This is a genomic window from Glutamicibacter sp. NPDC087831, from assembly GCF_044742845.1.
Taxonomy (GTDB): domain Bacteria; phylum Actinomycetota; class Actinomycetes; order Actinomycetales; family Micrococcaceae; genus Glutamicibacter.
In genome coordinates this window covers 649052-704581 of the sequence record NZ_JBIUVH010000001.1, presented here as the reverse complement: position 1 = coordinate 704581, position 55530 = coordinate 649052, and the positions used below count along the sequence as shown (strand labels likewise).

Here is a 55530-nt window from a genome sequence, read left to right as displayed (position 1 = left end):
CCGTGAGGAACTGGGCATCCGGATCGCGGCAGACCAGCTCCAGCCGCTGTGCACGGTGCACCGCTACCTGCAAGCGGGCAGCGGCGCCCAATCCCCTGTGGATTTCTTCTTCCTGGCGCGCCAGTGGGTCGGTACTCCGCGCCTCATGGAACCGGAGAAAGCCTGCGAGCTTCGCTGGTTCCCGCTCGATGCCCTGCCGCAGAACCTCGTTGCGCAGGAACAGCTGGTACTTTCCCGGCTGGATTCCGGCTTGCCGCCAATTATCTGCATGGGATCCGGCACGGCGCTGGACCAGCCCCGGCATCTGGGCTAGTCCCGCACTCGATGCCCGAGGCATCTTCCCGGAGTCCGGTGGCAATGCCGCGGACAGTGCCGTAGGGTATGGCCATGAACGGGTACAAGCTTCGCCTGCTCGGGGCAGGCCTCCTGCTGCTGGTCCTGGTCGGGCTGCTCAGCGGCTGGTCCGAGCTCTTTGCTTCCGGCGCGTGGCTGGCGACCTTGGTCCAGCTCGGTTCGCTGGTCCTGGGCCTGGCCCTGGTCTACCGCGGGGAAAATGCCATGCCGGCCCGGTTCAGCTAGCCCCTGCAATAGCCAGCTAGGCCAGCCGCGCCTTGAGCCACCCAACGGTGGCGGCCGCCTGCTTCGCGTGATAGCTGCGCAGCGTGGGCAGCCCGGGAACCTCGGGCCTGCGCGCCGCGTCCACATAGTAGGCGGCCAGTCCAGCTAAGACCGCGCTGACCGCGTCCGTGCCCACCGATTCGAAGATCGGGTGGGAGTCGGCAATGGCGTCCGCATCCAGCGCCGGGTCGAAGATCTGCGCTTCAACCAGCACCGTCAACGCGTCATACCATGCGGCGCCCCGCGAAGCCCACGGCCAATCCACCAGCAGCACTACTCCGCCGTCTCCCAGCAGGATGTTGTCCGAGCGCAGATCCGAATGCACCAGCTGGTCTCCGGCCAGCGCCCCGATACCGTCCATGGCCAGCCCATGGAGTTCTTCCAGGTTCTGTGCCACCCAGGGATCAGCTGGAAGCCAGCCGTCCTGCATGATCCGCCCAAAACCGGCTACGTCCTCGCGCAGTTCCTCCTCCAGCGGCGGCAGCAGCTCAATCAGGGAATCGGGGGCCTGATGAGCCAGCTGCGCCAGCGTGTCCAGTACCCGTTCCAGCTGTCCGGCCGGCCAGGGAAGCTGCGGGCTGGCCCCTGGGCCTTCAGCGAAGACCAAGGCCTCCCAGCCTTGCCAGCTGATGCGCCCCAGGAACTGCGGAACCGGCAAGGCCGCCGGGAGCTTGGCCGCTATTGCCGCTTCGCGGGCGTGCAATGCCGTGGCCGGGGCACTGAGGCCCGGATGCACCGCCTTGGCGAAGACCCGCTGGCCATCGGCGGTGAGCAGCCGATCGGCGCTGCCCGGGGAAAACCCCGAGGCTTGGCTTAGCGCCCGGATCACCCGGGATCTAAGGTGCGATTCGATCCGAGCGCGCAGTTCGCCAGGAAGCTGATCCCAGGTGATGCGCCGGGTGAATTGAATCTGCATGGTTCGAATCATGCCAGATCACCGGCTGCCAGCCACAGCGCGTTGCACTGCGGCGAGCCGGCAGCGGGCCGGGGGCCCTCAGGCGACGATCAGCGCGATGCCCACATAGGTAGTGAGCAGCGTCGCGAGCAGCCATTCTGCGGTGGAGCCCGTCTCGGCCAGAATCGGCAATGCCACCCGCCCATTGGACTTCCAGCAGCCGCCAATCAGCGGCAGCCGGCGGAACCAGCGCGGCGAGCCGATCTTGATCGGCCACAGCAGGTTGCAGCCGCCGATGGTCAGCATGTCGCCCAGCACGTGCACGATCGCGCCCAGGGAGACTGCCATCAGGAACCAGAGGTTCTGCTCCGGCGCATTCATCCCGACGAAAGTCCCGGCGGCCAAGGCGATAATCCAGCACAGCAGCGGCGGCATGAATTTCATGGTCTTCACCGCGAAGGAAATCAGCAGGATCGCGAACAGCGCCGCGGCCGGGTAGACCGTGCCCAACGCCGCGGTCTGCACATCCCAGCCGTTGGCCAGCCAGGCCAGGAAGATGAAGAAGGCGATGCCGATCAGCGAATGTGTGCCGTTGCGGTGCCCGCCCGAAACCGAACCGACAATCCGCGTGAAAATGCTGGAGAACGGGGGCAGCGAGCGGGCGATCGTGGCCCCATGGTGATCCGCGTCGGGCAGCAGGGCCGCGCCAGCGCAGACGATCGCGCCGGCCAGGGTTTCCCAGCGGTCCATCTGGAAAGTTCCCAGCCCCAGGTTCACCGAACCCACGGTGACGTCAGTTGTAATTGCCAACCATGCGGCTGCGCCGCTCACCGCGTGGTGTCCACCCATCATGCATTCAACCTTAGGTCTGGTCACCGACGTTTTAGCGGTGCGACGGAGGTAAGCTGGAACACATGAGTATTGTGCGTGAAGCTGTTCCGGGCGACTGCCCGCAGATCTTGGCGATGATCCAGGAATTGGCCGACTATGAAAGGGAACCTGATGCGGTGCTCAACACCGCAGCAGACCTCCAATCCCATCTGTTCGGCCCCAATCCCCAGGTCTTCGCCCATGTTGCCGAGGATGAAACCGGGACGCTCAGGGGCATGGCCCTGTGGTATCTGACCTACTCCACTTGGGAAGGCCGGCACGGCATCCATCTGGAGGATCTGTATGTGCGCGAATCCCAGCGCGGTTCAGGCACCGGGACCGCGTTGCTGCGCACGCTGGCGCAGATCTGCGTCGAACGCGGCTACAAGCGCCTGGAATGGTCAGTGCTGGATTGGAACGAGCCGGCCATCAGGTTCTACGACGCCATCGGTTCCAGCTCCATGGACGGCTGGAGCACCCGGCGCCTGGACGGCGAAGCACTGCAACAACTTGGCATGCAAGGAGCGAGCTAATGCGCCACTACCGCGGTATGGATGTCACCGACCATCGCATCGAGGTTCCACTGGATCACGCCGATCCGCAGGGCGAAAAGATCTCGGTCTTCGCCCGCGAGATCAGCACCGGCACGGCCAAGCCCTGGCTGCTGTTCCTGCAGGGCGGTCCAGGGGGCAAATCCCCGCGCCCCGGTTCCTTGTCGGGGTGGTTGGCCGAAGCCACCAAGCACTTCCGCGTGCTGCTGCTGGACCAGCGCGGCACCGGACTGTCCACCCCGGCTAACCGCAAGTCCCTGCCGCTGCGCGGGGACTCGGCCGCCCAGGCCCGCTACCTCTCGCATTTCCGCGCCGACTCGATTGTGCGCGACGCCGAAGCCCTGCGCGAGCACCTGGGCATCGAGCAGTGGAGCACCCTGGGGCAGAGCTACGGCGGGTTCTGCACCCTGACCTATCTCTCGCTCTTCCCGCAGTCGCTCACCCGCTGCCTGGTCACCGGCGGGCTGGCCTCGCTGGATGCCGATGCGAAGACCGTCTATCGCGCCACCTACCAGCGGATGGCAGAACGCAACAGCGAGTACTTCTCCTGGTACCCCGAGGACTTCCAGACCCTGCACAGGATCTACGAGCATGTGCGCACCAATGACGATGAGCTGCTGCCCAACGGCCAGCGCGTCACCGTGCCGCTGGTGCAGATGCTGGGCATGTACCTGGGCGGAAACACCCGGGTGCACCTGCTGCATCACATCTTCGAGGAGGCCTTCAGCCACACCCCGGGCGGCGACCGCCTCTCGGATAACTTCCTCGAAGCGCTCCTGGCCCAGAGCTCTTTCGCCTCGAACCCGCTCTATGCGCTGATGCATGAAACCATCTACGCCCAAGGCGAGCCGACCAATTTCGCGGCCGAACAAGTCCTGCCGGAATTCGCCGACTTCACCCGCCACGCGGCGACCCCGCTGCTGACCGGCGAGATGATCTACAGCTGGCACTTCGCCGAAGATCCAGCCCTGCGCCCCCTGGAGGACGTGGCCCGCATCCTGGCCGAGCACGAAGGCTTCGGCCCGCTCTACGATCTGGACGTCCTGGCCAAGAACACCGTGCCTGTGGCCGCCGCGGTCTACCATGACGACGTCTATGTGGACCGCGAGCTCTCGCTGCGCACCGCCTCGCAGGTGGCCGGGTTGCAGACCTGGGTGACCGATCAATTCCACCATGACGGCATCGGCGACGATGGCCCGGCGATCTTCCGCCGGCTGCTGGCCATGGCCAACGGCGAAGACCCGGACGCCGCGGCCCAGGACAGCTAGCCCGCGCACCGGCTAGGTTAACGCGCAGGGCGCTTGAATCCCCCGGGGATTCAAGCGCCCTGCGCGTTAAGCCTTCTGCTGCTAATGGTCCAGCTTCGCGGCAACCTGGTCATTCAACCGCTGCAGCAGCGGCACAGCCTGCGCCAGAATCCGCCGTTCCTCGGCGCTGAAGGAATCGATGCCGCCGGCCAGCGAGGAAATCGCGCGCTGCCGGTAGGCTTCGATGGCCTCCTTGCCGTCGCCGGTCAGGCTCACCAAGCTGGCGCGGCCGTCCCCAGGGTCCGGTTGTCGCTGGACCAACTGGTCGTTTTCCATGCGGATGACCAGACCGGTCATGGTCGGCTGGGCCACGCGCTGCTCGATCGCCAAGTCGCCCACGCGCTGGGGGCCCAACCGGTCCAGGGTGGAAAGCACCCGCCAAGCGGTCACCGATCGGCCTTGCCCGGCCGCGCGTCCAAGCAGCCGGGACATGGTGCCCGACGCTAGTGCTACGCCGGTGGCAATGCCACTGGCTTCTGTCGATAGGTCGCTCATGGAAATTACCTTAGCAGAACAGCATAGGCACACTATGCGGGTACGGAAAACCCGCCGGGGCCAGTTGGAAGCAACTGGTCACGGCGGGTAATTGTGCGGATTACTTGGCCGCGTCCTGCTCTGCAGCTTCCGCTGCGCCGGCGAGCTCCGCGGCTTCAGCCGAAGCAGCAGCACGCTTGCCCCATGGGCTCCACAGCGACAGCACGGTTGCGATAACGATCGCGCCCAGGATGACCAGCAGCGAAACACCCACGGAAATGTCCAGCCACGCGTAATGCAGAGGCTCGCCGCCGTTGATGAACGGCAGGCTGTTCTCGTGCAGGGCGTGGAAGACCAGCTTCACGCCGATGAAAGCGAGGATGAAGCTCAGTGCGTGCTTCAGGAAGACCAGGCGGTTCATCAGGCCACCGAGCAGGAAGTACAGCTGGCGCAAGCCCATCAGCGCGAAGATGTTCGCGGTGAACACAATGAACGCGGACTTGGTCAGGCCGAAGATCGCCGGGATCGAGTCGAAGGCGAACAGCAGGTCGGTCATGCCGATGGTCACGAAGACCAGCACCATCGGGGTGAACAGCTTCTTGCCGTCGACCACGGTGCGCAGCTTGGCGCCATCGAAGTCCTTGGAAATCGGCAGCTTGGAGGTCAGCTTCTTGACCAGGCCGCTTTCCTCGTCCTCATCCTCGTCCTTGAGCTGGTTCCATGCGGTCCACAGCAAGAAGGCGCCGAAGATGTAGAAGACCCACGACCACTGCTCGATGATCGCGGCGCCGAGCACAATGAAGATTGCGCGCAGGACCAACGCGATGATGATGCCGAACATCAGCACTTCCTGCTGGTACTTACGCGGTACCGAGAAGCGCGCCATGATGATGATGAAGACGAACAGGTTGTCCACCGACAACGCGTATTCGGTGACCCAGCCGGCGTAGAATTCCTGGCCGAGCTGCGGTCCAGCCTGCGTCCAGATCACGGCACCGAAGATCAATGCCAAGGAGATGTAGATGCCGACAAAAATGCCTGCTTCCTTCATGGAAGGAATGTGCGGACGCTTGGTGACGTACAGCAGGTCTGCGATGAGCACCGCGCACAGAACAATCAGCGCGATGATCTCGAATTGAATAGTTAACCCATTAGTGCCCACGGACGAGCGACCTTTCGTTGGAGGGTATGGAAAATCGCCGCAAGTCTCTCCGCCGCCACACCAGAATTCGAAACGCTTAGATAGCTGGCTCAGTGATCGGCTGCTGTGCCCGGCGAAACATCATTGGTTCGCGTGTTGACGTCCACAGCATTGGGATACTCCCCTACGTCCAGTGATCAAGTGTAGCGCACAGGAACTGCACAGGCTTGGCGCATGTCCCAATACTGCGCTGGACAGCAGCAGGGCTACGCGTGCCCGGCAGCCTTCATCTGGCGCAATTCCTTCTTCAACTCGGAAACTTCATCGCGGATCCGGGCGGCCAGTTCGAACTGCAATTCAGCGGCCGCGGCGTGCATCTGCTCGGTCATTTCCCCGATCTGGGCCAGCAGGTCCTCGGCCGGGGCGGCGGCCAGCCCGTCCTTGCGCACGGCGGACGAGGCCTTGGTGCGCTTGGCATTCTTCGCCAACCGGTTGTTGTTCAGCAGTTCCTGGGTGTCGGCATCCTCACGGGCCAGCTGGTCGGTGATGTCAGCGATCTTCTTGCGCAGCGGCGTGGGGTCGATCCCGTGCTCCTTGTTGTGCGCTTCCTGGATTGCCCGTCGGCGATTGGTCTCCTCGATCGCCTGGTCCATCGCATCGGTGATCTTGTCGGCATACATGATCACCTGGCCCGAGACGTTACGCGCGGCACGGCCGATGGTCTGGATCAGGCTGGTGGCCGAACGCAGGAAGCCCTGCTTGTCGGCATCCAGGATCGCGACCAGCGAAACCTCGGGCAAATCCAGGCCCTCGCGCAGCAGGTTGATGCCCACCAGCACGTCGAAGGAACCCATGCGCAGCTCGCGCAGCAGCTCCACGCGGCGGATCGTGTCCACATCGGAGTGCAGGTACTGCACCCGCACCTGGTGCTCGGTGAGGTAGTCGGTCAGGTCCTCGGCCATGCGCTTGGTCAGCGTGGTAACCAGTACGCGCTCATCGCGATCCACACGGGTACGGATCTCATCGAGCAGGTCATCGATCTGGCCCTTGGTGGGCTTGACGATGATCTCGGGGTCGATCAGCCCGGTGGGGCGGATGATCTGCTCCACGAACCCGTCGGACTTGCCCAGCTCGTACTTGCCCGGGGTGGCCGAAAGGTACACGGTCTGCCCGATGCGCTCAAGGAACTCATCCCATTTCAGCGGGCGGTTGTCCATGGCACTTGGCAGGCGGAAGCCGTGTTCCACCAGCGTGCGCTTGCGGGACATGTCGCCCTCGTACATGGCGCCGATCTGCGGCACGGTGACATGCGACTCGTCGATCACCAGCAGGAAGTCATCGGGGAAATAGTCGATCAGGCAGTGCGGGGCGCTGCCGGCATCGCGGCCGTCGATATGGCGCGAGTAGTTCTCGATGCCGTTGCAGAAACCCATCTGCTCCATCATTTCCAGGTCGTAGGTGGTGCGCATGCGCAGCCGCTGGGCCTCGACGAGCTTGTTCTGCGATTCCAGCTCCTTCAGGCGCACCGCCAGCTCGTCCTCGATCCGCTTGATCGCCTTGTGCATCCGCTCGGCACCGGCCACATAGTGGCTGGCCGGGAAGATGTACATCTCGGTCTCCTCGCGGATCACCTCGCCGGTGACCGGGTGCAGGGTGTGGATCGCTTCCACCTCGTCGCCGAAGAACTCGATGCGCACGGCCTGCTCTTCGTACATCGGGATGATCTCCACCGTGTCCCCGCGCACGCGGAAGGTGCCGCGGTGGAAATCCATGTCGTTGCGGGTGTACTGCATGGCCACGAACTGGCGCAGCATCGCGTCGCGGTTCAGTTCCTCGCCGGTGCGCACGGTGACCATCCCGGCCACGTATTCCTCGGGAGTGCCCAGGCCGTAGATGCACGAGACGGTGGCGACCACAATGGTGTCGCGGCGGGTGAGCAGGGAGTTGGTGGCCGAGTGGCGCAGGCGCTCGACTTCCTCGTTGATCGAGGAGTCCTTCTCGATGAAGGTATCGGTCTGCGGGACGTAGGCCTCGGGCTGGTAGTAGTCGTAGTAGGAGACAAAGTACTCCACCGCGTTATTGGGCATCAGCTCGCGGAACTCGTTGGCCAGCTGGGCGGCCAGGGTCTTGTTCTGCACCAGCACCAGGGTGGGGCGCTGCACCTGCTCCACCAGCCAGGCGGTGGTCGCGGACTTGCCGGTACCGGTGGCACCGAGCAGCACGATGTCCTTCTCGCCGGCGTTGATCCGCTCGGTCAGCTGCTTGATGGCCTGCGGCTGGTCGCCGGCAGGCTGGTACTCGCTGATGACTTCGAAGGGGGCGACCACGCGCTTGATCGGCTGTGCAAGACTCATGCTTCCAGCATATCCACTTGCCCCGACCGTTGGGGCTGCGCCCTAGCCAGCTTTCAGCTTAAATCCGGGGTGCTACTTGCGCATCCCGTAGCGGATCGCATTGCGCTTGACGGTGCGCTGGATGCTGCTGCCGAAGAATCCCACGGTCATGATGGTGGCGGCAATCAGCCCCAGCAAGGCCAGGCAGCCGGAAATGTAGACCACCGGCGAATACGGCCCGGATTCGCTGGCAACGAATTCGGCGCGGCCGCCAAAACCGAGCCACAGCACCAAGGCGACGGCGAAAGCGATCAGGGTGCTCCACTTGCAGATCTTGTACATTCCTACTCCTGTGCTGGCGCCAATTGGCGGTAGAGGGCAGAAACCTGCACCTCCAGTTCTTCCAAGGTACCGGAATTATCCAGCAGGTAGTCGGCTACGGCCGCCCGCTGGTCATCCGTGGCCTGCGCGGCCATCCGGGCCTCGGCGTCTTCCCGGGTCCAGCCGCGGTCCTGGACCATGCGGCGAATGCGTTCGGCGTGCGGGGCGGCCACGACGACCACCGCGTCGAAGCTGTCCAGCTGGCCGGTCTCGACCAGCAGCGGGATGTCCTCGACCACCAGCGAGCCGGCTGGCGCTCCTTGGCGCAACTTCGCCGCTTGCTCCCGCACCAGCGGGTGCACGATCGCGTTGAGCTTGGCCCGCGCCGCCTCGTCGGCGAAGACTATCGCGCCTAATGCGGGACGGTTCAGCGACCCGTCGGCCAGCAAAACGGCTTCGCCAAACGTGTCCTTGATCGCAGCCAGCCCGGGCGTGCCGGGTTCGACCACCTGGCGCGCCAACGCGTCGGCATCGATGACTACGGCTCCCAGGGCGGCCAATTTGGCCGCGACCGCAGATTTTCCGGAGGCCACTCCCCCGGTCAGTCCCACATGCATCATGTTCCCACCCTATAAACTAAGAGGGATGAACACCAACGACTCGGCCGCGACACGGTACACGACCTTGACCAGCGATTGCGTGCACGAGCTGGAAATCAAGCGTTCGCGATTCATCACCTACCTCTACCGGGTCGAAACCGAGGCCGCCGCCCGCGCGCAGATCGCGGCCCTGCGCAAGACCCACTTCGATGCCCGCCACCACTGCAGCGCGTTCATCCTGGGCCCCGATCGCATGGCCCAGCGCTCCAACGACGACGGCGAGCCCTCGGGCACCGCCGGCATCCCGATGCTCGATGCCCTGGCCAAGCGCGAAATCGCCGACGGCAGCGTGCTCTCGGACGTGCTGGCCGTGGTGGTCCGCTACTTCGGCGGGATCAAGCTTGGCGCCGGCGGACTGGTCCGCGCATATTCCGAGGCGGTATCTTCCGGGCTGGACAATGCGCAGCTGCACCTGCGCCAGCGCATGCGGATCTTCACCTTCGCCGCCGCCCACGCCGACGCGGCCCGCTACGAGAACGAGCTGCGCGCCGCCGGCTACCAGGTCGAACCGACCCTCTGGCAGGCCGATGCCGCAATCGTGCAGATCGGCATCCCGGACACGCCCGAAGCCGCCGCGCAGCTGCGCACCGGCATCGCCTCACTCACCTCCGGCGCCGGGGAACTGGCCGCCGCCAACACGCAATGGGTTGATCTGATTTGAACTCCGCCGCCAATCCCGAAGGCACGCCCGCTGCCGCCAGCAGCCTCCAGGCCCTGCTGCCCGCCCTGCGCCGCTGGCCCGATGTCGAAGCCGCCAACCTCTACGCCGCCGACGCCTGCGACCGGCTCATCCTGGACACCTGCGCCGCCGCGGCCGGACCCTCGGACCGCTGGCCGGATGCCATCGCGGTCATCGGCGACCACTACGGCGCGCTGGCCCTGGGCGCACTGGCACTAGGCAGCACGAGCGTGCGCGTGCACACCGATTCGCTCACCGCGCGCCGGGCCATCGAGGCCAACCTCGCCCGGCTCATGCCCGAGCGGGCCGGACACCTCGAATTCTGCACCCTGGAACAGGTTGCCCAGGGCGCCAGTTCGATCCTGCTGGCCCTGCCTCGCGGACTGGACGTGCTGGGCGAACAGGCCGCCGCGGCAGCAGCCGTCGCCGATCCCGGCGCGAAGCTTTTCGCCGGGGGCCGCATCAAGCACATGAGCCGTTCCATGAACGAGGTGCTCGCGGAGCATTTCACCCGCGTCGACGTCTCGCTGGCCCGGCAGAAATCCCGGGTGCTCACCGCCAGCACCCCGCGCGCCGAACAGCCCGCCAGCAGCTTCCCGGCCACTGCCACCCACCAGGTGCGCGGCACCAGCTTCACGCTGCATGCCGGTGCCGGGACCTTCGGTGCCGCCCGGCTGGATCCGGGCACCCGGCTGCTGCTGGAAAACCTTCCGGACCTCTCCGGGCACGCCACGCTGGTCGATCTGGCCTGCGGCAACGGCGCGATCGGCATCTGCGCAGCACTGGAAAACCCGCAGCTGCGCGTGGACGCCTCGGACCATTCGGCCTCCGCGGTCGCCTCCACCCTGGCCGCCGCTCAACGCAACAACCTGGACGGTCGCCTCACTGCCGTGCAGGATGACGCCCTGGGCCGCCTGCCCGACGCCAGCGCCACCCTGGTCACGCTGAACCCGCCCTTCCACATCGGCAACACCGTCACCGCCGACATCGCGTTCAAGCTGATCGACGACGCCGCCCGCGTGCTCGCTCCCGGAGGCACCCTGCTGTGCGTGTTCAACTCGCACCTGCGCTACCGCAGCGAATTGGCCCGCCGCGTTGGCCCCACCGAACAGCTGGCCCGCGACAGGACCTTCACCGTGACTGCATCAACCCGCGCGCACTAGGCTTTTCCACAGGCCGTATTGCCGGCCGGCACGCCGCGCACCGCCTGGCGCATGCTGGGGCCATGAACAGAACTGTCAGCCAGGCGCTAGCCGGGCTTGCCCAAGCGATCAAGGACGCGCCGGCCCTCGCGGTGGACGACGCCCTGGCCGTCGCCGCGTTCATCCCCGTCCTGCACCAGACCCTGCTCTGCGCCGATCCAGCCACCGGCCCCGAGTCCCACTACCTGCACGATCCGCGCTACGCCTTGGCCCTGTCCACCGCGGCTGAAGCTTCGGCCCACCAGGCCCTTCGCACCCAGATCTACGCAGCCCACCTGGTCGATGACACCGCGGCGCACACCCTGGCCCAGGTTGAACTCGCCGCAGCCCGCCAGGGCACCACCGATTTCTCCGTCCCTGCCCAGCGCACCGGAAAGCGGCCCAGCTTCACCGGCCCTGCGGCACTGCTGGCATCCTGGCTGCGCACCGACCATTTCGAGGCCAAGCGCCGCATCCAGTCCGCCAGCCACGTCTTCGCGCAATACGACTACCAACATCAGCGGCACCAGGCACAGTTCCCTTTGCTGGCGCGGCGCTTCGCCGATCTGCGCCAGCCGCCAGCCGAAGTGCTCAGCGCGGCCCGGCGCCTGGGCGCTCTGGAACCCCAACGCGACGAATACGCCGCACCGGCCACCGCCTCGGCGCTCACCGAAGATGGCGAGCTGCTTGAATCCATCGTCAACCAGCAATTGGACGAGCCCGACCCCGGCACCCGCAGGCAATTGGTCAACAGCTTCCTGAAATCCCAGAAGGAACGCTTGGGCAAGAAGCGGCCCGAAGCCCAGGAAGGCCTGTACCGGCGGGGCGAACGCGGCGGCCTGGTCCACTACGACCTCGCCCTGCGCCCTACGCGCGCAGAACTCTTCGAATCGGGCATTTCGCAAAGCGACAATCCCCGCTCCGGTTCCGGCCAAGCCGCACGGGAGGCTTTTGCCCAGTCTCCGGGACAACGTACAGAGCAGGATGCTGCCCCTGGCACTTCCTACCAGGCCGACGCCGGAGGCCATCCGGACTTCTTGACCGATGAGGAAGCTGCCGCCAGCGAAGATCCTGTTTCCCCACCGCTTTCTCCCGCGGCACGCCGCCTCAACGGCCTGATGAATCTGCTGGAGATCAACACGAAGCGGCTCCAGGAGCTGCTGGATGCCGCGCGCAATGGCGGGACCCCCAAGGGCGCCGATGGGAATGATGCAGGCACCGTGGATGTCCCCACCATCACCCCGCAGGTCGTGGTCATGCTGACCTTGGACGAGTTGGAAGGCCGCGCGAGAACCCATGGCATCACCCAGCACGGTTTCAAGCTCGATGCAACTGACCTGCGCCAGACCCTGTCCAGGGCACGCATCATCCCGATGGTGCTCGGCGGCAGGGGCGAGCTGCTTGATATCGGGCGCAGCCAGCGCAAGCATCCGAACTACATGCGTCTGGGTGTTGCGGTGCGCGATCGCGGCTGCATAGTTCCCGGGTGCACCATGGATCCCGAACGCTGCAACATCCACCACATCTGGTTCTGGTCCGAGGGCGGTGTCACTGCGGTCTACTGGAGCGCGATGCTCTGCGACACGCATCATCATGACGTTCATGCCGGGTTGATCAAGGTCATTGCCGACGATGGCGTACCCAAGGTCATCCTGCCCAGCTTCGTCGATCCCACCCAGACCCCGGTGCGCAACAGCTACCACATGGCCAAGGCCGCCTAGTTCGCGGCAATGCGCCGGCGCCATCCGGCTAGATCAAGAAAGGGCGTCCACCGTGCACGCGGACGGCTTGGGCGTTGATCCCCAATGGACGAAGGTCGATCCGGTCGATCTCGCCCCGCTCATTATTCTCGAAAGTATCAGCCGTAACCGAATCACCGGCAGGGGTCAGAACCGCCAGGCGGCGCTTGGTTCTGGCCAGAGGCTCGCGTGCCGATGCCGGGACGTAGTAGGCGCTGGCCTGCTTCCCTCCACCGTAGAGCCATGAAACGCGCACCGCGACCGGGCGTGAGCCCCAGCCGCTGAGCCCTGCAATGACCAAGCGCTGGCCGGTTGCCTCTAGCAGTTTCCCATTCAGGTTCTCCCCATAGACCCAGGGCTGGGAGGCGATGCCCAGGAACTCTTCGGCCGAGCGCTGGTTGACCGCATGCACCCCGTGCACCGGGCACACCTCTGAGCAGAAAATGAATCGCGGATCCTCAAATTTCTGCTTGGATCCGTTCTTGTCGTCGTTGCGGCACAGGCAGGCCCCGGTTTCTTCCGTTTCGATGAGGATCGCGTTGCCATAGGCCCGCAATGACGTTGGACCAATTCGGTGGTCCGCTGGAACTTCGAGTGCGAAAAGTCCCATCGATTTCAAGCGCATCCAGCGCAGCATGCTCAGCAGCAGGCTGATGCCCAGCAGGACGGCCGCGGCGTACACGTCAAGACGGTAGCCTTCATCCAAGTCATGCAGCGAATAAACTTCCGTGCTGACCAGTTCCCAGCCCAGCCGGAGCAGCGGGTAGATCAGTGCTCCTACCGCAAGCTTCCATACCATGGGCGACATTTGCTTGGTGATTCCAAAATCGCTCTCTTGCCCCGGCGCCAAGGCGATGCCTCCTGAGGCTTCACGCTTCCAGGTTCTCAGCAGGCGTCGGAACCGTGCGTCCATGAGACCTACGGACAGTGCGAGCAGCAGGAAATAGCCCAGCGCCAGCATCAGGATCCTTTGCAGGTCCCCGGCAGGAGCCAGCAGGAAATAGATTCCGGCGGCTACGCCCAAGCCCATCCAGGGTGATTGCCGTCCGCCGCCAAAGATCATGGCCAGGACGGTAGCGACCATGGAGAAGGAGAGGATGTCCATGAAGCCCTTGTCCAGGTACGGGGAATGCAGAAGATCCGAACGGACGAAGACCACCAGTGCAACCAGCGGAAGCCAGGTCGCTACGGCAACCCAGAAATTGGGAATAGTGCGCGGTACAGTTTCCCACTCCTCGCGGCTGACCTGGCGCACCGGGATCTGCTGTCCGGCAGTTGCGCCTGCCGCATAGTCTGCCGGCGAATTTCCTGTCGTTGCCATGTGCTACTACCTGCCGTTAGTGAGTCCACCTGATCGGTGCACTTTTAGTCTAACCTCAGCAAGTATTAAGAGCAGTGCTCCTTCGGAGCTATTCCTGCCCGGCGGATGTCAGCAGAAATAATGACGTGCCAGCCATGCCGGCAAGCAAAAAACCAGTTAAACAACGAAGGTCCAACCCTTGCAGGGTTGGACCTTCGTGAATCAGCTAAAGCTAATCACGATCTCTGCACGAGGCAGAAGCCGGAATTAGTTGCCGGTCAGCTTCTCGCGCAGTGCAGCCAGTGCTTCGTCCGAAGCCAGGGTGCCTGCATCGGTGGCTGGTGCCTCCGAGGAGTACGAAGCTGGAGCTGGCTCGGAACCACCGGCAGCAGCAGGCTCTGCTTCTGCGTCGGCAGCGATAGCGGCAACAACCTGCTTCTTGTGTGCTTCCCAACGCTCCTGGGCAGCAGCGTACTGTGCTTCCCATGCAGCGCGCTGGGTGTCGAAGCCCTCGAGCCATTCGTTCGACTCTGGGTCGAAGCCCTCTGGGTACTTGTAGTTGCCGGCCTCGTCGTACTCTGCAGCCATGCCGTAGAGTGCTGGGTCGAACTCGGTGCCCTCTGGGTCAACACCTTCGTTAGCCTGCTTGAGCGACAGCGAGATGCGGCGGCGCTCCAGGTCGATGTCGATGACCTTGACGAACAGTTCGTCGCCAACGGAGACAACCTGCTCAGCCAGTTCAACGTGGCGAACTGCAAGCTCGGAGATGTGAACCAGGCCTTCGATGCCGTCTTCGACGCGTACGAACGCACCGAATGGAACCAGCTTGGTAACCTTGCCCGGTACAACCTGACCCAGTGCGTGGGTGCGGGCGAAGGTCTGCCAAGGATCTTCCTGGGTAGCCTTCAGCGACAGGGAAACGCGCTCGCGGTCCAGATCGACTTCCAGAACCTCTACGGTTACTTCCTGGCCAACCTCGACAACCTCGGATGGGTGGTCGATGTGCTTCCAGGACAGTTCGGAAACGTGTACCAGGCCGTCTACGCCGCCCAGGTCCACGAATGCACCGAAGTTGACGATGGAGGAAACAACGCCCGGACGAACCTGGCCCTTTTCCAGCTTGTTGAGGAAGGTCGAGCGAACCTCGGACTGGGTCTGCTCGAGCCATGCACGGCGGGAAAGCACAACGTTGTTGCGGTTCTTGTCCAGCTCGATGATCTTGGCTTCGATTTCCTGGCCGATGTATGGAGCCAGGTCGCGCACACGGCGCATCTCGACGAGCGATGCTGGCAGGAAGCCACGCAGGCCGATGTCCAGGATGAGGCCACCCTTGACAACCTCGATGACGGTACCGGTAACGACGCCGTCCTCTTCCTTGATCTTTTCGATGTCGCCCCAAGCGCGCTCGTACTGCGCACGCTTCTTGGACAGGATCAGGCGGCCTTCCTTGTCTTCCTTGGTCAGGACCAAGGCTTCGACGCTGTCGCCAACGGTGACAACTTCACCTGGGTCAACGTCATGCTTGATGGAAAGCTCGCGGGAAGGGATGACACCTTCGGTCTTGTAACCGATGTCGAGCAGAACTTCGTCGTGGTCAACCTTGACGACGGTGCCTTCGACGAGGTCACCATCGTTGAAGTACTTGATGGTGGCGTCGACTGCGGCCAAGAAGTCCTCAGCAGATCCAATGTCGTTGATTGCGACGACTGGTGCGCTGTTGTTCTCGTTCGAGGTGATGGTCATGTAGTAGGGACTCCGATGTGGATAGATTTGATCAGTCGAAACCCCGGAAGTCCCGGAATTTCGAAGGGGGTAGAACATGAATGCGGACATGACGAAGCCATGGCACGCTGTTCAAGTCTACGCGCCTAGCACACCGCGGGTCAAAGCGTAACCCGCTAACATCCTCGCCAGCATTTTGTGAACTTCGTCATATCAACCGGATAATGCGACCCGTCCCACTAGAAACCGTGCGGCGTGAAACCCTCGCGAGCCACGCTGAACAAGTGAACCCAGTCCCCCGCAGCTCCCCCGCCGACCAGTTCGGCGCGTCCCGAATCCAGCAATTGGTCCAGCTGCACGGTGCCCAGGTACAGTCCAGCCAGCTCCCGCTCCGAAAGCGCCACGCGCGGCAGCCCGGAGTCGGCCTGCCCGTCCTCAATCCGGCTCACCGTGGCGCGGGAATCGGACACCTCGAAGAGGTAGGTTCCGGAGATCAGCTCCAGCCGGTCGCTCACGCTCAATAGCAGCCGGGCATCGCGCTGGTAGCCGCGCGCTTGGAAGGCGGCAACAACATCGAGCACGCGCAGCCACAGCACATCGTCAATGGAACGCACGTGGTAGTCCCGCACGTTCTCCAGCACCTGGCGCAGTGGATCGGCCACCGGGCCTTGGCCATGCACTTCTTCCACCAGATCATGGTTGCCCAGGTACTCGAAGAGCTTGATGCGCGCGGCGTCGCTGGTGGCCACCAACTTGTGCACCACCAACTTCGCCTTGGGCTCGTCCCAGCCGCCGAACTTGTAGGTGGCGAATCCGCCGAGCTGGCCAGCGTCATCGTAGTAGGCGGCAAAACGCAGGTTCTTCGGCTTTTCCAGGGTCTCCCAGGTGTCCCAGCGGCCCAGGGCAAAGCCATTGTCGAACTCGGTGCTGTCCACGGAGCCGAAGGTCTGCTCGAGCGCGCGCACGGCCAGCGCGGCATAGCCGGGCCCGAAATGCTGCGGATCGGCATCCACCACCCGGCCGGGTACCTGCACGCGCAGCTTCACCCCGTGGGCGCACTTGAGCGTGAATCGGCTTTGGTAGGTAGCTGGCTCGAAGCCGTACCGCCCGTAGATCGTCGCTTCCGACGCGGTCAAAGCCGCAATAGGGAAACCCGCCTGCTGGGCATAGGCCAGGTCGGCGGTGATTTGCCTGGACAGGATGCCGCGGCGCCGATAGCTCGGCGCGACGGTGACCGCGGAGATCTTGTGCGTTGCCACCGGCGCCTCGCCGCCGGCATTGAGCAGCCCGGGGAATGCTCCATAGGTGTGCACCGGGTAGGTTGCATGGCGCGAGTGCGGTTCGGCCTGCTGATCGAACACCAGGGAGAAGCGCATTTTCTGCGCATAAGTCAGGTCCAGGTAGTGCGTCCAATTGGGCTCTTCGGGCAGCTGCTCGTAGAAGCCGATCCCGGTGGCCTGATGGAACAGCTTGATCGATTCGTCGAGTTCCGGACTGCGGATCGCAGCCTGGCAGGTCCGGGTTTCCAGCTGCGGCGGGGTCTCTGGTCTCATCGTGCTCCTTGGCGAGGAAATCGGCTGATCACAGTCTATGCGCCTGTCCGGCCGGCGCAAGGGGTGCATTCACCAGGCAGCGGAGAGCGTGGTGAACCGCAGGCCGGAATCCAGCACCTGCCCCAGCCCGAGCGCCACGCCCTTGGCAGTACCCGAGGCGGGCTGGTTGAAGTGCCCGATGCCGACGTCCCCGGCGGCCAGCTGGCGGACCTGGGCGGCCACGGCTTGCGCGCCAAAGGTCGCCCCGGCGTCCAGGTTGACGGTGAAGTTCATCGGCACCACGCCCAGGTCCCGGCACATTGCCGCGCCGGCTTCGTCCATATGGGCGGTGCCGGAGCGGAAGAATTTCGCGGTGATGCCGAATTGGTCGGCAAGATACCGCTGGTTGCCCATCACCTCGTCGTAGGCCTGGCCGATCGACTCCGTGCCCCCGATGCCGTAGGCTGCCTGCCCGGAAGTGGCCAGCGGGGCGTGGCTGGTTCCGTGGTTGGCGATCTCGAACAGCTCGTCGCTGGCCAGCTCGGCCATCAGCGGCGCGTTGGCGCGTGCCCAGCGTTCGTTCACGAAGAGGGTCGCGGGCACCTGCTTGGCACGCAAGGCGTCCAGCAGGGCCCCATCCACCCCCGAGCCCCGGGGTCCCCCGCAGGCATCGAAGGTCAACGCCGCGGCGGCATTGCCCTTGGGCAGGCCCAGCTCGATGCCCGGGACTTCCAGCCCGAACTGCCCTGCAGGAACATTCTTGAACTTTTCCATGACCTGGCTCCGGCTCGGATACACCGTCTGGAGGCTGGCGGTAGGCCGGGGCGAAGCAGTGGCGGTGGGCGAAGGACTCGCCATTGCCGAGGCCGACGCGGACCCGGCTCGTTCCGCCGGTCCGCCGGTACTGCAACCGGAGACCACCGCGGCGGCCAGCGCCCCCAGCCCCAGGCTTCCGGTTTTCAGCGCCCAACGGCGCGAGTAGTGCTCCAAGTTCGCCTCTTTCCCCAAGCCCATTCGATCCTGCCGAAAGGGGCAGGAACACCCGCGGTGCCCCTGCCCCTTTCGATTGCTGCCCCTAGTGCGCGGCGTCGTGCCAGGTCCGGCCGATGCCCGGCTGGACATCCAGCGGCACCAGCAGATCTGCGGCCTGTCCCATTTCGCGGGTCACCAGCTCCTGCACTGCTTCCAGCTCCCCCTCGGCGATCTCCAGGATGAGTTCGTCATGGACCTGCAGCAGCATCCGGGACTTGTACTGCCCAGCGCGCAGTCCCTCATCGATGCGCAGCATGGCCACCTTCACCAGGTCGGCGGCCGAACCCTGGATCGGGGCGTTCAACGCGGCACGCTCGGCGATGTCGCGCAGCCGGCGATCCGAGCTGTTCAGCTCCGGCAGGTAGCGGCGGCGTCCGAAAATGGTTTCGGTGTAGCCATCCTTGCGGGCCTGGTCGACGACCGAACGCAGGTAGGTGCGCACGGCACCGAAGCGGTCGAAGTAGTCCTTCATCAGCTTGCGGGCCTCGTCCACGCCGATCTTCAGCTGCTTGGACAGCCCGAAGCTGCTCAGCCCATAGGCCAGGCCGTAGCTCATCGCCTTGACCTTCGAGCGCATCTCCGAGGTGACCTCGTCCGGCTCGACGTTGAACACGCGCGAACCGACATAGCGGTGCAGGTCCTCGCCGTTCTGGTAGGCCTCGATCAGCCCCTCGTCTTCGGAGAGGTGCGCCATGATGCGCATTTCGATCTGCGAGTAGTCCACTGTCAGCAGGCTCTGGTAGCCGGCCCCGACCATGAAGACGTCGCGGATGCGACGGCCCTCTTCCGAACGCACCGGGATGTTCTGCAGGTTCGGGTTCAGGCTGGAGAGGCGCCCGGTCGCGGCCACGGTCTGCGCATAGGTGGTGTGGATCCGGCCATCATCGTGGGTGGCCTTGAGCAGGCCGTCCACGGTCTGGCGCAGCTTGATCGCGTCGCGGTAGGCCATCAGCGCGACCAGGAACGGGTGCCCGGTCTTGACCAGCAGATCCTGCAGCGACTCGGCATCGGTGGTGAAACCGGTCTTGATCTTCTTGGTGCGCGGCAGATCCAGCTCTTCGAACAACACCACCTGCAGCTGCTTCGGGCTGGAGAGGTTGACTTCGTGGCCGATCGCGGCGAACGCGTCGTTGGTGGCCTGGTCCACCTGCTCGGTGAAGTGGGCACGCAGTTCGTTCAGGCGATCCACGTCCACTGCCACGCCGGCGCGTTCCATCTCGAAGAGTACCGGAATCAGCGGCAGCTCCATCTCGGCAGCCAGTTTGTCCGCGTGCTTCTCGGCCAGCTTGGTAGCCAGGTAGGCGGAGAGGTCGTGGATGGCCTGCGCCTGGGCCAACGTTGGCTCGGCAAGATCCGAAGTGAGCCCCAGATCCAGTTCGCCCTTCTTGGCCTGATGCACCGGCACGGCGTACTTCAGGTGGTACTGCACCACGTCCACCAGGTCGTGGCTGCGGCGATCGGGCTGGATCAGGTAGGCGCTGATCAAGGTGTCGTCCTTGATGCCGGCGATCCGCAGCCCGCGCTCGATGAGCAGGTGCATGGCGGCCTTGGCATCGTGGAAGAGCTTCGGCGCGTTCTCATCGGCCAGGAACTGCGCAAGCACGCCTTCGGTGGCTTCATCGAGTTCGGCCAGTTCCAGCCAGAGGGCTTCCGACCCGCGGAAAAGGGCCAGACCCACGGCTTCGCCGTCAACCGCAGCAGGCTGGATTGCGATCGGCGCGCCCTTCCCGGCCCCGATGAATCCGTCCAGTGCGTCGGCATCGGCGCCGAGCACCCGGGAGAATTCGGCAACTTCGGGTGCCGCTTCCTCTTCCTGGGCTGCAAACAGGTCGAACAGGCGCTTGCGCAGGGTGTTGAATTCCAGCGCGTCGAACAGGTTCTCGATCTCTTCGCGGTTCGGGGCTTCGAGTTCCATCTGATCGAGCGTGACCGGGAGTTCCAGGTCGTGCTTGAGCTGGTTCAACCGGCGGTTGCGGGTCACGTTGTCCACGTGCTCGCGCAGCGACTCGCCGACCTTGCCCTTGATGTTCTCCACATTCTCCAGGATGCCAGCCAGGTCCCCGTAGAGGTTGATCCATTTGGCGGCGGTCTTCGGCCCCACGCCTGGCACACCGGGCAAGTTATCCGCGGTTTCGCCGACCAGAGCCGCCAAATCCGAGTAGCGCTCGGGACGCACGAAGTACTTGGCTTCCACCGCTGCGGCATCCATCGGCGGGATATCGCTGATGCCCTTCTTCGGGTACAGCACCAAGGTCTTGTCGGTGATCAGCTGGAAGGCGTCGCGGTCGCCGGACACCACCAGCACGTTGAAACCGGCTTCTTCGCCCTGGGTGGCCAGCGTGGCCAGGATGTCATCGGCCTCGAAGCTCTCCAGGGTGATCGAAGGGATGTTCATCGCCTTCATGACTTCCTGGATCAGATCGATCTGCCCGTAGAACTCTTCGGGCGTCTTATTGCGTCCGCCCTTGTACTCGGTGTACTCCAGCGAGCGGAAAGTCGGGGTGTCCAAGTCGAAGGCCACCGCAACGTGGGTGGGCTTTTGCTGGCGGATCATCGTCAGCAGCATCGATACGAATCCGTGCACGGCATTGGTGTGCTGGCCGGTGCTTGTTGCGAAGTTCTCTGCAGGCAGCGCATAGAACGCGCGGAAGGCCATGGAGTGTCCGTCAATAATCAGCAGTCTCTTGTCCGACGAGGCAGTCGGTTTGGTAGTTTCGCTCACACCTGAAAGCCTAGTTGCCATGAGCGACAATTTCACTTCTCGAACCACGCAATCTTCGGCACATCCGTTTGCCGCGCAGCTGGCCCGCCACGGCATTCCCGAATCCATGTGGCCCTACCTGCTGCACAATGGCGTGGGCGAACTCGTGGAGAAACTGGAAATCATCTTCACCGGGTTCGAACCGCAGCGCGTTGCCGCCACCATGCCGGTGGCGGGCAACACCCAGGTCTACGGCATCCTGCATGGCGGCGCTTCGGCGGCACTTGCCGAAACCCTCGGTTCGATGGCCGCTGCGCTGCACGGTGCCGGCCGGGCCAACCCGGTCGGCATGGATTTGAACATCACCCACCACAAGGCCGGGCGCACCGGGCTGGTCACCGGGGTATGCACGCCGGTGCATCTGGGCCGCAGCAGCACCTGCCATGAGATCGTGATCAGCAATGAGCAGGGCCAGCGTGTCGCGACCGCTCGCATCACCAATATGCTGCTGCCGGTCGAAAACTGATCCCCGCAGGCGCCGTTCGCGCCAAGCGCGGCGGATCCGGCTTCTCCGGAACGCGGACCTGGCCGGCAGATTCCTTTGGCCGCTTAGCCGATCGCGTAGCGCGAGAGGAAGATATCCGCGCCGAGCTCGGTGATCCCCAGGGCCGAGAGCTGCGTGCTGATCCCGCGGCCAAAGATATTGGCCCCGTCGCCCAGCACCTCCGGAACGGTAACCAGAAGCAGCTCATCGAGCGCATCGGCTTCGACGAACGCTCCAGCCAGGTCGGCACCGCCAACCACCCACACGTCCCCGGCCCCTGCGCTCTGGGCGATGTCCCGGCTCCAGAAGCCCACCTCGCCGCGGATGAAGGTCAGGTCCGCTCCGGGCAGTGTCGGCAGTTCATGGTGTGTGAAGACCCACACCGGCTTCTCGCCGAACACCCACGGCACGGTTCCCTCGGCAGCATCACGGACGATGTTCTCGTAGGTCTTGCCACCGATCACTACGGCGCCGACGCTCCCGAAGAACTCGTCGAAATGCTTTTTCACTCCCGGCTGCGTGGCATAGGGGATGAACCATTGGACGCTTCCGCTGCGATCGGCGATAAAACCATCGATGGAGGCACCCACGTAGTACTTGAAGCTAGTCATGGCTCCAGTCTAGGGGTGCCTCCATCGAAGGCAATATCAAGTTGTCGAGGGACCCGAAAATCGTGTCGGATCCACCCGCAGCCGCGAGCAGTTCCTAGTGGCTCGAGGAGAAGCCCAGGATCGCTTCGCTCAGCTGCGGCACGATCAGCACCACGCCGAAGAGGACGATCAGGCCGCAAATCGCGAAGCAAGCGTAGGCTCCGGCATTGCTCAGGCTCTGGTTGCGGCCCTCGTCCTTGGCAACTGCCAGCAGGCGGACGCCGAAGGAGTAGGCCGCCACGATCGCCATCGCGGAAAACCAGGTGATGGCGGCGACGATGAGAAAGGCTGTCCAGTCAATCATGAATTATCGGCTTCCTTCTGCGCTGCGGCAGCCTTGGCCAGCTTGGCTTCCGCCTTGGCCTTGGCACGGCGTTCCTTCTTGGTCAGGATGTTCACCGCTGCGCCCGAGTTATCGATGTCGGAAATGTTCGACTCATGGTCATGCGGCTGCTTGCGCGAGAGGAACCAGATGGTCAGCATGGCGCCGGTGCCGGCGATCGCGACAATCACGATGCCGATGGTGCCCAGGTGGGTGATCGCTGCGGCCACGCCGCCAACGGCCGCGGCTGCTGGCAGGGTGAACAGCCAGCCCAACGCGATGCGTCCTGCGGTGCCCCAGCGGACTTCGCCGCCCTTGCGGCCCATGCCCGAACCGATCACGGAGCCGGAGGCTACCTGGGTGGTGGACAGCGCGAAGCCCAGGTGCGAGGAGGTCAGGATCGCCGAAGCGGTGGACATCTCGGCTGCGAAGCCCTGCGCGGGCTTCACGTCGGTCAGGCCCGAACCCATGGTGGCGATGATGCGCCAGCCGCCGGTGTAGGTACCCAGCGCGATGGCGAAGGCACAGGTGGCAACAACCCAGAACTGCACGCCGGAGTCGGAATCCTGCAGGCCAGAAGCCACCAGGGTCAGGGTGATGATGCCCATGGTCTTCTGCGCATCGTTAGTGCCGTGGGACAGCGCGACCAGCGAGGAAGAGAAGATCTGCCCGTAGCGGAAGCCGCCGCGCTTGGGCGCCGCTCCATTCTCGCGCTTGGTGATCGCGTAGGCCAGCTTGGTGCACAGGTACGCGGAGATGCCGGCGATCACCGGCGCGCACAGGGCCGGAAGCAGCACCTTGGAGAGCAGCACGCTGTAGTTCACCGAGGCGAAGCCTGCACCGACGATCGCGGCGCCTACCAGGCCGCCGAACAATGCGTGGGAGGAGCTCGAAGGCAGTCCCAGCAACCAGGTGAACAGGTTCCAGATCACGGCGCCCATCAGGCCGGCGAAAATCATCGCCGGCCCAATAGCCACGCCCGAGGTCGGGTCTTCGTTGATGATGCCACCTGAAATGGTCTTCGCTACCTCGGTGGAGAGGAATGCGCCAACCAGGTTCAGAATTGCGGCGAGGGCAACTGCCTTCTTAGGGGAAATTGCTCCGGTTGCGATTGGGGTGGCCATCGCATTGGCCGTGTCATGGAAACCATTGGTGAAGTCGAAAAACAACGCCAAGGCAATGACCAGGACGACGATAAGCGTCAAATCCATTGAATACCAGCCTGAGGGGTCGAACGGCAAGGAAAAAGAGAACGGGCCAGAAATAGGATCCTGCGAAAGGCATTGGCGTGCAGGACTTCGTTCTAAGCGCAATTTCCATCTTAGGCGTACGGCGCAGTACGTCAATCCGGAACTTCAACCCCATCCGGGGAAAACTCGGATGAACAACTGGTTACCAGAGGGTTAACTAGCCTCCAAGCGCGGTATCGGCGCATCGCAGGCATAAAAAATGTGCGCCAAACCATAAGTGGCTTGGCGCACAATCCAGTGCTTGGCGGTCCCTACTTGACCTGGTCGACGACCGTCTCGGCAACCTGGCGCATGCTCAGGCGGCGATCCATGGAGGTCTTCTGGATCCAGCGGAACGCTTCCGGCTCGGTCAAGCCCATCTTGGTGATGAGCAGCGACTTGGCGCGATCAACCAGCTTGCGGGTTTCGAACTGCTCGGCCAGGTTGCTGACTTCTTCCTCCAGCGCGCGCAGCTCGTCATTGCGGGAAATCGCGATTTCGATGGCCGGAGTGAGGTCTGCCGGGGTGAACGGCTTGACCACGTAGGCCATGGCACCGGCTTCGCGGGCACGCTCCACCAGTTCCTTCTGGCTGAAGGCGGTCAGCAAGACGACCGGGGCGATGCGTTCCTTGACGATGGCTTCGGCGGCGGTGATGCCATCCATGACCGGCATCTTCACGTCCATGAGCACCAGATCGGGCTTCAATTCGCGCGCCTTCTCCAGGGCGGTCTGGCCATTGTCGGCTTCGGCGACGACGTCGTACCCTTCGGAACGGAGAATTTCGACGATATCCAAGCGGATCAGGGTTTCATCCTCGGCAACGACCACTCGACGCGGAGTGGATTGCACCTCGGATGGGATGCGGGTGATTTCAGGTAGTTCGCTCATTGGCGCCTTCCTCCATGGTCAGAAATCCTGCCCGCTGAATGGGCAGTATCTAGATGGTTTCAGTTCAGCGAAGCCACGTTGCCTCGGTTTCACATCTAAGCCTACTGGCATGTACTCTTGTTGAGGCGAAGACGCGAGGTTCCTGATTAGGAAATCTGGAAAACCTCTAGTAAAGTAGTCAAAGTGCCAGCCCAAGTGGCGGAATCGGTAGACGCGCCGCACTCAAAATGCGGTATCGAAAGATGTGTGGGTTCGAGTCCCACCTTGGGCACCAGCATGAAGGCCGTTGGATCGGAAATTGTCCGGTTCAACGGCCTTTTTTTGCGCGCGCAACCACAGGGCACGTGCTCGAGTTCACAATCGCGCTTTGCGGGCGCCAAGGCAAAAAATCCGCCCTGCTCCAGAATTCTGGAGCAGGGCGGATTTTCTTGCCTCAGCTAGTGCGCGAAAGAGCGTCTACAGGTTTTTCGGCGTGGAGACGTTTTCCGGTGCCCACGGACCGACCTTCTCGCGAGCAGGCATCGGCTTGCCATTGACCAGCTGGCCGGCATCGGCGAGGTCGCCGACCTTGTGCACGCGCAGCGAGTTGGTGGACCCTGCCTGTCCCGGAGGGGACCCGGCGGCGATGCACACGATATCGTTGAGCTCCGCCAGGCCTTCGGAGAGCAGCGCCTCGTCCACCTGGGCGGTCATCTTGTCAGTGTGGTCGGCGTAGGCCACCAGGCGTGCCTGCACACCCCACATCAGGGTCATGATGTTGTAGGTCTGCTGCAGCGGGGTGAAAGCCAGGACCGGCTTCTTCGGGCGCAGGCGCGAGAGGCGCCGTGCCGAGTCGCCGGACTGGGTGAAGGCGACGATGTACTTCGCGTCGAGCTGATCGGCGATCTCCACCGCGGCACGGGTGATCGCGCCGCCGCGGGTCTTCGGCTGGGAGCCCAAGCGGGGAATGCGATCCAGGCCGTGCTGCTCGGTCGAGGAGATGATGCGCGACATGGTCTCCACAGTTTCCACCGGGTACGCGCCCACGGAGGTCTCCCCCGAGAGCATGACCGCGTCGGCGCCGTCGAGCACCGCATTGGCGCAGTCCGAAGCCTCGGCGCGGGTCGGGGTCGGCGATTCGATCATCGATTCGAGCACCTGGGTGGCGACGATGACCGGCTTGGCCCAGCGGCGTGCCAGCTCCACGGCACGCTTCTGCACGACCGGAACTTCTTCCAGCGGCAGCTCCACGCCCAAGTCCCCGCGGGCGACCATGATGGCGTCGAAGGCATTGATGATTTCTTCCAGCGCGGCCACGGCCTGCGGCTTCTCGATCTTGGCGATCACCGGCACGCGTCGGCCTTCTTCGTCCATGATCTCGTGCACGCGCTCGATGTCCTCGGCGTTGCGCACGAAGGACAGTGCGACCATGTCGATGCCGGCACGCAGTGCCCAGCGCAGGTCGTCCTCGTCCTTTTCGCTCAATGCGGGAACGTTCACCGCGACGCCTGGCAGGTTGATGCCCTTGTTATTGGACACCTCGCCTCCGACGACGACCTCGGAACGCACCGAGGTCTGGTCAACTGCCAGCGCCTTGAGCTTGACCTTGCCATCGTTGATCAGCAGGAAATCGCCCGGCTGGACATCGGTGGGAAGGCCCTTGAAGGTGGTGGAGCACAGGTTGCGGGTACCTTCGATGTCCTCGATGGTGATGGTGAATTCCTCACCAGCCTCGAGGATGTACTTGGCGTTGTCCTTGAAGCGGCCAAGGCGGATCTTCGGACCCTGCAGGTCGGCGAAGATGCCAACCGCGCGGCCGATCTCCGCGGCCGCATTGCGCACATTCGCCAGGGATTGTGCGTGCATGGAGTGGTCTCCATGGCTCATGTTCAGGCGGGCTACGTCTACGCCCGCCTTCAGTACCGCTACAGTATTTTCATAACTTGCCAGGGCCGGGCCCCAGGTTGCCACAATCTTTGCGCGTCTCATTCCGTCAGCCAAATGCCTTTCATGTTCACATAGGCAAAATGCGGCCCACCCGGCATCCGGGTGCGCCGCATTCAAGCCTATGTCACTCAAATGATGCTGATGGCCCTATCGGTTGGAGCAACCGGTGCAGGAAGGGTAGTCGAACCCATGAGGAACTTGTCGACCGCGGCCGCGCAAGCGCGTCCTTCGGCGATAGCCCACACGATCAGCGACTGTCCCCGACCGGCGTCTCCGGCGACGAATACCGATTCGGTGTTCGTCATGTAGTAGCCATCTCGGGCGACGTTGCCCCGGTTGTCGAATTCGATACTGACCTGTTCGTCCAATCCGGAAACTTCCGGACCGGTGAACCCGAGGGCAAGCAGAACCAGATCCGCTTTGATTACGCGTTCGGTTCCAGGCTTCGGGAGGCGCTTGCCAGCAACAAATTCTGTCTCTGCAACTGTAACACCGATCACCTTGTTTTGCTCAGTTCCCTCGCCGGAGATGAAGTTCACGGTCGAAGCCAGGTAGGTCCGCTCGCCGCCTTCCTCATGGGAGGTCTGCACCTCGAAAAGCACCGGCATCATCGGCCACGGCTGGTCTTCGCGGCGCTCGGTGCCCGGCTGCTGGCCGATGGCCAGCGTCGTGACGCTCGCCGCGCCCTGGCGCAGGGCGGTGCCGATGCAGTCCGAGCCGGTGTCTCCGCCGCCCAGCACGATCACGTGCTTGCCCGCCGCATCGATGCGCGGGGCATCGAGCTGGCCGGCGACCACGCGGTTGCTCTCGGTGAGGAACTCCATGGCATGGTGCACGCCGTCGAGCTTGTTGCCCGGCACCGGCAGCTCGCGCGGCACCGTGGCACCGGTGGCCACGATGACCGCGTCGTAGTCTCGGCGCAGCTGCTTCCAGGAGATGTCCTTGCCGATCTCGATGCCGGTGCGGAAGATCGTTCCTTCGGCTTCCATCTGGGCCAGGCGCAGGTCGATGACCTGCTTCTCCAGCTTGAAGTCCGGGATGCCGAAGCGCAGCAGGCCGCCGATGGCTTCGTCGCGCTCGTAGACGGCCACGGTGTGCCCGGCACGGGTCAGCTGCTGGGCGGCGGCCAATCCGGCCGGCCCCGAACCGACGATCGCCACGCGGTGCTCGGTGTGGCGGGCAGGCGGCTGCGGCACGAAGTCGCCGGCGTCCATCAGGTGGCCAGCCAGTTCGGCTTCGACCTGCTTGATGGTCACCGCGGGCTGGTTGATGCCCAGCACGCAGGAGGACTCGCACGGAGCCGGGCACAGCTTGCCGGTGAGCTCCGGGAAATTGTTGGTGCTCAGCAGCCGGGCGGCCGCATCATCCATCCGGCCCCTGTAGGCCAGGTCGTTGAACTCCGGGATCAGGTTGCCCAGCGGGCATCCCGAATGGCAGAACGGGACGCCGCAGTCCATGCAACGGCCGGCCTGCTCCTCCAGGATGCCGGACTTCTGGCGCTCGACGACCTCCTTGTAGTCCATCAGGCGCACCGGCACCGGGCGCTTGGGCTGGGTGACGCGTTCGGTCACCTTCAGGAATCCACGTGGATCAGCCACGGGTCACCTCCAAAATCTTGTTCCATACCTGCGGCGAATCCGGGTTCTGCCCGTTGGCTACTGCGTCGCTGCGCAGCTGCTGCACGGCGGCGAAGTCGCGCGGGGTGATGCTGGTCAGCCGGCTGCGGGTTCGTTCCCAGTCCAGCAGCAGGCGGGAGGCCAGCGGGGATGCGGTCAATGCGATGTGCTCGGTGAGCAGCTCGTGGATGCGTTCGGCTTCGGCATCGGTAATCGGCGCTACCAGCAGGTCCGACTGCCCGGCAGCCAGCGGGTTCAGCTTGGCTGCATCGAAGTCCAGCACCCAGGCCACGCCGCCAGAGAACCCGGCGCCGAAGTTGCGGCCGGTGGCTCCCAGGATCAGCACCTGTCCCCCGGTCATGTACTCGCAGCCGTGCTCGCCGATGCCTTCGGTGACAATCGTGGCCCCGGAGTTGCGCACCGCGAAGCGTTCGCCGACCATGCCGTTGATGAACAGCTCCCCGCTGGTGGCGCCGTAGCCGACCACGTTGCCGGCGATGACCTGCTCCTCGGGTTTGGACACGGTGGTGTGCGGCGGGTGGATCGCGATCCGGCCGCCGGACAATCCCTTGCCGACGTAGTCATTCGCGTCGCCCGAGAGCTTGAGCGTAATGCCCTCGGGAAGGAAGGCGCCCAGCGACTGGCCGGCGCGGCCCGAGAGGTTCACCTTGATGGTGTCCCGCTCCAGGGTCTGCAGCCCGAAGGTCTTGGTCACATGGTGGCCCAGCAGCGTGCCGGTGGAGCGGTCGGTATTCACGATCGCCGCGTCGATGCTGACCGGCAGGCGGTCAGCCAGCGCCGGTCCGGCCGCGGCGAGCAGCTGCTGGTCCAGGTGCGTGTCCAGCCCGTGGTCCTGGCCGATGCGGCGGCGGCGCGCCGCCAGTTCGGTATCCGGCACGTGGGTAATCGCATCCAGGGCCAGCCCGGAGACCTTGTCGTGCGCGGCGAACTGGGCGGGATCGGCCTGGAGCAGTTCGACCTTGCCGATCACCTCGTCCAGGGTGCGCGCCCCCAGCGAGGCGAGCAGCTCGCGCACCTCCTGGGCGATGAACTCGAAGAAGTTCACCACGAACTCGGCCTTGCCGGTGAAGCGTTCGCGCAGCGCAGGATTCTGCGTGGCCACGCCCACCGGGCAGGTGTCCAGGTGGCACACGCGCATCATGATGCAGCCCGAGACCACCAGCGGGGCGGTGGCGAAGCCGAATTCCTCGGCACCCAGCAGGGCGCCGATCAGCACGTCGCGCCCGGTTTTCAGCTGGCCATCGACCTGCACGGTGACGCGGTCGCGCAACCCGTTGAGGATCAGCGTCTGCTGCGCTTCGGCCAAGCCGATTTCCCACGGGGTGCCGGCATGCTTCAGCGAATTCATCGGCGAGGCGCCGGTGCCGCCATCGTGCCCGGAAATCAGCACGACGTCGGCCTTGGCCTTGGCCACGCCGGCCGCGACGGTGCCGATGCCGGACTCGGAGACCAGCTTCACGTGCACGCGGGCGGAAGGGTTGGCGCACTTCGCGTCGTGGATCAGCTGGGCCAGGTCCTCGATCGAGTAGATGTCGTGGTGCGGCGGCGGGGAGATCAGCCCGACACCCGGGGTGGAGTGGCGAGTCTTGGCGATCCAGGGGTAGAGCTTGGCGCTCATCAGCTGGCCGCCTTCGCCGGGCTTGGCGCCCTGGGCCATCTTGATCTGGATGTCATCCGCGTTGGCCAGGTACAAGCTGGTCACCCCGAAGCGGCCCGAGGCGATCTGCTTGACCGCGCTGCGGCGCACCGGATCGAGCAGCCGCTCCGGATCCTCGCCGCCTTCGCCGGTGTTGGACTTCGCGCCCAGCTGGTTCATCGCGATGGCCAGGGTTTCGTGGGCCTCGGCCGAAATCGAGCCGTAGCTCATCGCGCCGGTGGCGAAGCGCTTCACGATGGAGCTGACCGGCTCCACCTCGTCGATGGCGATCGGGGTGATCCCCTCGGTCTTGAACTTCAGCAGCCCGCGCAGGGTCTTGAGCTGTGCGGCCTGGTCGTCGACGGCCTTGGTGTACTCCTTGAACACGTCGTAGCGGCGGGTGCGGGTGGAGTGCTGCAGGCGGAAGACGGTTTCCGGGTTGAACAGGTGCGGCGGGCCTTCGCGGCGCCACTGGTACTCTCCCCCGGTTTCCAGTTCCAGCGGCTGGGCGCCGCCGTCGATCTCCGGGTAGGCGCGGGCATGGCGGGCGGCGGCCTCGGCGGCCACCACATCCAGCTCGATGCCCGAGAGCTTGGTGGCGGTGCCGGTGAAGTACTGGTCGACCACGCGCTGGGACAGGCCCACGGCCTCGAAGGTCTGCGCGCCGCAGTAGCTGGAGACCGTGGAGATGCCCATCTTGGACATGATCTTCAGCACTCCCTTGCCCAGCGCCTTGATCAGGTTGCTGCTGGCCTGGTGCCCGTCAACTCCGGGCAGCTCGCCGTTCTCGGCCATCTGCTCGACCGATTCCAGGGCGAGGTAGGGGTTGATGGCGCTGGCGCCGTAGCCGATGAGCAGGGCGATGTGGTGCACTTCGCGGGCGTCGCCGGACTCGATGATCAGCGAAACGCGGGTGCGGTTGGAGCTCTTGAGCAGGTGGTGGTGCACCGCGGAGGTCAGCAGCAGCGACGGGATCGGCGCCCAGGCCGCGGAGGAATCGCGGTCCGAGAGCACGATGTAGCGCACCCCGCGGTTCACCGCGGCGGAAACCTTCTCGCAGATTTCCTGCAGGCGGGCGCGCAGCTCGGATTCGCCGCCGGCCGGGCGGTACAGGCCGCGCACCTTCAGCGAGTACTTGGACCCGGATTCGTCGCGCAGGTGCACGATCTTGGCCAGCTGGTCGTTGGTCAGCACCGGGTAGTCCAGCGCGATCTGGGTTTGCGGGACACGGTCCAGGGACAGCAGGTTGCCGTCGGGGCCGATCGCGGTGCCCATCGAGGTGACCAGCTCTTCGCGGATTGCATCCAGCGGCGGGTTGGTGACCTGGGCGAAGGACTGGGTGAAGTAGTCGAACAGCAGGCGCGCCCGGTCAGCCAGGGCGGCAATCGGGGTGTCGGTGCCCATGGCGGCCAGCGGTTCGGCACCGGTGGCGGCCATGGGAGCGAGCAGCACGCGCAGCTCCTCGGTGGTGTAGCCGAAGGTCAGCTGGCGCAGGGCCACGGAGGCGGAGTTGTGGCGCACGTGCTCCAGGTCCGGGAAGTCGGCCAGCGTCTTCAGGTTCTGCGAAACCCATTCGCGCCATGGCTTGGCGGTGGCCACTTCGGCCTTGATCTCGGCGTCCTCGACAATACGCTGGGCGTCCAGGTCCACGGCGAACATCTTGCCCGGGGCGACACGGCCCTTCTTCACGATGTGCTCTTCGTCGACGTCGATCACGCCGACCTCGCTGGCCAGGACCACCAGGCCGTCGTCGGTGACCCACCAGCGGGCTGGGCGCAGGCCATTGCGGTCCAGCACCGCGCCGGCCATCGCGCCATCGGTGAAGCAGACGGCGGCGGGGCCATCCCACGGCTCGATGAGCATGGACTGGTACTGGTAGAAGGCGCGCAGGTCCGCGTCCATCTGATCGTCGTTTTCCCACGGCTGCGGGATCATCATCATGATGGTCTCGGTCACGTTGCGGCCCGAGAGCATGAGCATTTCGGCGACCTCGTCGAAGGAGGCCGAGTCCGAGGCGCCGGCGGTGCAGATCGGGAACAGTTCTTCGGGCACCTCGCCGAGCAGCTCGGATTCCAGGGTCGACTGGCGGGCGCGCATCCAGTTGCGGTTGCCCTTGACGGTGTTGATCTCGCCGTTGTGCGCGATGGTGCGGAAAGGCTGGGCCAGCGGCCACGACGGGAAGGTGTTGGTGGAGAAGCGCGAGTGCACGATCGCGCAGCGGCTGGTGAAGCGGGCGTCGGACAGGTCCGGGTAGAACGGCTCGAGCTGCGCGGTGGAGACCATGCCCTTGTAGACGATGGACTGCGAGGAGAACGAGGCGAAGTACACGCCCATCTTGTTGTGCGCGCGGCGGCGGATGCGCCAGGCGGCGGCGTCCAGCTCGCGGCGGGTGGCGGCCGGGGCGCCAGCGTGGGAGCCGATGAAGATCTGGGCGATGTACGGCATCACCTTGCGGGCCGAGGCGCCGAGCACGTCGGAATCAACCGGTACCTCGCGCCAGCCGAGCACCGCCAGGTTCTCCTCGGCGGCCATGGTTTCCAGTTCTTCCTGGGCGAAGGCACGTTCGCCGGCGTCGGCCGGGAGGAAGCCCATGCCCACGGCGTAGGAGCCGGCGGCGGGAAGATCGAATGCGGTGACGCTGCGCAGGAAGGCGTCGGGCAGATGCAGCAGGATGCCGGCGCCGTCGCCGGTGCCTTCATCGGCCCCGATGGCGCCGCGGTGCTCAAGCCGGCGCAGGGCGGTCAGCGCGTGGGCGACGATCTCGTGGCTGGCATCGTTCTTCAGGGACGCGATCATCGCCAGGCCGCAGGCATCCTTTTCGGCCGCTGGGTCATACAGACCCTGCGCGCCAGGCAGCGCGGAAAAACGGGTGTAGGGCGAGGGGACCTCCTCGCCAAAACCTGGCGAGGCGTTCATCTGGACTCCGGTCATGCTCATGAGCGTGCCTTTCTTTGGTTCATGCAGGATAGGCGCGCGGCAGCCCCCGGTAAAGGGCTTATTCTTGGCAAGGGCTTCCGGCCGCCTGGATGTTTCATCTAGCTGAAACTTTTCGACAGTGCTAAGCGGGGTCTGCTTGCGCATCGAGGTTTCGGGGACGAACATTTCCCACCTCGTTGTGGTGCTGCACCAGCTGGCCTTTCCAGGGGTCGATCGACCAGCGTGGCGCGTGGATCACACGTTACGCAGGTTTTGTTTCTCGCATGCGCGTGCTTGTGTTTCAGGAATGTTAAAAACTTCTGCCGCTACCGGCGCGGAAAAAGCAGTTTTTTGCGGGCGGGGATCGCGAAAACCGGTTTTGCCAGCCGGTTTTGATAGCCGCCCAATGTTTCGGGCATGTTGCGCCCGAGGGACGGAAAACTGCCCAGATTTTCCGGACATTTCGCCATATTGGGGCCAGAGCGCGTCATGAAAGCGGATCCGGGCAGCTGCTGGCGCGGCTTAAACCACCGGTGGCCGGCAAGCGTGGATGCTTGCCGGCCACCGGAATGGTGCTATGGAATTATTGCTGCCGCTCTGTGGCGTCGTTGCCCGGATCGGGGCTGGTGCCCGGATCGGAGCTGGACTCCGCCGGTGAGTGCGCGGCGGGCTTGGCGCGATCTGCTTCGACCGGCTGCGCCGGGGCCCTGCCTGGCAGGTAGAACGGATCGACCTGCTGCTTGCGCAGCTTGCCCAGGACCACGATCAGCGCGAGGATGCCGGCGATGGCGATGCCGATCGCCAGCCACTGGTGCACGCGCAGGGCCAACGGCCCGATGGCGATGATTTCGGCCGGGTCCAGGCGCAGCGATTCGGTGAAGGTGCGGCCGATGCCGTACCAGATCATGTAGCAGCAGAACAGTGCGCCGCGGCGCAGCTTGAACTTCCGGTCCAGCGCGATCAGCACGAAGGCGCCCAGCACATTCCACAGCGACTCGTACAGGAAGGTCGGGTGGAAGAGCGTGTCCGCGGGCAGCCCGGCCGGGAAGTTGTAGCTGTCCGCATCGATCTCCAGGCCCCACGGCAAGTCGGTCGGCGCGCCGAACAGCTCCTGGTTGAACCAGTTGCCCCAGCGCCCGGCCGCCTGCGCCAGCAGCAGGCCGGGCACGGCCGCGTCGACGAAGGCCGAGAGCCGGATGCCGGCTTTCCGGCAACCGATCCACGCTCCGAGTGCACCGAGCGACACCGCGCCCATGATGCCCAGCCCGCCAAGCCAGATCTGCGGGATCTCGGCCAGGTGGGCGGTTTGCCCGCCGAGTCCGAAGTAGTACATCGGGTCGGTGATCAGCACATGGTAGAGGCGTCCGCCGATGATGCCGAAGGGGATCGTCCAGATGGCGATGTCCCAGAGCATGTCGGAGTTGCCGCCGCGGGCACCGAGGCGCTTGTTGGTCAGCCACAGCGCGATCAGGATGCCCGCGAGGATGCACAGCGCGTAGGCGTGGATGGTCAGCGGGCCGATCGAGATCCTGGCGAATTCCGGCGGCGGCGAAGGGATGGAGGCGGGCAAGGCAAGCGCCAGCTGCGCGGCAAAAGCCATCAGGCCCGTCCGCTCAGTTCGGCGGCCAGGGCGCCCACGGCCGGCACTCCCCCGTCACGCAGGGCGGCGACCAGCGCGGTGCCGACGATCACGCCGTCGGCGTAGGCGCCGATTTCTTCCACGTGCTCGCGGCGCGAGACGCCCAGGCCCACGCAGGCATTCTCGGCGCCGGCGTTGTGGGCGGCGGCGACCACTGCCTGCGCGGCGGAGGAAACCTCGGTACGGGCGCCGGTGACGCCCATCAGCGACACGCAGTAGACGAAGCCGGAGGACGCATCCACGGTGCGCTGCACCCTCGCTTCGGTGGACGAAGGGGCAATGAGGAACACGCGCTCCAGGCCGTGCTTCTCGCTGGCCTGGATCCATTCGGCGGCCTCGTCGGGCACCAGATCCGGGGTGATCAGGCCGGCGCCGCCGGCTTCGGCGAAGCGCCGGGAGAACTCGTCCACGCCCAGGCGCAGCACCGGGTTCCAGTAGGTCATGACCATTACTGCCACGTCGGTGCGTTCGGTGATTCCGCGCACGATGTCGAAGATCTGCGGGACCTTGAAGCCGTTGGCCAGCGCCTGCACGGTCGCTTCCTGGATCACCGAACCGTCCATCACCGGGTCGGAGTACGGGATGCCGATCTCGATGACATCCACGCCGTTCTCGGCCAGCGCCACGGCGGCCTCGATGCTGGTGGCGACGTCGGGGAAGCCGGCAGGCAGGTAGCCGATGAGGGCCGGGCGGCCCTCGGCGCGGGCTGCGGCGATCTTCTGGGCGCTGGTCACGCGGGTCATCTACTTCTCCTCGGATTTCTGCGAGCCGGAGTTCTGCGCAGTGGCCGCGTTGATTTCGGCCTCGGCGTCTTTTTCGTCGATCATGTTGAACCAGGCGGCAGCGGTGCCCACGTCCTTGTCCCCGCGGCCCGAGAGGTTCGCGATGATGATGGTCTCTTCGGGGACCGCGCCTTCGGCGATCTTGCGCGCCGCCAGGCGGATGGTGCCGGCCAGGGCGTGCGCGGACTCGATCGCCGGCAGGATGCCCTCGGTGCGGCACAGCGCCTTGAACGCGTCCATCGCCTCGGTGTCGGTGACCGGCTCGTACTTCACGCGGCCGATGTCGGCCAGGTAGGCGTGCTCCGGGCCGACGCCCGGGTAGTCCAGGCCCGCGGAGATGGAGTGCGATTCGACGGTCTGCCCGTCCTCGTCCTGCATCAGGTAGGACTTCGCGCCGTGCAGCACGCCCGGGCGGCCCAGGGTGATGGTCGCGGCGTGGCGGTCGGTGTCCACGCCGTCGCCGCCGGCCTCGTAGCCGTAGATCTCCACCTCGGGATCGTCGAGGAAGCCGTGGAAGATGCCGATCGCGTTCGATCCGCCGCCGATGCAGGCGGTCACCGCGTCGGGCAGGCGGCCGGCCTGGGCCAGGATCTGCTCGCGGGCCTCGTCACCGATGACCTCGTGGAAGTAGCGGACCATGGCCGGGAACGGTGCGCCGCCGGCGGCGGTGCCCAGCAGGTAGTGGGTGTTATCCACGTTGGCCACCCAGTCGCGCAGCGCCTCGTTGATCGCGTCCTTCAGCGTCTGGGAGCCGACGGTGACCGGGATGACGGTGGCGCCGAGCAGGCGCATGCGCGCGACATTCAGCGCCTGCCGGCGGGTGTCTTCCGCGCCCATGTAGACCACGCATTCCAGGCCCATCAGGGCCGCGGCGGTGGCCGAGGCGACGCCGTGCTGGCCGGCACCGGTCTCGGCGATGATGCGGGTCTTGCCCATGCGCTTGGCCAGCAGCGCCTGGCCGAGCACGTTGTTGATCTTGTGGCTGCCGGTGTGGTTCAAGTCCTCGCGCTTGAGGAAGATCCGCACCCCGCCGCAGTACTGCTCGGAAAAGCGCTTGGCTTCGGTGAGCAGCGAGGGGCGCCCCGAGTAGTTCTTGTTCAGGTCCTTGACCTGGGCGATGAACTCGGGGTCGTTCTTGGCCGCTTCGAAGGTCTCGTTCAGCTCGTCCATGGCGGCCATGAGGGACTCGGGCATCCATCGCCCGCCGTAGGCACCAAAGTACGGGCCGCTTGCGTGCCTTAGCGACTGTGCATCGATCGACTGGCGGTGCTCGGAGTTTTCCGGAGTGCTCATCGATTCCCTCTTTCCTCGTACGGAGCTTGATTCGTGGTAAGTCTCGTGCCCCGCCGGAAACTCCTGCGGGGCACGAAAAGCAGTTCTGGGTCCTTCGCCGCCGTGCGCGGCTAGCGCTGCGGCTTGGCGCCGGTACCGGCCTTGATGAACGCGGCGACCGAAGCGCGCGGATCGGCATGCTTCACCAGCGCTTCGCCCACCAAGACCGCGTCGGCGCCGGCCGCACCGTATTGGACGACCTGTTCGGTGGATTCCACACCGGACTCGGCGACGATCACCGCCTGGGCCGGCAGCAGCGGAGCGAGCTTGCCGAAGGTGGCTGGATCGACGTCCAGCGTCTTCAGGTTGCGCACGTTCACGCCGATGATCCTCGCTCCGGCCTTGCTGGCGCGGGCGATTTCCTCCTCGGTGTGGGTCTCCACCAGGGCGTTCATTCCCAGCTGGTGAGTCAATTCTAGGAAAGATGCCAGCAATTCATCATTCAGCGCCGCAACAATGAGCAACACGAGGTCAGCGCCGTGGGCGCGGGCTTCGTAGATCTGGTACTCGTCGACCGTGAAATCCTTGCGCAGCACCGGAATCTGCACGGCAGCGCGTACCGCGTCGAGATCCTGGAGCGAACCGCCGAAACGGCGGGCTTCGGTGAGCACGGAAATCACCGAGGCGCCACCGGCCTCGTATTCAGCGGCCAGTACGGCAGGCTCCGGGATATCTGCCAGCGCGCCCTTGGACGGGGACTTGCGCTTGACCTCGGAGATGACACGCAGCGTGGTGTCGCGGGCGGCCTGGTCGGCATGGCCACCGAGCGCGGCGAAAGCATCGCGCGCAGGAGCTGCCGCTGCCGCGGCCTGCTTGATCGCTTCCAGGCTGGTGATTGCGCGACGGGCGCCCAGGTCTTCCCGGACGCCCGCGATGATCTCATCAAGAACAGTCAATTTAGTGCGATGCTCCGCTGCGAGCGCCGCCCACGCCGAAACCGGCTGCCTTCAGGATCCAGCCCAGGAGCAGGCCAACCACCATGATGCCGCAACCGACCCAGACGATGGACCAGGCGAAGTAGGCGAAGGCGATGCCGGCCACGATTGAACCGGCAATCATGGTCAGTACGCAGGCCCACGCTGCGATGGAGTTACCGTGGCCAATCTCTTCGGTGTATACCGGATCGAGCTCGGTGTTCTGCGACATGTTCGATGTCTCCTCATGTTGTGATGCTGCGTCCCGGCAGGGCGTTGCTGCCCGGGACGTTGGTCTTCAGGTTCCATTCTGCCACCTGCGCGCGGGAACCTCCTATTCCGGAAGCCTTCGTTTCGCGCCGGTGGTGCGAATCACGATCCGCCCGGGTTATTTCCGGCCAGCAGTCGGGTCTTCGCCGTCCGAGAGCTGCTCCCAGCTGGCGATGTTGCGCGAGGACTGGTCCTTGGGCTCCGCGCTGGACCTTGCCGCCTGCCGATCGTACTTGCTGGCCTTGGCGGGCCAGCGGCCGGCGAAGACGAACACCAGCACGGCCTGCAGCACCATCAGCGCTCCGGCGAACACCGCCACCGCTGGCCACGCGCTGAGCGTGTACTCGCCGACGTTCTGGGCCAATCCGGTAGCTTCGGCCACGGTGGTGGAGGCGACGGCCTGCGGATCGCGCAGCGCCCCGAGGCCGGCGGCAACCACGGTGGCACCGGCGAGCAGGCAGATCGCCGCAATGATGTAGCGGGCGATCTTCCCGGCGATCAGCAGCGCCAGCGAACCGGCCAGCACCACCACGGAGACCGCGGTGACCGAGGCGGCCGCGGTGGCGCCGTCGATGGCGATCTGCGGGATCTGCACGGAGCTGGAGGCCACATCGACGGTGATCCATGTGCGGGTGGCCGACCAGAGGCCGATCAGTGCGCCGGCCATGCCGAAGAGGGCGAGGGTGCGGGCGCTGGTCAATTTCTTCACTTCGTTTCACCTGATTCGGTGTTGATGTTGTGGGCCGCACGCATCGACTGCGCAGCCCAGACGGCGCGCAGCGGGGCGGCTGCCTTGTTCACGGTTTCCAGGGCTTCGTCGGCGAACTTCGAGTCATTGACGATGCCGCCGCCGGCTTGCACATAGGCGCGTTCCCCCTTGAGCAGGGCGGAGCGGATGGCGATGGCCATGTCCATGTCGCCGGCGAAGTCCAGGTAGCCGACCACGCCGCCGTAGATGCCGCGGCGGTACGGTTCGTACTCGTCCAGCAGCTGCAGGGCGCGGGGCTTCGGTGCGCCGGAGAGCGTGCCGGCCGGGAAGGTCGCGGCCAGCACGTCGTAGGCGTCCACGTCGTCGCGGGTCTTGCCCACCACATTGGAGACCAGGTGCATGATGTGGCTGAAGCGCTCGACCTCCATGAACTGGGTGACTTCCACGGTGCCGGCCTTGCAGACCCGCGAGAGGTCGTTGCGCGAAAGGTCAACCAGCATCAGGTGCTCGGCGCGCTCCTTCTCGTCGTTGAGCAGCGACTTCTCGTGCAACTGGTCGTCCTCGTAGTTCGCCCCGCGCGGGCGGGAACCGGCGATCGGGTGGGTGACCACGTGCGAATCGTTGACGGTGACCAGCGCTTCGGGCGAGGAGCCGACGATCTCGAACCGTTCGCCGTGCTCGTTGACGAAGTTGAACAGGTACATGTACGGGCTCGGGTTAGTCGCGCGCAGCACGCGGTAGACATCCAGCGCGTCGGCCTGCGTTTCCAGCTCGAAGCGGCGCGAGACGACGATCTGGAAGACCTCTCCGTCCACGATCGCGGTCTTGGACTTGGCCAGCGCCTTGAGGTACTCGTTCTCATCCCAGGAGTGGGTGACAGCTTCCATCAGGGTTTCGCGCGGCACATCGGTACCGGTGAGCACCGCCGCGGCCGAATCCACCGGCACCGCGAGCTGGTCGAGCATCGCCTGCAGGCGGGTGACGGCACGGTCGTAGGCGTCGTCGACATTCTCGTCGCTGCCATCGAAATTGATCGCGTTGGCGATCAGCGTGACGGTGCCTTCGGCCGCATCATGGGCAGCCATGTCTGCTACCAGGTTCATGCTCAGCTCAGGCAGGTTCAGATCATCGGCCGGCGGGTTGGGCAGCTTCTCCCAGTGGCGCACGCATTCCCAGCCGATGAAGCCGACCATGCCGCCGGTCAAGGGAGGCATGCCGGGAACGGGTTCGGTCTTCAGCGCGCGCACGGTGTCGCGCAAGACATCCACGCCCGCACCGCCGGTAGGCAGGCCAGCTGGCGCATGGCCCTGCCAGTAGGCTTCTGAACCACGGGTGCTCAGCGTTGCCGGGGAGTTCACTCCAATGAAGGAATAGCGGCTCCAGACACCGCCCGGGGCAGCCGATTCCATCAGGAAAGTGCCCGGGCGGCCCTGCGCCAGGGTGCGGTAGAGGCCGATGGGCGTGAGCGAGTCAGCCAGCACGGTTATAGTCACGGGGATGACACGACGGTTCGCGGCCATGGCGCGGAAGGACTCGCGGGACGGGGAAATCTTGCCAAGGGTTTTCATCTGTGTTCTTCTTCTACGTATTCTTCGAGCGCGTGCTGCGATGCGCAGCTGGGCGCGGCATTCCCGGCGCTAGCCAACCGCGTGTGCCGATGCTTCGAAAGTCCTACTCGGGGCGGTGGCCCACGACGGCCGGCAATTCACGATCGGTGAAGCAGGATTCGGTGCCGGTGTGGCAGGCGGCGCCTACCTGGTCGACCTGCACCAGCAGCGCGTCCCCATCGCAATCCAGGGCAACGGACTTCACGAACTGGAAGTGGCCGGAGGTGTCGCCCTTGCGCCAGTACTCCTGGCGGGAACGGGAGTAGAAGGTGACCCGACCAGTGGTCAACGTGCGGTGCAACGCTTCATCGTCCATCCAGCCGAGCATCAGCACTTTCCCGGAGTCGTACTGCTGCGCGATGGCAGCAAACAGGCCATTGGCATCTCGCTTGAGACGCCTGGCAATAGCCGGGTCGAGGCTATGGGATTCAGGGCTCGGATTCGAGCCGTCGTTAGAAGTAGACATCACCATTAGCATACTGGTTTTCCGCGGAATCCAGAGACCTGTGACGTACCGCTCGTCGACGCGCCACGCCGTCTTGGCGACACCACTTTCACCTTGCACAATTAGTCACTTGGAGCGTGCTAGTTTCAGAAGTGATGCACTTAGTTCAGGCTTCCAGACTTGCGTTGGCCGAGACCCTGCTTGCGGCAGGACCTACCGCCGACACCCTTTGCGACGGTTGGCAGACCCGCCATCTCGCCGCTCACCTTGTGTTGCGCGAAAGCTCACTGCTTTCTGCCGGCATGTTCTTCAAACCGCTGTCCAAGAAGCTCGAGGCGAAGCAGAACCAAATGGTGATCGCGGCGCAGACTCCCGAAGGCTATGCCGGGTTGGTCCGCAGCTTCCGATCGGGTCCACCCGCTTTCTCGCCCTTCGCCATCGACAAGGTCAACCAGTCGGCGAACCTCTCCGAGTTCTTCATCCACACCGAAGATGTGCGGCGTGCCCGCGGCCAGTGGGCTCCGCGGGTCCTGGACACCGAGTACACCGAACTGCTCTGGCAGTCGCTGACCCGCATGTCTCGCCTGCTGTTCCGCCATGCGCCAATTGGCATCATCCTGACGCGTCCCGATGGCCAGCGTCATGTCGCCAAGAAGGCTCCGAACGCTGTTTCGATTACCGGCCCGGTCACCGAGCTGATGATGTACTCGTTCGGCCGCATCGACCAGAGCCTGGTCTTGTTCGAAGGCGGGGAAACCGCATTGGAAATCGTCAAGGGCTTCAAGCCAGGGCTATAAAGCTCCCTTGGTTATCCACATTCGTGGGTGTGCCGTCCAAGTTCGCGTCGCACCGGCCTAGGATTTCGAGCAATCGATATCCAACAGGTCTGGAGCTTGGCCATGAACACGCGCAGAGTCCTTGAGCATTACCCCAGTGTCGCTATCGCCATCGTGCCCGCGTTCGTCTTGGTTGCCCTGGTATCAGCACTCTTCGTTTCAGTCGCTCCCGCCGATCCGGCGTCCTCGGCTTCATTGCCGACTTCTTCAAGTACCACGCAGGCACCTCCATCAAGCGAACTGGAGCTTCCGGAGTCGGCAGATATCACGTATGAAAAATCGGATTACGGAGTCCAGGACGCCGGAACGTACTTCTTCGACTTGCTCAATTATGAAATCATCTACCAGGACTCCGCCGATTTCACCCCGATAGTTACCGGAACATGCAAAGCGGAACAGTGCTGGAAGACCTTCCGCGAGCAAGAAGACCTCCGAACAGGTCCGGAATACATGCAAACCGGCGGCTACTACTTCCTGCACACGGACTATATCGTCCGGTTTGACGGTAATTCTGCTTATCTGATGGGCGAGCTGACCTTGTCTGAACGTTCGCTCCTTCGTCCCGATCAGGAAAACATCATTGTCGAAGAACAAAATCTGGGTGAAATCACCATGGGACTTGAATACACCGACAGCGGATGGAAAGTTTCTGCCATCGCGCTTGAGAGTCTCCCGAGTAAGGCACCGCTCAGCTAATTGAACGTGCCTGATTTCAGGCTAGGCGATTCCATGAGTCCTGAAATCAAACGTCGCCAGTCGCATCGTTTCACTCCAGACCGTCATCAAACGTGGTTACAGGTAATTGGGATTCGGGATTTAGCTGCCCTGAGTTTTCCACAGATTCCTCGAAAACTCTCCACTTTCTTGAAACACGGGCATAGGATGGCGCACAACCTGGCATTCCCAATGATCATGGAGAGTTCGAATGGACACTCGGAAAATTGCAGTTGTCGCGTCCGTTGCAGCTGTTGCACTCGCACTATCAGGTTGCAACGCAGGGAACGCTGAAGGGCCAACTGCATCACCGACTGAAGCCTCTAAGTCTTCTTCGGCGCCAGGTTCAACGTCGGCTCCGCCGTCGCCGAGCAATACGGAAAAATATGAACCAGCCACGGCAAAAGGTCCAGCGCAAAACGTCCCTGTTCCGAAAATGCCAGAGGCAGCCAAAGTGAAATCGAAGGAAGGCGCAGCCGAGTTCACCAGATATTACTTCGATCTCATCAATTACACTGCCGAAACAACGAAGACTGGGCCGATCAAGAACGTGACTTCTCGCAGTTGCAAGTTATGCGCCGAAGCGATTATCGACTCTGCTGACGAGAGTGCATCAGTCGGTGAATGGCAAGTCGGAGGCGAATACAAGGCATCAGTAATCGACTCTTACATTTCTGCACCAGGAAGGGCCATCGTCACCGCTAGATTCTCCGCAGAACCGTTCGATACTTACGTAGTGCCTGATTCTGTAGTTGCGGAATATTCAGAAGTAAAGTCTTCTTTATCAACTTTTCAATTGTCCTTTGACACCAAATGGACAGTTGAAGATTTACTCGTCACAGAAGAGTAATTCTCATGCTTTATCTTCGCCTAGCAATGGCCTCACTCCTGCTCTTTTCTCCACTCAGTTCCGTTTCGCTAACGGAGCAACAATCGAATCTCGTACCTTGCAAAAAGAAAGAATCTCTCGGTCAAAAAGATGTAAATGTAAAGTGGTCATTCTGCCCCAAGAAGGATAGAGACGGAGGCTACCACAGAGAGGATCCGCCAATAACGGAAAAGCAAGAGAAACCGAAATATGATTTCCGTGACTTTGATTCATGCAGCCCTACAAATGATTCCTTCATGGGATGCCGATCGAATCCAGACCTAAAGGTTTGCGACGATGGATCTTATCCGATAATCCGCCAAATCTTGGTCTTGGAAGGGAATGATAAAGGCGGCATCCTGGATTCCTTCCGCGTTTGCCCAGAAGACCCCAAGGACGAAAGAATAGAAAGAATTAAAAAGGAATCAGTCAGCGTCTCGCTCGAACAATTCCGATCATTTCCAATCATCGCTTCGAACATCAGCAGTTCCCCGGCGAAATTTTCGTTGCGAAATGGTCATAGTCATCTTTGGGCAACTAGGGAAGTTCAATCTTTCGACTTGGAGATAGGACAAAGTTCGGTACGAATCAATGCGATACCGATTCAGTGGAACTGGAACTATGGGGATGGGACGACTCGAAATCTAAGTTTCCCTGGCGAACCGATGCCGCACCATACGCTGAGAGATAAAACCCCCACGAGTCACTCGTATGGAGAGACGGGAACTTTCAAGGTCGGGGTGACCACTCTCTACCGCGGAGAATTCAGCGTCGATGGTGGCGCGTGGCAAGCTATACCCGGCCAGGCTGCCGTCGCCAGCGTTCCTATTGAAATTGACGTCTGGCGGACCGAGAAGGAACTGATTGCCAACGATTAGCCGGGTACAGCTAAGGCCCAGCTCCATTTGGTGCTGGGCCTTCGGCTTACGTGCCTAGCGAACTGGGTAGCCAGCTTCGCGGATGGCCTGTTTGACCTTGGCGATCATGTCCTTCGGACCGAAGTGGAAAATCGAGGCGGCCAAAACAGCGTCGGCGCCTGCTTCGATTGCTGGAGGGAAGTCCTCAGGCTTTCCTGCACCACCCGATGCGATCAGCGGGACCGAGACCTCGGCGCGAACTGCACGGATCATTTCCAGATCGAAACCATCCTTGGTGCCATCAGCATCGATCGAGTTCAGCAGGATCTCCCCCACGCCTCGTTCAGCCGCTTCCTTGGCCCAAGCTACGGCGCACATGCCCGTGCCGGTCCGACCACCATGAGTAGTAACCTCGTAGCCCGATGCAATCGTCGGATCATCTGTGCGTCGGGCGTCGAGCGACAGCACGAGTACCTGGGAGCCGAAGCGCTGGGTAATCTCGTTGATGACCTCAGGACGGTTCACCGCCGCGGTATTGATCGAGGCCTTGTCGGCGCCGTTGCGCAGCAGGCGATCGACGTCTTCGGCAGCGCGGACGCCTCCGCCTACGGTCAGCGGGATGAAAACTTCTTCTGCGGTATGGCGAACGACCTCATAAGTAGTTTCACGATCCGCGCTGGATGCGGTGACATCCAAGAAGGTCAACTCGTCGGCACCTGCATCATTGTAGCGACGGGCAAGCTCAACGGGATCGCCAGCATCGCGAAGCCCCGCAAAGTTCACGCCCTTCACAACACGTCCGGCGTCAACGTCGAGGCAAGGAATAACACGAATTGCAACGCTCATCAGCGAATTTTCCTTGTCTACTTAGATGCGGCAGGCGTGGATCTGGCTGACCAAGATGGCGCGGGCGCCAACTTCGTACAGCTCGTCCATGATGTTATTGGTCTGCGACTTCTTGACCATGGCGCGCACGGCCACCCAATCGGAGTTTGCAAGGTCCGACACGGTTGGCGATTCCAGGCCAGGGGTCAGCTCGCAAGCCTGGTCGGCAAGCTCGCGGCGGACGTCGTAGTCGAGCATGACGTACTGGCGGGCAACGAGCACACCGTTCAGGCGGCGGATCAGTACGTCCAAGCCGGATGGCTTGTGGCCGACACGGCCGATCATGACTGCTTCGGAGTTCAGCAGCGGATCGCCGAAGATCTCCATGCCAGCGGCCTTGATGGTATTGCCGGTTTCTACAACGTCAGCGATGGCATCGGCCACGCCCAGCCGGACCGAGGATTCGATGGCACCGTCAAGGCGCACGATCGAAGCCTGGATGCCGGACTTTTCGAGGTAGTGGCGCAGCAGCACGTCATAGCTGGTGGCAATGCGCTTGCCATTGAGCTGCTGTGCATCGTTGAAGGCGCCAACCGGGGCAGCGAAGCGGAAAGCCGATTTCCCGATGCCTAGCGAGAGCTGCTCTTCGACAGCGTCGTCGACATCTGCGTCAAGGTACAGATCGCGACCGGTGATGCCTACGTCCAGGATTCCCCGGCCGACATAGACTGCGATGTCGCGCGGACGCAGGTAGAAGAATTCAACTTGGTTTTCCTCATCGACCAGGACCAGTTCGCGGGAATCGCGGCGCTGGAGGTAGCCGGCTTCCTTGAACATGGTGGAAGCGATTTCGGATAGGGCACCCTTATTGGGTAGGGCTACGCGGAGCATTATTGACTCATTTCGTCATGAATGGCGCTGCGGCGATTAGCCATAAACAAGCGCCAAGGATTAATTCGTTGGCCGTTGTTTCTGCCGCCGTGCGTTGACTGCGCCCTGATCGGCAGTGGATCAGGCCGCAATCGCGCGACGGCTATAGATGCTTGTAAACGTCGGCCAAGGTCATTCCCTTGGCGATCATGAGGACCTGAAGGTGGTACAGCAGCTGGGAGATCTCCTCCGCCGCGGCCTCATCGGTTTCGTACTCCGCAGCCATCCAAACTTCGGCGGCTTCCTCGACGATCTTCTTGCCGATGCCATGGACACCAGAGTCGAGTTCGGTGACGGTACGTGAGCCTTCCGGGCGGGATTGTGCCTTGAGCGATAGTTCGCTGAAGAGCTCGTCAAAAGTTTTCACGGAACTTATCCTAGCTGTTTTCTCTGCAGGGGCTGCATTCTGGTGGCCCTTTGTGACAGGGCCACCCGAATGCTATGGCAGTGCGGCTACCGTCATGACGGCAGCCGAGTAGGCTTCATAGCCTTTGTCCTCGCTGGAGTTTTCCAAGCCAGCGCGGTCAAGGGCCTGCTCTTCGTTATCGCAGGTGAGCACGCCAAAACCGATTGGTGTTTTGGTGTCCACGCTCACATTGGTTAAGCCATTGGTCGCGGCCAAGCAGACGTAGTCAAAGTGCGGGGTACCGCCACGGATGACCACGCCGAGCGCGATGACCGCGTCGTAGTCGCCGGCAAGGGTGGAGGCAGCGACCGGCAATTCGAAGGTGCCCGGTACACGGATCAGGGTGGTGCTCGATTCCAGACCGGCATCCTTGGCGGCGCGCTCGGCGCCGTCAATCAGTCCGTTCATGATCACCTCGTGCCAGCTCGCGGCCACGATGGCCACCTTGAGCTGTGAGAACTTCTCCTGAACGGCCAGGGCCTTCAGCTGTTCGCTGACATCGGCAGGTGCGCCATGCTTGCTCATCTTGATGCTCCTTCTATTCTTCTGGATTCGTGGGGTTCAGGCGCCGTGGTAGGCGTCGGCCTGCTGGTCATCGTCGGCATCGGGCAGATCCAGGTGGTGGCCGAAGCGCGTCTGCTTGGTGCGCAGGTAGGCCGAGTTCTGCTCACGCGGTGCAATCTGCAGGCCGATCAGCTCTGCTACCTTGATTCCCGCGTCATTCAGCTGTTCCTGCTTGTCCGGGTTGTTGCTCAGCAATCGGATTTCGTCCATGCCCATGGCCTTGAGGATGGCAGCGACGGCGAAGTACTCGCGTGCGTCGGCAGGGAAGCCCAGATGCAGGTTGGCGTCCAGGGTATCCATGCCGCCTTCCTGCAGGGCGTAGGCGCGCAGCTTGTTGGCCAGGCCGATGCCGCGGCCTTCGTGCCCGCGGATGTAGATGACGTGACCGCCTTCGCGGGCGATGGTTTCCATCGAAGCATGCAGCTGTTCGCCGCAGTCGCACCGGTAGGAACCGAAAATGTCCCCGGTGAGGCACTCCGAATGGATGCGCACCAGGTTGCCGGGCTTAGCGCCGTCGGGGCCGGCGTGGCTGAGCACGACGTGCTCGTGGCCTTCTGCGGTAGCAGCGCGGGCGGTGAAGTCCCCGAAGGCGGTGGGCAGCTTGATCGGATCGGTCAGCTCGATCTCGTCGTTGACTCGGCGCCAGCGGGCCAGGTCGTCGATGGAGATCAGCGGCAAGTTGTGTTCAGCTGCGAAGACGCGCAGGTCATCCAGGCGCATCATTTCACCGTCGTCCTTGGTGATTTCGCCGATCACCCCAACCGGTTCCAAGCCGGCGGCCTGGCACAGGTCGACCGCCGCTTCGGTGTGCCCGCGACGTTCCAGCACTCCCCCGGCCGCAGCTCGCAGCGGGAAGATATGGCCCGGGCGGGAGAGCTGGGCCGGTTCGGTGGCCGGGTCGGCCAGCAGTCGGCTGGTCAGCGCACGATCGGCAGCGGAAATACCGGTGGTGATCCCTTCGGCGGCGTCGCAGGTGACGGTGAAGGCAGTGCCCTTGGCATCCTGGTTGATGCCGACCATCGGGGCCAGGCGCAGCGCGTCGGCCCGCTTGGCGCCCAAGGGCACGCAAATCACCCCTGAGGTGTAGCGGATGGTGAAGGCCATCAGCTCGGCCGTAGCGTGCTGGGCGGCGAAGATGATGTCGCCCTCGTTTTCCCGGTCCTCGTCGTCGACGACCACTACGGCTCGGCCGGCGGCCAGGGCTGCCAGCGCGGTAGGGATGGAATCCAAAGTCGAGGTGCCCATTACTGCTGGCCACCGAATTCATTCAGGCGTGCCACGTACTTGGCGAGCACGTCGACCTCGATATTGATCTTCTCGCCCACTTGGCGGGTGCCCATGGTGGTCTCGGCGAGGGTGATCGGGATGATGCCGACCTCGACCCAGTGCCCACCGGAATTCGTTGCCGGGGAGACTGCGGTAATGGTCAGCGAGATGCCGTCCAGCGCAATGGAACCCTTTTCCGCGGTCAGCGGCGCGTAAGCAGCGTCGATTCCAATGCGGAAGGTGGTCCACTGGCCGTGGTCTTCGCGGGCCAGCACCTCGCCGACGGTGTCTACGTGGCCCTGCACCACATGCCCATCGAGCCGGCCTCCGGCGGGGGTGCAGCGTTCGAGGTTGACCTGGTCGCCGGTTTTCAAGGCGCCGATGGTGGTGCGGCGCAGGGTTTCGCCCATGACGTCGACGCTGAGCGTGTCGCCTTCCAGCTCGGTGGCGGTCAGGCAGACCCCGTTGACGGCAAGAGAACCGCCAAGGCCCAGGTTTTCGGTGTGGCCCGGGGCACGCAGGGTCAGTACTGCCAGATCCTTGCCGCTGAAGGTCTCGATGCCTTCTATGACTCCCTGGCCGGTGACAATTCCGGTGAACATGATTACTCCTTGAAAAGTTTGGGGTTGCTGGCGCTTAGGCGCGGGGCAACGGTTCTAGATGCAGGGCAATATCATCGCCCAGCCGGGTCAACGATTCGTTGCTGGCCGAATCCAGCCGGAAACGCTGCGCGTCACTGAGTGTGGTGGTGCTTGGCATGTTGACCGATGAGCTGCCTGCGCCGATCAGCACTGGTGCTTGGTAGCAGTAGATTTCGTCGGCCAGATCTGCTGCGATGAAGGCCGAGGCGACCGTGGCGCCACCTTCAATCAGCAGGTGGGCCAGGCCCAACTCGTTAGCCCGGGCGATGGCCTCTTGCACGTCGTGGCTGCGGATCTGCGACCAATCGCTTCCCTGGGCGAGTGCCAGATCTGCTGGCAAATCGCGTTCGCCCATGACCAGGCGGAAGGGCTGGCGTTCATGCAGCTGCCCCTCGGGAGTGCGGGCGGTCAGCCGCGGATTGTCGATGATCGCCGTGTTCGTGCCGACCAGGATGCCATCCACGCGGGAGCGCAGGGTGTGCGCGTGGTTGCGCGAGGCCTCGGAGGTGATCCATTGGCTCGTGCCATCCGGTGCGTTGATCCGGCCGTCGAGCGACTGGGCAATTTTCACCGTGATGAACGGTCGGACTTCGGCCTTGGCGATGAACCAGCGGTGGTTCAGCTGCTTCGCCGCGGAGAAATCCTCCAGCTGGGTGGCTTGGGTTCCGTGGCTGCGCAGGTAGTCGGCACCTCCGCTGGCGGCGGTGTTATCCGAGACTGCGTAGTACACCTGCCCGATGCCGGCTTCCACGATGGCTCGGGCACAGGGACCTGTGCGACCGGTGTGGTTGCACGGTTCGAGGGTCACTACCATCGTTAGTTCGCGGGCCTTGGCAGGCGGCATCTTGCCCAGGCGCCGCAGTGCGTCGACCTCGGCGTGCGGATGCCCCGCCCCGATATGAAAACCGGTGGCGATGATATTTCCCTCGGCATCCAGGACGCAGGCGCCGACCAGCGGGTTGGCCCCGCGGTGGCCGCGTCCGGCGGTTTCCAGCGCGGTGCGCAATGCGGCGTCGAGCTGCTGGGTCGTAATCATGGTGCTGCTCCCCTTTCAGCGTTGGCGCGAGATGGTTGGATCGAGCATTTCGGTTTCAATCTGGGGTTTCGCGTCGCGCTTGGACTTGGCCCAGACGAAGAAGCCGACCAGGGTGAATGCCCCGTAGAACAGGTACATGAACGCGCTGGCGTAGTAGCCGGCGGAGAACAGCAGCGGCACGCCTACGGCGTCAACGGCGACCCAGATCAGCCAGAATTCGACCCAGCCCTTGGCCATGCCGTACGTGGCGAGCATCGAACCAACGAAGGTCCACGCATCAGCCCAGACAGGTTCATAGGAGCCGAGGAGGCGGAAGATCGGTGTCACTGCGAGGGTACCGAGGATCAGCACGGCGATCAGGCCCAGGCGAGCCTTGTTGGAAGCCCATTCAGGGGTGACGGCGCTACCGGTGCCGTTCTTGGCCTGCTTCCAGCGGTACCAGCCGAAGACCGAGACGGCGATGAACATGATCTGCCGGCCGGCTTGGCCCCAGAGGTTGGCAGTGTATCCGGTATCGAAAATGCTGCCTAGGAACACCGTCAGCAGCAACAGGTTGCCGACGATTCCGATAGGCCAGGCCCAGACTTTGCGGCGCATGCCGCCCACGGCGCTGGCCAGGCCGAAGATATTGCCTACGACTTCGCGCACCAAAAGTGCCGACGAGCCGATCGCAATTTGTGAGTTGAAAGCTTCAATGAGCCACCGCAGGAAATCCATCATTCCACCCTTCTCGAAGCGGCGGCTCCGGGGGTGTGCATTTGATGGGCCTGTGGCTCTGCTTTAAGAGATAGACCCGGTGCGGGCTATCGGCAGTACCAGTAGGCATATCAAATTCGTGCTTCTCCCATCCAGACTTTAACTGTCGGTACCGGAATTTCACCAGTTCAACCGTTCCCTCAGCTTGTGGCTTTGGTTGCGGGTCGCGGACTATCACCGCCGGTTCGGACTTTCACCGACCCCGGAGCACGTATTCGTGTTTACTGAGTTTATTCTGACACACTTTGTGCGCCGCTAGTGACCGCCCAGCGCAAGATTGCGTAATACATCGATTTCCACCGATGGATCCTGGGCCGAGTACACCGCGGAACCGGCGACGAAGACATCCGCACCGGCTTCGGCGGCGCGCAGGATCGTGTCGCGCGAAATGCCGCCGTCAACCTGCAGCGCAATCGGCTTGCCGCTGCCGTCAATGGCAGCCCGGGCACGCTTGATCTTGGGAAGGACGAGATCCAGGAACTTCTGGCCGCCGAAACCTGGTTCCACGGTCATCAGCAGAACCATGTCCAGCTCGCCGAGCATGTCCAGGTAGGGTTCGATCGGCGTGGCCGGGCGCAAGGCCATGGCGGCCCTGGACCCGGCGGAACGCAATTCACGAGCCAAGCGGACAGGAGCTGCCGAAGCCTCGGCGTGGAAAGTTACCGAATCCACGCCGAGCTGCGCGTATTCCGGGGCCCAGCGATCCGCGTTCTCAATCATCAGGTGCACATCGATCGGCAGCTTGCTGACCTTGTGCAGCGCATCAACCACGGGCAAGCCCAAGGTCAGATTGGGAACGAAATGGTTGTCCATGACATCCACGTGGACCGCGTCGGCAGTGTGGATGCGGTCCAGCTCGCTAGCGAGGTTCGCAAAATCGGCGGACAGGATCGACGGGTTGATCCGCGCATTACGCATGGATGCTCCTTGGAATACTCGGGCTTGGCTAGGCTTTTTTGGTCAGGATTGCCATGAACATGGCGTCGGTGCCGTGCACGTGCGGCCACAGCTGCACGGTGCTCCCATCGCCCAGTGCATGGCCTGCCGATGGCGCGTCCTGATACATCACCGAGGAAACCGCGGCGCTGGTATCCAGCAGTGCCGCGTTTTCGTGGTGCTTCAAGAAGTCTTCCACAACCAGGCGGGTTTCGGCCTGATGCGGCGAACAGGTGACGAAGCCAATGACGCCGCCGACGCGGACCGCGTTGAAGGCTGCAGCGAGCAGCTCGCCTTGCAACTTGGTCAGTTCCGGAATGTCGCGCGGGGCTTTGCGCCAACGCGATTCCGGGCGGCGGCGCAATGCGCCCAAGCCGGAGCAAGGGGCATCGACCATGATGCGGTCGTAGTCCCCTGCATAGTCCAGACCGCCGAAGCTGCGTCCGTCGTCACCGGTGACCATCCAGTAGTCATGCGGCACCGCAGCCAACGAGTTCTCGACCAGGCGAGCGCGGTGCGGTGTTGGCTCGTTGGCAGTCAGGCGGGCGTCGCGCTGCACGGCGATCGCTGCGAGCAGCGCCGCCTTTCCGCCTGGACCTGCGCAAAGATCCAGCCAGTAGCGGTCCTCGCCGGCTTCGGGCAATTCGATAGTAGCCAGGGCGCGGGCCATGACCTGGCTGCCGGCATCCTGGACACGCACGGTGCCTTCCTTGACACCTGGCACACGCGAGACGTCGCCGTGCTTGTAGGTGGCCGAATCAGCCAGCAAGGTGCCCGGTTCCGCCCCGGATTCCAGGGCGCCGGACAGATCGCCCAGCCCCGGCAGGGACACCAGGTTCACCAGCGGCGCCAGGTTATCCGCTTCCAGCAGGGCTTCAAGTTCGCTGGCGTCGCGGCCATGGGAAATCAGCGCGCCGCGCAAGGCACGGACAATCCAGTCCGGGTGCGAGTGCTCGATGGCCAGCCGCTCGGACTCCGAAGCGGCAGCATTGGCCAGCAGTTCGGTCCATTCGTCGGCTTCCTTGGCCGAAACGCGCCGCAGTACGGCGTTGATCAGGCCGGACGGACCGGCACCGATCTGCGCACGAGCCAGCGACACGGTTTCATCCAGGGCGGCATGCTTTGGCACACGCATGGCCAGCAGCTGGTGGGCGCCCAGGCGCAGGGCATCGAGGATGGCCGGATCCAGCTCGGCCAGCGGACGGTCAACCAGGGTGGTCAGGATCGCGTCGTAGAACCCCTGGCCGCGCAGTGCCCCGTAGGCCAGTTCAGTGGCGAAGCCCGCGTCGCGGCGGTCAAGCTGGTATTCGCGGATCATCTTCGGCAGCACCAGGTTGGCGTAGGCATCCGCGCCGGATACCTCACGCAGGGTCTTGAAAGCTACCAGGCGTGCCGGGTCGGCCGCGCGCTTTCGCTGGCCGGGTGCGGATGCCGAATACTTGCGCGGGCCGGCCTGGCCGCGGTTGCGGGTACGGCCCTGCTCATTGCGGCGATCATTGTCGCGGTATCCGCCGCGTGGTTCCTGTCCGCTCATGCGAAGCTCACTTTCGTTCCCTGGGTGAGCACTCCACGTGCCCAGTCGCTGGCGTTCATCATTTTCTTGCCCGGAGGCTGGATTTCGGTGGGCTGCAGGGCCCAGGTGGCGGTGCCGATGTATACCTTCGGCTGCTTGCCTGGCTCGATGCGCACTTCGCCTGGAGCAAGGTCGGCGATCTCGCGGTGCTCACGCAGTGGACCGAATTTGAAGCGCTTGTCTTCGGCCTTGACCCAGGCGCCCGGGGACGGGGTGGTTCCGTGGGCGCGCCGACGGATTTCCGTGGCGGTCCGGGTGAAGTCCAGCTCCGCATCCACGTCGGTAATCTTCGGTGCGTAGGTGTGCGATCCGGACTGCGGAATGGCAATGGCCTGCCCGGAATCCAGAGCTTGCAAGGTCTGCACCAGCAGGTTCGAGCCGGACCGGCTGAGCCGTTCGAGCATGATGCCTGCGGTGTCCAGTTCACCAATTCTCTCGGTGACCTGTCCGAATACCGGACCTGTGTCCAGTCCGGTTTCCAGCTGGAAGGTGACTGCACCGGTGATGTCATCGCCGTTGATAATGGAATGCTGCACCGGAGCGGCACCCCGCCAGTGCGGCAGCAAGGAGAAGTGCAGGTTGATCCAGCCACAGGTTGGAACTGCCAATGCCGCCTCCGGCACTAGCCCTCCATAGGCGACGATGGCCGCGGCTTCAAGGTCCAAGGCCGCAAGTTCGGCGGTAGTTTCTTCGGTGATCTTGGCAGCCTTGATGATCGGCAGGCCAAGTTCTGCGGCGCGAGCGGCAACCGGCGATGGGGTCAGCACGCGTTTGCGTCCCAACGGGGCATCGGGACGGGTGAGCACTGCGGCAATTTCAAAACCGGCCTCGTGCAGGTAATCCAGGGAAGTGACGGCGACCTGTGGTGTGCCGGCGAATAAAATACGCATGAGTTAGAACCCCAATCCTGCGCCAAAGCTGGAGCCGAGGGCTCCGGAACGTTTCTTTACGGTGGCGTTAGCGGTCTGCGAGTAGTTGTTGGCCCGCAAGGTGCGCCACGCCGCTTTCTTTTCTTCTGGTGCCAGCCGGTCCAGGAACAAGATGCCGTCCAGGTGATCGGTTTCGTGCTGGAAGCAGCGGGCGAGCATGTCGGCGCCTTCGAGTTCTACCGGGTTGCCGAACTTATCGAAGCCGGCGGCCCTGGCATAGCGCCGGCGCCGAACTGGTGCTGCAATGCCCGGGATGGACAGGCAGCCCTCCACCTGGTCTTCCTGGTAATCCTCGCTGAGCTCCAGCACCGGATTCACGATATGTCCGCGTTTTTCGCCAATTTGGTAGGTGAAGACGCGCAGGGAAACACCGACCTGCGGTGCGGCAAGTCCTGCACCGGTGACGTTTTCCATCGTCTGGTCCATGTCTTCGACGAGCTTCTGGAGCTCCGGGCCAAAGTCGGTCACCTCCTGCGCTGGGGTGCGTAGAACGGGGTCTCCGATGATCCGAATTCCCAAAATCGCCATAATCCGCTGGTACCTTCCCTGCCGTGGACATTGGTATTAGGTTTCGCAATGCCGAAAGCTAACCGTTCCAGTCTACGCGGTGGGCGTGCGACTTTATTGAGCTGGCGGCGTGATTTCGGCCAGTGAGGCACGCGACTGCGCGATCCTGAATGAGGCTTCCCAATTCCGGCGCAAGGCATAGAACTTGGACCAGTAGTCGGGCAAAGCTGGAGGCGGGGCCATGAAGGTGCGCGCCCCGGTCTCGCCCAGGGCTACGGCGAGCAGCATGGCATCGGTCCCGTGCTCCCACTCTTCCCACGTGCCTTGTTCGGCATCGACGACTTGCTCTTCGGCTTTGCATGCGGCCGCGAGCTGCATGATCACCTTGTCGTCAGGACGCTTGACGAAGCCGTCGCGGTCGGTGTTTTTGGTCTTGTAGTCAACGAGACAGGTTCGACCGCCGATCTTGGCGACCAGGTCGATGGTGCCGGCGTAGCCGACGCTGTGATTCCAAACCGTCACCTCGGCGGCAAGGGGCCGGACATCGTAGTCTTCCCACCATTGGTCGAAGTGGCGTGCGAAGCCCAGCTCCTTATTCGCTTCGAGCGCGGCTTGGGCTGAGCCTAGGTCATGTTCCAGATCCAGCGCTTGCAGGGCGCGCTGCTCCGCGTAGTTATGCACCCGGTCCCCGCGCATGGCCGCGGAATCCCGATAAGCTTCGGCCGCACCGGCTGCATCTCGCACGAGTGAGCGCAATTGGCGCGGGTGCCCCACCGCTTGCACCAGCCGATGATCATCGGAAAGCGACTTGGCCGCCATGTACCCGGCCCAGCCGGAGAGGTCGAGCTTGTCCATGCCAATGACTGTGGTGATGGATGGGACAATCGCTTCCCCGCCGACTTTTCGGCTGTACATGCGGCCCAGGTCTGTTTGAATAGCCAGTTTTGGTGACGTCATGCACACGATCATGGCATGCGCTCGGCTTGCTTCGCTCCTAGTCGAGACGGAAAAATCAATTTTCCGCGTAGTTCCGCGGTTTTTAGGCCATGTGAACCAGATCTCAGCGTCTCGATTTGTGGGGATGCGAAAACTCGTATAGAGTTTTTACTCGTTGGAGCGAACGGAAACGTTCAGAAAACAACACATTTTGCGGACATAGCTCAGCTGGTAGAGCGCAACCTTGCCAAGGTTGAGGTCGCGAGTTCGAACCTCGTTGTCCGCTCGCAAAAAGATTCACCGACTAGGTAAAACTAGTCACTCTGACTTCGGTCAGTATGGTGGGGTGGCCGAGAGGCGAGGCAGCGGCCTGCAAAGCCGTATACGCGGGTTCGAATCCCGTCCCCACCTCGCAATGAAGATTGCTTGATCTTTTTTGCGCGATTG

General features: G+C 63.6%; 54 protein-coding genes, 3 tRNA genes and 1 riboswitch (1 of these 58 running past the window's edge). Of the genes, 16 read left to right on the top strand and 41 right to left on the bottom strand.

Annotated features, from left to right (window positions below):
• Together ACIOJF_RS03395 and ACIOJF_RS03390 are read left to right on the top strand one after the other, a co-directional pair.
• Positions 1–313 carry the 3' portion of an NUDIX domain-containing protein gene (locus ACIOJF_RS03395; protein WP_402741191.1) on the top strand. It extends 155 nt beyond the left edge of the window, so the window shows 313 of its 468 coding nt (coding positions 156–468); its start codon lies beyond the left edge, outside the window; it ends in the stop codon at positions 311–313.
• 74 nt (positions 314–387) lie between these two features.
• Positions 388–579 (top strand): hypothetical protein, encoded by a 192-nt coding sequence (locus tag ACIOJF_RS03390; protein WP_402741190.1) that lies wholly within the window; start codon positions 388–390, stop codon positions 577–579.
• Between the two features lie 16 nt (positions 580–595).
• On the opposite strand, the gene ACIOJF_RS03385 is transcribed toward ACIOJF_RS03390, so the two are convergent.
• Both ACIOJF_RS03385 and ACIOJF_RS03380 read right to left on the bottom strand, forming a co-directional pair.
• On the bottom strand, positions 596–1534 hold the full coding sequence (locus ACIOJF_RS03385) for a phosphotransferase (RefSeq protein ID WP_402741189.1): 939 nt from the start codon (positions 1532–1534) through the stop codon (positions 596–598).
• A gap of 78 nt (positions 1535–1612) precedes the next feature.
• Entirely contained in the window at positions 1613–2365 is a 753-nt protein-coding gene (locus ACIOJF_RS03380) for a metal-dependent hydrolase (protein WP_105656685.1), read from the bottom strand.
• Positions 2366–2427: 62 nt separating this feature from the next.
• On the opposite strand from ACIOJF_RS03380, the gene ACIOJF_RS03375 reads away from it, so the two are divergent.
• Together ACIOJF_RS03375 and ACIOJF_RS03370 are read left to right on the top strand one after the other, a co-directional pair.
• Positions 2428–2916 carry a GNAT family N-acetyltransferase gene (locus tag ACIOJF_RS03375; RefSeq protein WP_133834222.1) on the top strand — a complete coding sequence of 163 codons (489 nt, stop codon included), beginning with the start codon at positions 2428–2430 and terminating at the stop codon, positions 2914–2916.
• Complete coding sequence (locus tag ACIOJF_RS03370; RefSeq protein WP_402741188.1) at positions 2916–4202, top strand: alpha/beta fold hydrolase; 1287 nt, start codon at positions 2916–2918, stop codon at positions 4200–4202. Before ACIOJF_RS03375 ends, ACIOJF_RS03370 begins: the two co-directional genes overlap by 1 nt.
• Positions 4203–4283: 81 nt before the next feature.
• Here ACIOJF_RS03370 and ACIOJF_RS03365 read toward each other — a convergent pair whose 3' ends face one another.
• The 5 genes from ACIOJF_RS03365 to coaE all read right to left on the bottom strand — a co-directional run bounded on the left by ACIOJF_RS03365 (position 4284) and on the right by coaE (position 9130).
• On the bottom strand, positions 4284–4736 hold the full coding sequence (locus ACIOJF_RS03365; RefSeq protein WP_105656688.1) for a MarR family winged helix-turn-helix transcriptional regulator: 453 nt from the start codon (positions 4734–4736) through the stop codon (positions 4284–4286).
• Positions 4737–4836: 100 nt separating this feature from the next.
• Positions 4837–5877, bottom strand: coding sequence for a TerC family protein (locus tag ACIOJF_RS03360; RefSeq protein ID WP_105656689.1), 1041 nt, complete (start codon positions 5875–5877; stop codon positions 4837–4839).
• A gap of 245 nt (positions 5878–6122) precedes the next feature.
• Entirely contained in the window at positions 6123–8210 is a 2088-nt protein-coding gene (gene uvrB / locus ACIOJF_RS03355) for an excinuclease ABC subunit UvrB (protein WP_105656690.1), read from the bottom strand.
• 72 nt (positions 8211–8282) lie between these two features.
• Positions 8283–8531: a hypothetical protein gene (locus tag ACIOJF_RS03350; protein WP_105656691.1), complete on the bottom strand. Its 249-nt coding sequence runs from the start codon at positions 8529–8531 to the stop codon at positions 8283–8285.
• Between the two features lie 2 nt (positions 8532–8533).
• Positions 8534–9130, bottom strand: a complete 597-nt coding sequence (gene coaE / locus ACIOJF_RS03345) for a dephospho-CoA kinase (protein ID WP_332502773.1) — start codon at positions 9128–9130, stop codon at positions 8534–8536.
• Between the two features lie 25 nt (positions 9131–9155).
• On the opposite strand from coaE, the gene ACIOJF_RS03340 reads away from it, so the two are divergent.
• The 3 genes from ACIOJF_RS03340 (at position 9156) to ACIOJF_RS03330 (ending at position 12750) form a co-directional block, all read left to right on the top strand.
• Positions 9156–9830 (top strand): YigZ family protein, encoded by a 675-nt coding sequence (locus ACIOJF_RS03340; protein WP_105656693.1) that lies wholly within the window; start codon positions 9156–9158, stop codon positions 9828–9830.
• A complete protein-coding gene (locus ACIOJF_RS03335; protein ID WP_332486755.1) occupies positions 9827–11011 on the top strand; it encodes a methyltransferase in 1185 nt (394 codons plus the stop codon). Before ACIOJF_RS03340 ends, ACIOJF_RS03335 begins: the two co-directional genes overlap by 4 nt.
• 62 nt (positions 11012–11073) lie before the next feature.
• The gene (locus tag ACIOJF_RS03330) at positions 11074–12750 is read left to right on the top strand and encodes an HNH endonuclease signature motif containing protein (RefSeq protein WP_332486753.1); all 1677 of its coding nucleotides are present in this window, start codon (positions 11074–11076) and stop codon (positions 12748–12750) included.
• A 28-nt stretch (positions 12751–12778) separates the two neighbouring features.
• On the opposite strand, the gene ACIOJF_RS03325 is transcribed toward ACIOJF_RS03330, so the two are convergent.
• The 4 genes from ACIOJF_RS03325 to ACIOJF_RS03310 form a co-directional block, all read right to left on the bottom strand.
• Entirely contained in the window at positions 12779–14089 is a 1311-nt protein-coding gene (locus ACIOJF_RS03325) for a hypothetical protein (protein WP_105656695.1), read from the bottom strand.
• Between the two features lie 246 nt (positions 14090–14335).
• A complete protein-coding gene (gene rpsA / locus ACIOJF_RS03320; protein ID WP_013349277.1) occupies positions 14336–15811 on the bottom strand; it encodes a 30S ribosomal protein S1 in 1476 nt (491 codons plus the stop codon).
• A 218-nt stretch (positions 15812–16029) separates the two neighbouring features.
• Positions 16030–17343 (bottom strand): GNAT family N-acetyltransferase, encoded by a 1314-nt coding sequence (locus tag ACIOJF_RS03315; protein ID WP_166650792.1) that lies wholly within the window; start codon positions 17341–17343, stop codon positions 16030–16032.
• Between the two features lie 69 nt (positions 17344–17412).
• A complete protein-coding gene (locus ACIOJF_RS03310; protein WP_332486745.1) occupies positions 17413–18096 on the bottom strand; it encodes a polysaccharide deacetylase family protein in 684 nt (227 codons plus the stop codon).
• Between ACIOJF_RS03310 and ACIOJF_RS03305 the strand changes: the two genes are divergently transcribed.
• Positions 18095–18304 carry a hypothetical protein gene (locus tag ACIOJF_RS03305; RefSeq protein WP_402741187.1) on the top strand — a complete coding sequence of 70 codons (210 nt, stop codon included), beginning with the start codon at positions 18095–18097 and terminating at the stop codon, positions 18302–18304. The two genes, ACIOJF_RS03310 and ACIOJF_RS03305, sit on opposite strands and share 2 nt — an antisense overlap.
• 93 nt (positions 18305–18397) lie before the next feature.
• Here ACIOJF_RS03305 and polA read toward each other — a convergent pair whose 3' ends face one another.
• Positions 18398–21010, bottom strand: a complete 2613-nt coding sequence (gene polA, locus ACIOJF_RS03300; protein WP_286172237.1) for a DNA polymerase I — start codon at positions 21008–21010, stop codon at positions 18398–18400.
• Positions 21011–21095: 85 nt separating this feature from the next.
• On the opposite strand from polA, the gene ACIOJF_RS03295 reads away from it, so the two are divergent.
• Complete coding sequence (locus ACIOJF_RS03295) at positions 21096–21581, top strand: hotdog fold thioesterase (protein ID WP_402741186.1); 486 nt, start codon at positions 21096–21098, stop codon at positions 21579–21581.
• Between the two features lie 83 nt (positions 21582–21664).
• Here ACIOJF_RS03295 and ACIOJF_RS03290 read toward each other — a convergent pair whose 3' ends face one another.
• From ACIOJF_RS03290 to ACIOJF_RS03275, 4 genes are all read right to left on the bottom strand, one after another.
• Positions 21665–22210 carry a dihydrofolate reductase family protein gene (locus tag ACIOJF_RS03290; RefSeq protein WP_105656700.1) on the bottom strand — a complete coding sequence of 182 codons (546 nt, stop codon included), beginning with the start codon at positions 22208–22210 and terminating at the stop codon, positions 21665–21667.
• 94 nt (positions 22211–22304) lie between these two features.
• Positions 22305–22553, bottom strand: coding sequence for a hypothetical protein (locus ACIOJF_RS03285; protein WP_105656701.1), 249 nt, complete (start codon positions 22551–22553; stop codon positions 22305–22307).
• The gene (locus ACIOJF_RS03280; protein WP_105656702.1) at positions 22550–23782 is read right to left on the bottom strand and encodes an inorganic phosphate transporter; all 1233 of its coding nucleotides are present in this window, start codon (positions 23780–23782) and stop codon (positions 22550–22552) included. The genes ACIOJF_RS03285 and ACIOJF_RS03280 overlap by 4 nt, the downstream gene beginning before the upstream one ends.
• A gap of 290 nt (positions 23783–24072) precedes the next feature.
• Complete coding sequence (locus ACIOJF_RS03275; protein WP_105656703.1) at positions 24073–24690, bottom strand: ANTAR domain-containing response regulator; 618 nt, start codon at positions 24688–24690, stop codon at positions 24073–24075.
• Between the two features lie 189 nt (positions 24691–24879).
• Here ACIOJF_RS03275 and ACIOJF_RS03270 point away from each other — a divergent pair.
• A tRNA-Leu gene (locus tag ACIOJF_RS03270) sits at positions 24880–24964 on the top strand.
• Positions 24965–25146: 182 nt separating this feature from the next.
• Here the strand turns inward: ACIOJF_RS03270 and pyk are convergent.
• The 12 genes from pyk to hisI all read right to left on the bottom strand — a co-directional run bounded on the left by pyk (position 25147) and on the right by hisI (position 40524).
• The gene (gene pyk, locus ACIOJF_RS03265; protein WP_133834232.1) at positions 25147–26658 is read right to left on the bottom strand and encodes a pyruvate kinase; all 1512 of its coding nucleotides are present in this window, start codon (positions 26656–26658) and stop codon (positions 25147–25149) included.
• A gap of 86 nt (positions 26659–26744) precedes the next feature.
• Entirely contained in the window at positions 26745–28214 is a 1470-nt protein-coding gene (locus ACIOJF_RS03260; RefSeq protein WP_402741185.1) for a glutamate synthase subunit beta, read from the bottom strand.
• A complete protein-coding gene (gene gltB, locus ACIOJF_RS03255; RefSeq protein WP_402741184.1) occupies positions 28207–32826 on the bottom strand; it encodes a glutamate synthase large subunit in 4620 nt (1539 codons plus the stop codon). Before gltB ends, ACIOJF_RS03260 begins: the two co-directional genes overlap by 8 nt.
• 305 nt (positions 32827–33131) lie before the next feature.
• Positions 33132–33296, bottom strand: coding sequence for a hypothetical protein (locus ACIOJF_RS03250; protein WP_181149008.1), 165 nt, complete (start codon positions 33294–33296; stop codon positions 33132–33134).
• Between the two features lie 92 nt (positions 33297–33388).
• The gene (gene lgt, locus ACIOJF_RS03245) at positions 33389–34405 is read right to left on the bottom strand and encodes a prolipoprotein diacylglyceryl transferase (protein WP_286134569.1); all 1017 of its coding nucleotides are present in this window, start codon (positions 34403–34405) and stop codon (positions 33389–33391) included.
• Positions 34405–35187, bottom strand: coding sequence for a tryptophan synthase subunit alpha (gene trpA / locus ACIOJF_RS03240; protein WP_105656706.1), 783 nt, complete (start codon positions 35185–35187; stop codon positions 34405–34407). The genes lgt and trpA overlap by 1 nt, the downstream gene beginning before the upstream one ends.
• Positions 35188–36519, bottom strand: a complete 1332-nt coding sequence (gene trpB, locus ACIOJF_RS03235) for a tryptophan synthase subunit beta (RefSeq protein ID WP_105656707.1) — start codon at positions 36517–36519, stop codon at positions 35188–35190. It lies immediately after the preceding gene.
• Positions 36520–36629: 110 nt separating this feature from the next.
• The gene (gene trpC / locus ACIOJF_RS03230) at positions 36630–37454 is read right to left on the bottom strand and encodes an indole-3-glycerol phosphate synthase TrpC (RefSeq protein WP_105661458.1); all 825 of its coding nucleotides are present in this window, start codon (positions 37452–37454) and stop codon (positions 36630–36632) included.
• Between the two features lies 1 nt (position 37455).
• On the bottom strand, positions 37456–37704 hold the full coding sequence (locus tag ACIOJF_RS03225; protein ID WP_105656709.1) for an HGxxPAAW family protein: 249 nt from the start codon (positions 37702–37704) through the stop codon (positions 37456–37458).
• 156 nt (positions 37705–37860) lie between these two features.
• Positions 37861–38451 carry a Trp biosynthesis-associated membrane protein gene (locus ACIOJF_RS03220; RefSeq protein ID WP_105656710.1) on the bottom strand — a complete coding sequence of 197 codons (591 nt, stop codon included), beginning with the start codon at positions 38449–38451 and terminating at the stop codon, positions 37861–37863.
• A complete protein-coding gene (locus ACIOJF_RS03215; RefSeq protein ID WP_402741183.1) occupies positions 38448–40019 on the bottom strand; it encodes an anthranilate synthase component I in 1572 nt (523 codons plus the stop codon). The genes ACIOJF_RS03220 and ACIOJF_RS03215 overlap by 4 nt, the downstream gene beginning before the upstream one ends.
• Before the next feature lie 103 nt (positions 40020–40122).
• Positions 40123–40524: a phosphoribosyl-AMP cyclohydrolase gene (hisI, locus tag ACIOJF_RS03210; protein ID WP_105656852.1), complete on the bottom strand. Its 402-nt coding sequence runs from the start codon at positions 40522–40524 to the stop codon at positions 40123–40125.
• Positions 40525–40658: 134 nt separating this feature from the next.
• Between hisI and ACIOJF_RS03205 the strand changes: the two genes are divergently transcribed.
• The 4 genes from ACIOJF_RS03205 (at position 40659) to ACIOJF_RS03190 (ending at position 43799) form a co-directional block, all read left to right on the top strand.
• Positions 40659–41300 (top strand): TIGR03085 family metal-binding protein, encoded by a 642-nt coding sequence (locus ACIOJF_RS03205; RefSeq protein WP_286134102.1) that lies wholly within the window; start codon positions 40659–40661, stop codon positions 41298–41300.
• A gap of 102 nt (positions 41301–41402) precedes the next feature.
• Complete coding sequence (locus ACIOJF_RS03200; protein WP_105661460.1) at positions 41403–42035, top strand: hypothetical protein; 633 nt, start codon at positions 41403–41405, stop codon at positions 42033–42035.
• Positions 42036–42264: 229 nt separating this feature from the next.
• Positions 42265–42903, top strand: coding sequence for a DUF6318 family protein (locus tag ACIOJF_RS03195; RefSeq protein WP_402741182.1), 639 nt, complete (start codon positions 42265–42267; stop codon positions 42901–42903).
• Between the two features lie 5 nt (positions 42904–42908).
• Positions 42909–43799 carry a PKD domain-containing protein gene (locus ACIOJF_RS03190; protein WP_146112906.1) on the top strand — a complete coding sequence of 297 codons (891 nt, stop codon included), beginning with the start codon at positions 42909–42911 and terminating at the stop codon, positions 43797–43799.
• A gap of 54 nt (positions 43800–43853) precedes the next feature.
• Here the strand turns inward: ACIOJF_RS03190 and hisF are convergent, their stop codons facing one another.
• The 13 genes from hisF to ACIOJF_RS03125 all read right to left on the bottom strand — a co-directional run bounded on the left by hisF (position 43854) and on the right by ACIOJF_RS03125 (position 55104).
• The gene (gene hisF / locus ACIOJF_RS03185; protein ID WP_105656715.1) at positions 43854–44624 is read right to left on the bottom strand and encodes an imidazole glycerol phosphate synthase subunit HisF; all 771 of its coding nucleotides are present in this window, start codon (positions 44622–44624) and stop codon (positions 43854–43856) included.
• A 21-nt stretch (positions 44625–44645) separates the two neighbouring features.
• Positions 44646–45494 (bottom strand): ATP phosphoribosyltransferase, encoded by an 849-nt coding sequence (gene hisG, locus ACIOJF_RS03180; protein ID WP_105656716.1) that lies wholly within the window; start codon positions 45492–45494, stop codon positions 44646–44648.
• A gap of 142 nt (positions 45495–45636) precedes the next feature.
• Positions 45637–45900, bottom strand: a complete 264-nt coding sequence (locus ACIOJF_RS03175; RefSeq protein WP_038991810.1) for a phosphoribosyl-ATP diphosphatase — start codon at positions 45898–45900, stop codon at positions 45637–45639.
• A gap of 72 nt (positions 45901–45972) precedes the next feature.
• Positions 45973–46464: a 6,7-dimethyl-8-ribityllumazine synthase gene (ribH, locus tag ACIOJF_RS03170; protein ID WP_105656717.1), complete on the bottom strand. Its 492-nt coding sequence runs from the start codon at positions 46462–46464 to the stop codon at positions 45973–45975.
• Between the two features lie 36 nt (positions 46465–46500).
• Positions 46501–47748, bottom strand: a complete 1248-nt coding sequence (ribB, locus tag ACIOJF_RS03165; RefSeq protein ID WP_105656718.1) for a 3,4-dihydroxy-2-butanone-4-phosphate synthase — start codon at positions 47746–47748, stop codon at positions 46501–46503.
• On the bottom strand, positions 47748–48371 hold the full coding sequence (locus tag ACIOJF_RS03160; RefSeq protein ID WP_105656719.1) for a riboflavin synthase: 624 nt from the start codon (positions 48369–48371) through the stop codon (positions 47748–47750). Before ACIOJF_RS03160 ends, ribB begins: the two co-directional genes overlap by 1 nt.
• Before the next feature lie 34 nt (positions 48372–48405).
• Positions 48406–49446: a bifunctional diaminohydroxyphosphoribosylaminopyrimidine deaminase/5-amino-6-(5-phosphoribosylamino)uracil reductase RibD gene (gene ribD / locus ACIOJF_RS03155; protein WP_105661462.1), complete on the bottom strand. Its 1041-nt coding sequence runs from the start codon at positions 49444–49446 to the stop codon at positions 48406–48408.
• 15 nt (positions 49447–49461) lie between these two features.
• Positions 49462–50163 carry a nicotinamide riboside transporter PnuC gene (gene pnuC, locus ACIOJF_RS03150; protein WP_105661574.1) on the bottom strand — a complete coding sequence of 234 codons (702 nt, stop codon included), beginning with the start codon at positions 50161–50163 and terminating at the stop codon, positions 49462–49464.
• Between the two features lie 115 nt (positions 50164–50278).
• A riboswitch (FMN riboswitch) is annotated at positions 50279–50416 on the bottom strand.
• A gap of 41 nt (positions 50417–50457) precedes the next feature.
• Positions 50458–51120, bottom strand: coding sequence for a ribulose-phosphate 3-epimerase (gene rpe, locus ACIOJF_RS03145; RefSeq protein WP_402741181.1), 663 nt, complete (start codon positions 51118–51120; stop codon positions 50458–50460).
• Between the two features lie 28 nt (positions 51121–51148).
• Positions 51149–52672 carry an RsmB/NOP family class I SAM-dependent RNA methyltransferase gene (locus ACIOJF_RS03140; protein WP_105656722.1) on the bottom strand — a complete coding sequence of 508 codons (1524 nt, stop codon included), beginning with the start codon at positions 52670–52672 and terminating at the stop codon, positions 51149–51151.
• On the bottom strand, positions 52669–53601 hold the full coding sequence (gene fmt, locus ACIOJF_RS03135; RefSeq protein WP_402741180.1) for a methionyl-tRNA formyltransferase: 933 nt from the start codon (positions 53599–53601) through the stop codon (positions 52669–52671). Before fmt ends, ACIOJF_RS03140 begins: the two co-directional genes overlap by 4 nt.
• 3 nt (positions 53602–53604) lie before the next feature.
• Positions 53605–54168 (bottom strand): peptide deformylase, encoded by a 564-nt coding sequence (gene def / locus ACIOJF_RS03130; RefSeq protein ID WP_105656724.1) that lies wholly within the window; start codon positions 54166–54168, stop codon positions 53605–53607.
• 93 nt (positions 54169–54261) lie between these two features.
• Complete coding sequence (locus tag ACIOJF_RS03125; protein WP_402741179.1) at positions 54262–55104, bottom strand: PD-(D/E)XK nuclease family protein; 843 nt, start codon at positions 55102–55104, stop codon at positions 54262–54264.
• A 192-nt stretch (positions 55105–55296) separates the two neighbouring features.
• On the opposite strand from ACIOJF_RS03125, the gene ACIOJF_RS03120 reads away from it, so the two are divergent.
• Positions 55297–55369 (top strand) — tRNA-Gly (locus ACIOJF_RS03120).
• 54 nt (positions 55370–55423) lie between these two features.
• Positions 55424–55494, top strand: a tRNA-Cys gene (locus ACIOJF_RS03115).
• Positions 55495–55530 lie beyond the last annotated feature (36 nt).

Excerpts from the sequence above, each read along its gene's own strand:
- ACIOJF_RS03385 (WP_402741189.1), bottom strand. The coding sequence starts at position 1,534 with ATGCAGATTCAATTCACCCGGCGCATCACCTGGGATCAGCTTCCTGGC.
- ACIOJF_RS03190 (WP_146112906.1), top strand. The coding sequence starts at position 42,909 with ATGCTTTATCTTCGCCTAGCAATGGCCTCACTCCTGCTCTTTTCTCCA.
- ACIOJF_RS03225 (WP_105656709.1), bottom strand. The coding sequence starts at position 37,704 with ATGTCGCAGAACACCGAGCTCGATCCGGTATACACCGAAGAGATTGGC.
- ACIOJF_RS03280 (WP_105656702.1), bottom strand. The coding sequence starts at position 23,782 with ATGGATTTGACGCTTATCGTCGTCCTGGTCATTGCCTTGGCGTTGTTT.
- uvrB (WP_105656690.1), bottom strand. The coding sequence starts at position 8,210 with ATGAGTCTTGCACAGCCGATCAAGCGCGTGGTCGCCCCCTTCGAAGTC.
- ACIOJF_RS03310 (WP_332486745.1), bottom strand. The coding sequence starts at position 18,096 with ATGGAAAAGTTCAAGAATGTTCCTGCAGGGCAGTTCGGGCTGGAAGTC.
- ACIOJF_RS03330 (WP_332486753.1), top strand. The coding sequence starts at position 11,074 with ATGAACAGAACTGTCAGCCAGGCGCTAGCCGGGCTTGCCCAAGCGATC.
- ACIOJF_RS03140 (WP_105656722.1), bottom strand. The coding sequence starts at position 52,672 with ATGAGCGGACAGGAACCACGCGGCGGATACCGCGACAATGATCGCCGC.
- ribD (WP_105661462.1), bottom strand. The coding sequence starts at position 49,446 with ATGATTACGACCCAGCAGCTCGACGCCGCATTGCGCACCGCGCTGGAA.
- ACIOJF_RS03305 (WP_402741187.1), top strand. The coding sequence starts at position 18,095 with ATGACCTGGCTCCGGCTCGGATACACCGTCTGGAGGCTGGCGGTAGGC.
- ribH (WP_105656717.1), bottom strand. The coding sequence starts at position 46,464 with ATGAGCAAGCATGGCGCACCTGCCGATGTCAGCGAACAGCTGAAGGCC.
- ACIOJF_RS03205 (WP_286134102.1), top strand. The coding sequence starts at position 40,659 with ATGCACTTAGTTCAGGCTTCCAGACTTGCGTTGGCCGAGACCCTGCTT.
- ACIOJF_RS03215 (WP_402741183.1), bottom strand. The coding sequence starts at position 40,019 with ATGAAAACCCTTGGCAAGATTTCCCCGTCCCGCGAGTCCTTCCGCGCC.
- ACIOJF_RS03350 (WP_105656691.1), bottom strand. The coding sequence starts at position 8,531 with ATGTACAAGATCTGCAAGTGGAGCACCCTGATCGCTTTCGCCGTCGCC.
- ACIOJF_RS03390 (WP_402741190.1), top strand. The coding sequence starts at position 388 with ATGAACGGGTACAAGCTTCGCCTGCTCGGGGCAGGCCTCCTGCTGCTG.
- ACIOJF_RS03380 (WP_105656685.1), bottom strand. The coding sequence starts at position 2,365 with ATGATGGGTGGACACCACGCGGTGAGCGGCGCAGCCGCATGGTTGGCA.
- trpA (WP_105656706.1), bottom strand. The coding sequence starts at position 35,187 with ATGACCCGCGTGACCAGCGCCCAGAAGATCGCCGCAGCCCGCGCCGAG.
- rpsA (WP_013349277.1), bottom strand. The coding sequence starts at position 15,811 with ATGACCATCACCTCGAACGAGAACAACAGCGCACCAGTCGTCGCAATC.
- pnuC (WP_105661574.1), bottom strand. The coding sequence starts at position 50,163 with ATGGATTTCCTGCGGTGGCTCATTGAAGCTTTCAACTCACAAATTGCG.
- ACIOJF_RS03160 (WP_105656719.1), bottom strand. The coding sequence starts at position 48,371 with ATGTTCACCGGAATTGTCACCGGCCAGGGAGTCATAGAAGGCATCGAG.
- lgt (WP_286134569.1), bottom strand. The coding sequence starts at position 34,405 with ATGGCTTTTGCCGCGCAGCTGGCGCTTGCCTTGCCCGCCTCCATCCCT.
- ribB (WP_105656718.1), bottom strand. The coding sequence starts at position 47,748 with ATGGGCACCTCGACTTTGGATTCCATCCCTACCGCGCTGGCAGCCCTG.
- ACIOJF_RS03340 (WP_105656693.1), top strand. The coding sequence starts at position 9,156 with ATGAACACCAACGACTCGGCCGCGACACGGTACACGACCTTGACCAGC.
- ACIOJF_RS03275 (WP_105656703.1), bottom strand. The coding sequence starts at position 24,690 with ATGAGCGAACTACCTGAAATCACCCGCATCCCATCCGAGGTGCAATCC.
- polA (WP_286172237.1), bottom strand. The coding sequence starts at position 21,010 with ATGGCCTTCCGCGCGTTCTATGCGCTGCCTGCAGAGAACTTCGCAACA.
- ACIOJF_RS03250 (WP_181149008.1), bottom strand. The coding sequence starts at position 33,296 with ATGACGCGCTCTGGCCCCAATATGGCGAAATGTCCGGAAAATCTGGGC.
- rpe (WP_402741181.1), bottom strand. The coding sequence starts at position 51,120 with ATGCGTAATGCGCGGATCAACCCGTCGATCCTGTCCGCCGATTTTGCG.
- ACIOJF_RS03125 (WP_402741179.1), bottom strand. The coding sequence starts at position 55,104 with ATGACGTCACCAAAACTGGCTATTCAAACAGACCTGGGCCGCATGTAC.
- fmt (WP_402741180.1), bottom strand. The coding sequence starts at position 53,601 with ATGCGTATTTTATTCGCCGGCACACCACAGGTCGCCGTCACTTCCCTG.
- coaE (WP_332502773.1), bottom strand. The coding sequence starts at position 9,130 with ATGATGCATGTGGGACTGACCGGGGGAGTGGCCTCCGGAAAATCTGCG.
- ACIOJF_RS03315 (WP_166650792.1), bottom strand. The coding sequence starts at position 17,343 with ATGAGACCAGAGACCCCGCCGCAGCTGGAAACCCGGACCTGCCAGGCT.
- gltB (WP_402741184.1), bottom strand. The coding sequence starts at position 32,826 with ATGAGCATGACCGGAGTCCAGATGAACGCCTCGCCAGGTTTTGGCGAG.
- ACIOJF_RS03290 (WP_105656700.1), bottom strand. The coding sequence starts at position 22,210 with ATGACTAGCTTCAAGTACTACGTGGGTGCCTCCATCGATGGTTTTATC.
- ACIOJF_RS03370 (WP_402741188.1), top strand. The coding sequence starts at position 2,916 with ATGCGCCACTACCGCGGTATGGATGTCACCGACCATCGCATCGAGGTT.
- ACIOJF_RS03375 (WP_133834222.1), top strand. The coding sequence starts at position 2,428 with ATGAGTATTGTGCGTGAAGCTGTTCCGGGCGACTGCCCGCAGATCTTG.
- pyk (WP_133834232.1), bottom strand. The coding sequence starts at position 26,658 with ATGAGACGCGCAAAGATTGTGGCAACCTGGGGCCCGGCCCTGGCAAGT.
- hisI (WP_105656852.1), bottom strand. The coding sequence starts at position 40,524 with ATGTCTACTTCTAACGACGGCTCGAATCCGAGCCCTGAATCCCATAGC.
- ACIOJF_RS03200 (WP_105661460.1), top strand. The coding sequence starts at position 41,403 with ATGAACACGCGCAGAGTCCTTGAGCATTACCCCAGTGTCGCTATCGCC.
- hisG (WP_105656716.1), bottom strand. The coding sequence starts at position 45,494 with ATGCTCCGCGTAGCCCTACCCAATAAGGGTGCCCTATCCGAAATCGCT.
- ACIOJF_RS03325 (WP_105656695.1), bottom strand. The coding sequence starts at position 14,089 with ATGGCAACGACAGGAAATTCGCCGGCAGACTATGCGGCAGGCGCAACT.
- ACIOJF_RS03295 (WP_402741186.1), top strand. The coding sequence starts at position 21,096 with ATGAGCGACAATTTCACTTCTCGAACCACGCAATCTTCGGCACATCCG.
- ACIOJF_RS03365 (WP_105656688.1), bottom strand. The coding sequence starts at position 4,736 with ATGAGCGACCTATCGACAGAAGCCAGTGGCATTGCCACCGGCGTAGCA.
- ACIOJF_RS03285 (WP_105656701.1), bottom strand. The coding sequence starts at position 22,553 with ATGATTGACTGGACAGCCTTTCTCATCGTCGCCGCCATCACCTGGTTT.
- def (WP_105656724.1), bottom strand. The coding sequence starts at position 54,168 with ATGGCGATTTTGGGAATTCGGATCATCGGAGACCCCGTTCTACGCACC.
- ACIOJF_RS03195 (WP_402741182.1), top strand. The coding sequence starts at position 42,265 with ATGGACACTCGGAAAATTGCAGTTGTCGCGTCCGTTGCAGCTGTTGCA.
- hisF (WP_105656715.1), bottom strand. The coding sequence starts at position 44,624 with ATGAGCGTTGCAATTCGTGTTATTCCTTGCCTCGACGTTGACGCCGGA.
- trpB (WP_105656707.1), bottom strand. The coding sequence starts at position 36,519 with ATGAGCACTCCGGAAAACTCCGAGCACCGCCAGTCGATCGATGCACAG.